This window comes from Streptomyces sp. NPDC054872 (assembly GCF_053610705.1).
Map to the genome: position 1 here is coordinate 54,666 of NZ_JBSGYY010000024.1, position 54,897 is coordinate 109,562.

Annotated in this window: 55 protein-coding genes (2 of these 55 running past the window's edge); 32 read left to right on the forward strand and 23 right to left on the reverse strand. The window is 71.8% G+C overall.

Features of this window, described 5'->3' with window-relative positions:
* A protein-coding gene (locus ACWGIH_RS26810) for an MFS transporter (protein ID WP_453449621.1) crosses the window boundary here: on the reverse strand, positions 1–1,057 show its 5' portion. The gene continues 194 nt to the left of window position 1, outside the view; 1,057 of the gene's 1,251 nt are visible here — the first part of the coding sequence; it begins with the start codon at positions 1,055–1,057; the stop codon falls past the left edge of the window.
* 138 nt (positions 1,058–1,195) lie between these two features.
* Here ACWGIH_RS26810 and ACWGIH_RS26815 point away from each other — a divergent pair, with 138 nt between their 5' ends.
* Positions 1,196–2,125 (forward strand): LysR family transcriptional regulator, encoded by a 930-nt coding sequence (locus ACWGIH_RS26815; protein ID WP_453449620.1) that lies wholly within the window; start codon positions 1,196–1,198, stop codon positions 2,123–2,125.
* A 28-nt stretch (positions 2,126–2,153) separates the two neighbouring features.
* Here the strand turns inward: ACWGIH_RS26815 and ACWGIH_RS26820 are convergent, their stop codons facing one another.
* The gene (locus ACWGIH_RS26820; protein WP_453449619.1) at positions 2,154–2,606 is read right to left on the reverse strand and encodes a DUF6214 family protein; all 453 of its coding nucleotides are present in this window, start codon (positions 2,604–2,606) and stop codon (positions 2,154–2,156) included.
* Between the two features lie 177 nt (positions 2,607–2,783).
* On the opposite strand from ACWGIH_RS26820, the gene ACWGIH_RS26825 reads away from it, so the two are divergent.
* Positions 2,784–4,133 carry an FAD-dependent oxidoreductase gene (locus tag ACWGIH_RS26825; RefSeq protein ID WP_453449618.1) on the forward strand — a complete coding sequence of 450 codons (1,350 nt, stop codon included), beginning with the start codon at positions 2,784–2,786 and terminating at the stop codon, positions 4,131–4,133.
* Positions 4,134–4,262: 129 nt separating this feature from the next.
* On the opposite strand, the gene ACWGIH_RS26830 is transcribed toward ACWGIH_RS26825, so the two are convergent.
* Positions 4,263–4,628, reverse strand: a complete 366-nt coding sequence (locus ACWGIH_RS26830) for an ArsR/SmtB family transcription factor (RefSeq protein WP_453449617.1) — start codon at positions 4,626–4,628, stop codon at positions 4,263–4,265.
* Between the two features lie 148 nt (positions 4,629–4,776).
* On the opposite strand from ACWGIH_RS26830, the gene ACWGIH_RS26835 reads away from it, so the two are divergent.
* The 4 genes from ACWGIH_RS26835 (at position 4,777) to ACWGIH_RS26850 (ending at position 10,129) form a co-directional block, all read left to right on the forward strand.
* Positions 4,777–5,874, forward strand: a complete 1,098-nt coding sequence (locus ACWGIH_RS26835) for an NADH:flavin oxidoreductase/NADH oxidase (RefSeq protein WP_453449616.1) — start codon at positions 4,777–4,779, stop codon at positions 5,872–5,874.
* A gap of 167 nt (positions 5,875–6,041) precedes the next feature.
* A complete protein-coding gene (locus tag ACWGIH_RS26840) occupies positions 6,042–6,251 on the forward strand; it encodes a hypothetical protein (protein WP_453449615.1) in 210 nt (69 codons plus the stop codon).
* 155 nt (positions 6,252–6,406) lie between these two features.
* Positions 6,407–9,238, forward strand: coding sequence for a helix-turn-helix transcriptional regulator (locus tag ACWGIH_RS26845; protein ID WP_453449614.1), 2,832 nt, complete (start codon positions 6,407–6,409; stop codon positions 9,236–9,238).
* Between the two features lie 144 nt (positions 9,239–9,382).
* On the forward strand, positions 9,383–10,129 hold the full coding sequence (locus ACWGIH_RS26850; protein ID WP_453449612.1) for an AfsR/SARP family transcriptional regulator: 747 nt from the start codon (positions 9,383–9,385) through the stop codon (positions 10,127–10,129).
* A gap of 294 nt (positions 10,130–10,423) precedes the next feature.
* Here ACWGIH_RS26850 and ACWGIH_RS26855 read toward each other — a convergent pair whose 3' ends face one another.
* From ACWGIH_RS26855 to ACWGIH_RS26880, 6 genes are all read right to left on the reverse strand, one after another.
* Positions 10,424–11,806: a hypothetical protein gene (locus ACWGIH_RS26855; RefSeq protein WP_453449611.1), complete on the reverse strand. Its 1,383-nt coding sequence runs from the start codon at positions 11,804–11,806 to the stop codon at positions 10,424–10,426.
* Positions 11,793–12,863 carry a caspase family protein gene (locus tag ACWGIH_RS26860; protein WP_453449610.1) on the reverse strand — a complete coding sequence of 357 codons (1,071 nt, stop codon included), beginning with the start codon at positions 12,861–12,863 and terminating at the stop codon, positions 11,793–11,795. The genes ACWGIH_RS26855 and ACWGIH_RS26860 overlap by 14 nt, the downstream gene beginning before the upstream one ends.
* 34 nt (positions 12,864–12,897) lie before the next feature.
* The gene (locus tag ACWGIH_RS26865; protein ID WP_453449609.1) at positions 12,898–14,409 is read right to left on the reverse strand and encodes a hypothetical protein; all 1,512 of its coding nucleotides are present in this window, start codon (positions 14,407–14,409) and stop codon (positions 12,898–12,900) included.
* Between the two features lie 84 nt (positions 14,410–14,493).
* Positions 14,494–15,324 (reverse strand): transporter substrate-binding domain-containing protein, encoded by an 831-nt coding sequence (locus tag ACWGIH_RS26870; protein ID WP_453449608.1) that lies wholly within the window; start codon positions 15,322–15,324, stop codon positions 14,494–14,496.
* A gap of 97 nt (positions 15,325–15,421) precedes the next feature.
* Positions 15,422–16,996: a M81 family metallopeptidase gene (locus ACWGIH_RS26875; protein ID WP_453449607.1), complete on the reverse strand. Its 1,575-nt coding sequence runs from the start codon at positions 16,994–16,996 to the stop codon at positions 15,422–15,424.
* Entirely contained in the window at positions 16,993–18,210 is a 1,218-nt protein-coding gene (locus ACWGIH_RS26880; protein ID WP_453449606.1) for an ROK family protein, read from the reverse strand. Before ACWGIH_RS26880 ends, ACWGIH_RS26875 begins: the two co-directional genes overlap by 4 nt.
* 169 nt (positions 18,211–18,379) lie before the next feature.
* Between ACWGIH_RS26880 and ACWGIH_RS26885 the strand changes: the two genes are divergently transcribed.
* The 9 genes from ACWGIH_RS26885 to ACWGIH_RS26925 all read left to right on the forward strand — a co-directional run bounded on the left by ACWGIH_RS26885 (position 18,380) and on the right by ACWGIH_RS26925 (position 29,100).
* Positions 18,380–20,251 carry a peptide ABC transporter substrate-binding protein gene (locus ACWGIH_RS26885; RefSeq protein WP_453449605.1) on the forward strand — a complete coding sequence of 624 codons (1,872 nt, stop codon included), beginning with the start codon at positions 18,380–18,382 and terminating at the stop codon, positions 20,249–20,251.
* On the forward strand, positions 20,248–21,198 hold the full coding sequence (locus ACWGIH_RS26890) for an ABC transporter permease (protein ID WP_453449604.1): 951 nt from the start codon (positions 20,248–20,250) through the stop codon (positions 21,196–21,198). The genes ACWGIH_RS26885 and ACWGIH_RS26890 overlap by 4 nt, the downstream gene beginning before the upstream one ends.
* Positions 21,195–22,109, forward strand: coding sequence for an ABC transporter permease (locus tag ACWGIH_RS26895; RefSeq protein ID WP_453449603.1), 915 nt, complete (start codon positions 21,195–21,197; stop codon positions 22,107–22,109). The genes ACWGIH_RS26890 and ACWGIH_RS26895 overlap by 4 nt, the downstream gene beginning before the upstream one ends.
* Positions 22,110–22,124: 15 nt before the next feature.
* Complete coding sequence (locus ACWGIH_RS26900; RefSeq protein WP_453449602.1) at positions 22,125–24,167, forward strand: ABC transporter ATP-binding protein; 2,043 nt, start codon at positions 22,125–22,127, stop codon at positions 24,165–24,167.
* Positions 24,164–25,069, forward strand: a complete 906-nt coding sequence (gene mmuM / locus ACWGIH_RS26905) for a homocysteine S-methyltransferase (protein WP_453449601.1) — start codon at positions 24,164–24,166, stop codon at positions 25,067–25,069. Before ACWGIH_RS26900 ends, mmuM begins: the two co-directional genes overlap by 4 nt.
* A gap of 132 nt (positions 25,070–25,201) precedes the next feature.
* The gene (locus ACWGIH_RS26910) at positions 25,202–26,293 is read left to right on the forward strand and encodes a WD40/YVTN/BNR-like repeat-containing protein (protein ID WP_453449600.1); all 1,092 of its coding nucleotides are present in this window, start codon (positions 25,202–25,204) and stop codon (positions 26,291–26,293) included.
* Positions 26,294–26,326: 33 nt separating this feature from the next.
* Positions 26,327–27,004, forward strand: coding sequence for a uracil-DNA glycosylase (locus tag ACWGIH_RS26915; RefSeq protein ID WP_453449599.1), 678 nt, complete (start codon positions 26,327–26,329; stop codon positions 27,002–27,004).
* Entirely contained in the window at positions 27,001–27,999 is a 999-nt protein-coding gene (locus tag ACWGIH_RS26920) for an N-acetylglucosamine kinase (protein WP_453449598.1), read from the forward strand. The genes ACWGIH_RS26915 and ACWGIH_RS26920 overlap by 4 nt, the downstream gene beginning before the upstream one ends.
* A 156-nt stretch (positions 28,000–28,155) precedes the next feature.
* The gene (locus ACWGIH_RS26925) at positions 28,156–29,100 is read left to right on the forward strand and encodes a sirohydrochlorin chelatase (RefSeq protein WP_453449597.1); all 945 of its coding nucleotides are present in this window, start codon (positions 28,156–28,158) and stop codon (positions 29,098–29,100) included.
* Positions 29,101–29,193: 93 nt separating this feature from the next.
* On the opposite strand, the gene ACWGIH_RS26930 is transcribed toward ACWGIH_RS26925, so the two are convergent.
* The 3 genes from ACWGIH_RS26930 to ACWGIH_RS26940 all read right to left on the reverse strand — a co-directional run bounded on the left by ACWGIH_RS26930 (position 29,194) and on the right by ACWGIH_RS26940 (position 31,206).
* Positions 29,194–30,249, reverse strand: coding sequence for a lactonase family protein (locus tag ACWGIH_RS26930; protein WP_453451108.1), 1,056 nt, complete (start codon positions 30,247–30,249; stop codon positions 29,194–29,196).
* 208 nt (positions 30,250–30,457) lie between these two features.
* Positions 30,458–30,691, reverse strand: coding sequence for an XRE family transcriptional regulator (locus ACWGIH_RS26935; protein ID WP_453451107.1), 234 nt, complete (start codon positions 30,689–30,691; stop codon positions 30,458–30,460).
* Positions 30,692–30,771: 80 nt separating this feature from the next.
* Positions 30,772–31,206: an ATP-binding protein gene (locus ACWGIH_RS26940; RefSeq protein WP_453451106.1), complete on the reverse strand. Its 435-nt coding sequence runs from the start codon at positions 31,204–31,206 to the stop codon at positions 30,772–30,774.
* 212 nt (positions 31,207–31,418) lie between these two features.
* On the opposite strand from ACWGIH_RS26940, the gene ACWGIH_RS26945 reads away from it, so the two are divergent.
* Both ACWGIH_RS26945 and ACWGIH_RS26950 read left to right on the forward strand, forming a co-directional pair.
* Positions 31,419–32,264, forward strand: coding sequence for an RNA polymerase sigma factor SigF (locus ACWGIH_RS26945; protein ID WP_453451105.1), 846 nt, complete (start codon positions 31,419–31,421; stop codon positions 32,262–32,264).
* 127 nt (positions 32,265–32,391) lie between these two features.
* Positions 32,392–32,814 carry a DUF6003 family protein gene (locus ACWGIH_RS26950; RefSeq protein WP_453451104.1) on the forward strand — a complete coding sequence of 141 codons (423 nt, stop codon included), beginning with the start codon at positions 32,392–32,394 and terminating at the stop codon, positions 32,812–32,814.
* 44 nt (positions 32,815–32,858) lie between these two features.
* On the opposite strand, the gene ACWGIH_RS26955 is transcribed toward ACWGIH_RS26950, so the two are convergent.
* The 4 genes from ACWGIH_RS26955 to ACWGIH_RS26970 all read right to left on the reverse strand — a co-directional run bounded on the left by ACWGIH_RS26955 (position 32,859) and on the right by ACWGIH_RS26970 (position 36,346).
* The gene (locus ACWGIH_RS26955; protein ID WP_453451103.1) at positions 32,859–33,422 is read right to left on the reverse strand and encodes a VanZ family protein; all 564 of its coding nucleotides are present in this window, start codon (positions 33,420–33,422) and stop codon (positions 32,859–32,861) included.
* Positions 33,423–33,510: 88 nt separating this feature from the next.
* Positions 33,511–33,903, reverse strand: coding sequence for a DUF2267 domain-containing protein (locus ACWGIH_RS26960; protein WP_453451102.1), 393 nt, complete (start codon positions 33,901–33,903; stop codon positions 33,511–33,513).
* The gene (locus ACWGIH_RS26965; RefSeq protein ID WP_453451101.1) at positions 33,875–34,633 is read right to left on the reverse strand and encodes a GAF domain-containing protein; all 759 of its coding nucleotides are present in this window, start codon (positions 34,631–34,633) and stop codon (positions 33,875–33,877) included. Before ACWGIH_RS26965 ends, ACWGIH_RS26960 begins: the two co-directional genes overlap by 29 nt.
* 204 nt (positions 34,634–34,837) lie before the next feature.
* Positions 34,838–36,346 carry an FUSC family protein gene (locus ACWGIH_RS26970; protein ID WP_453451100.1) on the reverse strand — a complete coding sequence of 503 codons (1,509 nt, stop codon included), beginning with the start codon at positions 36,344–36,346 and terminating at the stop codon, positions 34,838–34,840.
* Positions 36,347–36,634: 288 nt separating this feature from the next.
* Here ACWGIH_RS26970 and ACWGIH_RS26975 point away from each other — a divergent pair, with 288 nt between their 5' ends.
* Positions 36,635–36,781: a hypothetical protein gene (locus tag ACWGIH_RS26975; protein WP_453451099.1), complete on the forward strand. Its 147-nt coding sequence runs from the start codon at positions 36,635–36,637 to the stop codon at positions 36,779–36,781.
* A gap of 40 nt (positions 36,782–36,821) precedes the next feature.
* Here the strand turns inward: ACWGIH_RS26975 and ACWGIH_RS26980 are convergent, their stop codons facing one another.
* Complete coding sequence (locus ACWGIH_RS26980; RefSeq protein ID WP_453451098.1) at positions 36,822–37,229, reverse strand: STAS domain-containing protein; 408 nt, start codon at positions 37,227–37,229, stop codon at positions 36,822–36,824.
* 104 nt (positions 37,230–37,333) lie between these two features.
* The gene (locus ACWGIH_RS26985) at positions 37,334–38,206 is read right to left on the reverse strand and encodes an RNA polymerase sigma factor SigF (RefSeq protein ID WP_453451110.1); all 873 of its coding nucleotides are present in this window, start codon (positions 38,204–38,206) and stop codon (positions 37,334–37,336) included.
* A gap of 340 nt (positions 38,207–38,546) precedes the next feature.
* On the opposite strand from ACWGIH_RS26985, the gene ACWGIH_RS26990 reads away from it, so the two are divergent.
* The 8 genes from ACWGIH_RS26990 to ACWGIH_RS27025 all read left to right on the forward strand — a co-directional run bounded on the left by ACWGIH_RS26990 (position 38,547) and on the right by ACWGIH_RS27025 (position 43,782).
* The gene (locus ACWGIH_RS26990; protein ID WP_453451097.1) at positions 38,547–39,134 is read left to right on the forward strand and encodes a PRC-barrel domain-containing protein; all 588 of its coding nucleotides are present in this window, start codon (positions 38,547–38,549) and stop codon (positions 39,132–39,134) included.
* A complete protein-coding gene (locus ACWGIH_RS26995) occupies positions 39,131–39,586 on the forward strand; it encodes a PRC-barrel domain-containing protein (protein ID WP_453451096.1) in 456 nt (151 codons plus the stop codon). Before ACWGIH_RS26990 ends, ACWGIH_RS26995 begins: the two co-directional genes overlap by 4 nt.
* A 71-nt stretch (positions 39,587–39,657) precedes the next feature.
* Positions 39,658–40,041, forward strand: coding sequence for an FhaA domain-containing protein (locus ACWGIH_RS27000; protein ID WP_453451095.1), 384 nt, complete (start codon positions 39,658–39,660; stop codon positions 40,039–40,041).
* A 326-nt stretch (positions 40,042–40,367) separates the two neighbouring features.
* Positions 40,368–40,571, forward strand: a complete 204-nt coding sequence (locus ACWGIH_RS27005; RefSeq protein WP_363206525.1) for a cold-shock protein — start codon at positions 40,368–40,370, stop codon at positions 40,569–40,571.
* 289 nt (positions 40,572–40,860) lie between these two features.
* Complete coding sequence (locus tag ACWGIH_RS27010) at positions 40,861–42,375, forward strand: DEAD/DEAH box helicase (RefSeq protein ID WP_453451094.1); 1,515 nt, start codon at positions 40,861–40,863, stop codon at positions 42,373–42,375.
* 45 nt (positions 42,376–42,420) lie between these two features.
* On the forward strand, positions 42,421–42,648 hold the full coding sequence (locus tag ACWGIH_RS27015) for a CBS domain-containing protein (RefSeq protein WP_453451093.1): 228 nt from the start codon (positions 42,421–42,423) through the stop codon (positions 42,646–42,648).
* Between the two features lie 47 nt (positions 42,649–42,695).
* Positions 42,696–43,004, forward strand: coding sequence for an SCO5918 family protein (locus tag ACWGIH_RS27020; RefSeq protein ID WP_453451092.1), 309 nt, complete (start codon positions 42,696–42,698; stop codon positions 43,002–43,004).
* Positions 43,005–43,443: 439 nt separating this feature from the next.
* A complete protein-coding gene (locus ACWGIH_RS27025) occupies positions 43,444–43,782 on the forward strand; it encodes a MerR family transcriptional regulator (protein ID WP_453451091.1) in 339 nt (112 codons plus the stop codon).
* A gap of 44 nt (positions 43,783–43,826) precedes the next feature.
* Here the strand turns inward: ACWGIH_RS27025 and ACWGIH_RS27030 are convergent, their stop codons facing one another.
* Entirely contained in the window at positions 43,827–44,411 is a 585-nt protein-coding gene (locus tag ACWGIH_RS27030; RefSeq protein ID WP_453451109.1) for a PAS domain-containing protein, read from the reverse strand.
* Positions 44,412–44,627: 216 nt separating this feature from the next.
* On the opposite strand from ACWGIH_RS27030, the gene ACWGIH_RS27035 reads away from it, so the two are divergent.
* A complete protein-coding gene (locus ACWGIH_RS27035) occupies positions 44,628–47,858 on the forward strand; it encodes a bifunctional cytochrome P450/NADPH--P450 reductase (RefSeq protein WP_453451090.1) in 3,231 nt (1,076 codons plus the stop codon).
* 56 nt (positions 47,859–47,914) lie between these two features.
* Here the strand turns inward: ACWGIH_RS27035 and ACWGIH_RS27040 are convergent, their stop codons facing one another.
* The gene (locus tag ACWGIH_RS27040) at positions 47,915–48,583 is read right to left on the reverse strand and encodes an HAD family hydrolase (RefSeq protein WP_453451089.1); all 669 of its coding nucleotides are present in this window, start codon (positions 48,581–48,583) and stop codon (positions 47,915–47,917) included.
* A 10-nt stretch (positions 48,584–48,593) separates the two neighbouring features.
* Positions 48,594–49,169, reverse strand: a complete 576-nt coding sequence (locus tag ACWGIH_RS27045; RefSeq protein WP_453451088.1) for a PadR family transcriptional regulator — start codon at positions 49,167–49,169, stop codon at positions 48,594–48,596.
* 94 nt (positions 49,170–49,263) lie between these two features.
* On the opposite strand from ACWGIH_RS27045, the gene ACWGIH_RS27050 reads away from it, so the two are divergent.
* Positions 49,264–49,656 carry a nuclear transport factor 2 family protein gene (locus tag ACWGIH_RS27050; RefSeq protein ID WP_453451087.1) on the forward strand — a complete coding sequence of 131 codons (393 nt, stop codon included), beginning with the start codon at positions 49,264–49,266 and terminating at the stop codon, positions 49,654–49,656.
* Between the two features lie 14 nt (positions 49,657–49,670).
* Here ACWGIH_RS27050 and ACWGIH_RS27055 read toward each other — a convergent pair whose 3' ends face one another.
* Positions 49,671–50,738 (reverse strand): LysR family transcriptional regulator, encoded by a 1,068-nt coding sequence (locus tag ACWGIH_RS27055; RefSeq protein WP_453451086.1) that lies wholly within the window; start codon positions 50,736–50,738, stop codon positions 49,671–49,673.
* A gap of 109 nt (positions 50,739–50,847) precedes the next feature.
* Between ACWGIH_RS27055 and ACWGIH_RS27060 the strand changes: the two genes are divergently transcribed.
* The 3 genes from ACWGIH_RS27060 to ACWGIH_RS27070 all read left to right on the forward strand — a co-directional run bounded on the left by ACWGIH_RS27060 (position 50,848) and on the right by ACWGIH_RS27070 (position 53,577).
* Positions 50,848–51,543, forward strand: coding sequence for a type 1 glutamine amidotransferase domain-containing protein (locus ACWGIH_RS27060; RefSeq protein ID WP_453451085.1), 696 nt, complete (start codon positions 50,848–50,850; stop codon positions 51,541–51,543).
* A 4-nt stretch (positions 51,544–51,547) separates the two neighbouring features.
* Positions 51,548–52,117 (forward strand): TetR/AcrR family transcriptional regulator, encoded by a 570-nt coding sequence (locus ACWGIH_RS27065; RefSeq protein ID WP_453451084.1) that lies wholly within the window; start codon positions 51,548–51,550, stop codon positions 52,115–52,117.
* 83 nt (positions 52,118–52,200) lie between these two features.
* Positions 52,201–53,577, forward strand: a complete 1,377-nt coding sequence (locus ACWGIH_RS27070; protein WP_453451083.1) for an aldehyde dehydrogenase family protein — start codon at positions 52,201–52,203, stop codon at positions 53,575–53,577.
* 43 nt (positions 53,578–53,620) lie between these two features.
* Here ACWGIH_RS27070 and ACWGIH_RS27075 read toward each other — a convergent pair whose 3' ends face one another.
* Complete coding sequence (locus tag ACWGIH_RS27075; RefSeq protein WP_453451082.1) at positions 53,621–54,334, reverse strand: TetR/AcrR family transcriptional regulator; 714 nt, start codon at positions 54,332–54,334, stop codon at positions 53,621–53,623.
* Between the two features lie 123 nt (positions 54,335–54,457).
* Between ACWGIH_RS27075 and ACWGIH_RS27080 the strand changes: the two genes are divergently transcribed.
* Positions 54,458–54,897, forward strand: partial view of a glycosyltransferase family 2 protein gene (locus ACWGIH_RS27080; RefSeq protein ID WP_453451081.1) — the 5' portion only. Its footprint extends 1,390 nt past the window's final position; the window shows 440 of its 1,830 coding nt (coding positions 1–440); it begins with the start codon at positions 54,458–54,460; its stop codon lies off the right edge, out of view.

Genomic DNA, 54,897 nt, shown 5'->3' on the forward strand with positions numbered 1-54,897 from the left:
ACAGGGTGCGTGCCACCCGGTCCGCCGGGGTGTGGTCGAGGCGGTAGGTGGCGAACACCGGGTTGAACACGCCCGAGCACAGGATCAGGCCGAACTCGACGACGATGACGAGTACGAGCCCGGCGACACCGGGGCCGATGAAGGCGAGGCCGATGAGCCAGCACGCCCGCAGCGTCCCCGCGGTGCGCAGCACCCGGTGCCGCCCGAACCGCTCGACGAGCCGCCCCGCGAGCCGTGAGCCGATCAGGCCGCCGACGCAGGGCGCGGCGAAGGCGAGACCGTACTGCCAGGGCGCGAAGCCGAGATCGCCGACCATCAGGACGATCAGGAGGGGCGATGTCGCCATGATCAGGCCGTTGTTGAGCACCGTGTTGAAGAACAGCGGGCGCAGCACGGGGCTCGCCAGGATGTGACGCCACCCGTCGAGCAGGTCGCCCGCCCGGAAGCCCGGCGCCCGCCCGGTGCGCACGGGGTGCGGCTCCTTGCCGCCGATCGCGCGGACCCCGAGGGCCGACAGCAGATAGCTGACCGCGTCCGCCACCACCGTCATCACCGGGCCGAAGAGACCGATCGCGGCTCCGCCGAGCGGCGGCCCGAGCATCAGGGCGGTCCAGCTCGTGGACTCCAGGCGCCCGTTCGCGACGAGCAGTTGTTCCGGCGGTACGAGCGCCTTGAGGCAGGCGCCGCTCGCCGCACCGAAGGCGATGTCGGCCGCGCCCACGACGACCGCCACGAGCAGGAGCTGGCCGAAGCCGAGCAGGCCGAGCGCGTACGCGGCGGGCACGCTGAGCAGTGCCGCGCACCGGACCAGGTCCATCGCGACCATCACCGCCCGCTTGCGGCGGAACTCCACCCACGGCCCGAGCGGCACCGCCACCACCGCGCCCACCGCGAACCCCGCCGCCGCGAGGACGGACACCTCCGTCGGGCCGGCGTCCAGGGCCAGGATCGCGATCAGGGGGAACGCGTCGAACGCGAGCCGGGTCCCGAACGTGCTGACCGTGTAGGCCGCCCACAGCCATCCGAACTGCCGCCCGAGGGATCGCCTGGCCTCCATGCCCGGTGCCCCCCTCGCCTCGCGCTCGAACTAGCCCTCACTGACCTGCGGCATCCAAACCGGCGACAGGTCCGCAGGTCAAACAACCGCGGAGCGCGAGCAGCCACAACCCATGGTTGTACTTCTAGGATGGCGTGCGTGGATCTTCTCGCCGTGCGCACCTTCGTCGCCGTCGCCGACGCGGGGCAGTTCCAGGCCGCGGCCGCCGCGCTCGCGGTGACCCAGCAGGCAGTCTCCAAGCGCGTCGCCTCGCTGGAGAAGGACCTCGGGGTTCGGCTGTTCACCCGGACCGCGCGCGGTGCCCGGCTCACCGTCGACGGGCAGGGCTTCCTGCCCCACGCCCGCGATCTCCTGCGGGCCGAGGAGCGGGCGGCGGCGTCGGTGCGGCCCGGCCGCCGGCCTCTGCGCGTCGACGTGATCGGGCGGCGGCTCGCGCCCGCGGGGCTCCTGAGCGGCTTCCGCCGGGCGCATCCCGGCACCGAGCTCGACGTGGTGACGCTGTTCGACGCCGACGCGGCCCTGTCCGCCGTCCGGGCGGGCACGATCGACGCGTCCTTCCGCGCCCTCACCGTGCCCGCGCGGCACCTGCCCGACGGCGTCGAGGCCACCCGTGTGTACGACGAACCCGTACAGCTCCTCACCGGACCGGCGCACGCCTTCGCCGCCGCGCGCGCGATCACTCCCGCGCAGCTGGCCGGGCACAGCATCTGGATGCCCGGTCTCGTGGCCGGCACCGAGTGGGCCGCCTACTACGAGGCGCTGGCCGCCGCGTTCGGGCTCACCATCGAGGCGACCGGACCCGAATTCGGCACCGAGCCCCTCCTCGACACGATCGCGGACTCCCCGGCCCTGGCCACCCTGGTCGGCGAGCGGACCCGCCTCAACTGGCCCGCCGAGGACGACCTGCGGCGCATCGCGGTGCACGGCCCGACGCCGGTCTACCCGCACTCGCTGATCTGGCGCCGGGACAACCCGCATCCCGCGCTCACCGCCCTGCGGGACCACCTCGCGGCAGCGCGGTCGGCCCTCCGCGACGGCGAGACGTGGACGCCCGCCTGGGCGTGGTGAGGGGCCCGGTGGCCGGGGGGATGCGCGCCTAGCGGCGGTTGTGGCGTGCGGGCAGCGCGCCCGCGTCCCGGGCTGACGCGATGAGCTTGAGGGATCCGCGGCGGCTCCGGCCGGTCGCCCGCATCACCGCGAGGACGGGATCACGTCCCTCGGCCTGCGCCGCGCGGTACTCCTGAGCCGCCATCAGCCGCCCCTGTCGTCCGCGGGGCCAGGAGGGGCGGGCGCGCCGGACGGGTGGCCGGACCCGCGGGTGCGGGTCGAGGAGCGGCGTCGCCTCGGGAGAGGGCACGGCGGTGAGGTCGCCGTCCGGACATCCCGGCCGGGCGTGCAGGCCTTCCAGGGTGATCCGCCCTTCCGACACCACGGCCCGCGCGTCGATGGCGGCACCGTCACCGAAGGTCAGCCGTACGTGGAACGAGGGCGAGCCTGTCGTATCAGGTCGATAGTGATCAGAAACGCCAAGAAAGGGGCTCTCAAGCACAATCAAGAGGTAGCCGTGCGATCGCATTAGGTCACGAACGGCACGCAGGGCCCGCGCGGCGACCGGCCTTCGAGCGGGCTGCCCGGATCAACGCGCCTCTCACGGCGTCTCCCCCTTCGCGCATGGGGGTGCGATGCTGAGTTCATCCCGAGGCCGCCTCGCGGAAGGAGCACCGCCGTGCTGCAGGTCGCCGTCGTCGGATCGGGCCCGAGCGGGGTCTACACCGCGCAGTCCCTCGTCCAGCAGGACCTCGTGCCGGGGGTGCGCGTCGACGTCATCGACCGGCTCCCCTGCCCGTACGGCCTCGTCCGTTACGGTGTCGCACCCGACCACGAGAAGATCAAGTCCCTGCAGAACAACCTGCGCACGGTCCTCGAGGACGACCGCGTCCGCTTTCTCGGCGGCATCGAGATCGGGCCCGGCGGCTTCCCCACGGCGCGACTGCTCGACCTGTACCACGCGGTGGTCTACTGCGTGGGCGCGGCGGCGGACCGCAGGCTCGGCGTGCCGGGCGAGGACCTGCCGGGCAGCCACTCGGCCACGGAGTTCGTGTCCTGGTACAGCGCGCACCCGGACACGACGGCCGACGGATTCACCGCGGGCGTCGAGTCCGCCGTGGTCATCGGCGTCGGGAACGTCGCGGTGGACGTCGCCCGGATGCTGGCGCGCGGCGTGGACGAGCTGCGGCCCACCGACATGCCGCAGGCGGCGCTCGGGGTGCTGGCCGGGAGCCGGGTGCGCGAGGTCCACATGGTGGGGCGGCGCGGCCCTTCGCAGGCACGCTTCACCACCAAGGAGCTGCGCGAGCTTGGGTCGCTCCCGGACACCGAAGTCCTCGTGGATCCCGCGGAGTTGGCACTCGATCCGGCGTACTCCGATCCCTCCGGCCTGCCCGCGGTGGGCCGCCGCAACGTCGAGGTGATGCGCGGCTGGGCCGAGCGCCCGGCGCGGCACCTGCCGCGCAGCATCCGGCTCCGTTTCTTCCTGCGTCCGGTGGCCGTGACGGAGGCGGCGGGGCGCGTCGGCGGGGTGCGGTTCGAGCGGACGCTGCCGGACGGCCGCGGCGGGGTGACGGGCTGCGGGGAGTACGAGGACATCGCGGGGCAGTTGGTCCTGCGCTCGGTCGGCTATCGCGGGGTGCCCATCGACGGGCTGCCGTTCGACCCGGGGCTCGGCACGGTGCCGCACGCGGCGGGGCGGGTGCAGCGGGAGGGCGCCGCGTCCCCCGGCGAGTATGTGGCGGGATGGATCAAGCGGGGGCCGACGGGCGTGATCGGGACCAACCGCCCGTGCGCCAAGGAGACGGTCCTTTCCCTCCTGGAGGATGCCCCCGCCCTCGTACGGAAGGGAGTGCCCGAGGATCCGCTGCCCGCGCTGCGCGAGGCGGGGATGCACCCCGTCGAGTGGCAGGGCTGGCAGGCGATCGAGCGGGCGGAGGCAGCGCGGGGCGCCGCGCTCGGCCGCGGGTCGGTGAAGATCGCGGACTGGGCGGGGCTGCTGGGCGCCGCGCGCGGCGGTGAGCGGTGAGGGTGAGCTGTGGGCCGTGCGGGGCTTTGACCGCGGGCCGGTGGGGGCTGGTCGCGCCGTTCCTCGCGCTCCTTACGGGGCTGTCGTCCGCACGCCGGTGGGGCTGAGTGCCGCGGTTCGCCGCGCCCCTTACGGGGCGCTCGTGCGCTCCGCCTGGGCCGCTGCCGCTGTGAGGACGCTTTCAAGGAGCCCCGGGAACAACGCGTCCAGATCCTCGCGGCGCAGGCCGTTGAGCTTGGCCGTGCCGCGGTAGATCTGCTGGATCACGCCGCTCTCGCGCAGCACCCTGAAGTGGTGAGTGCTCGTGGACTTGGTCACGGGCAGGTCGATCTGTGAGCACGAAAGCCCGTCGAGGCCCGGCTCGCACCCGGCGAGCTGCCGCACGACGCGCAGGCGCATCGGGTCCGACAGCGCGTGGAGCACACCCTCGAGCCGGATCTCCGTGCGCGTCGGATGGTCGAGCGCACGGCTGCTGATGGGTGCGGCGGTCGTCATGACGGCTCCACTTCGTCGGGGCTTCACGTCTGGCTTCACGTCTTCTCGAAGGCCTCCATAGTACGAGAGCCATCGTAGTTTGACATCTGCCGTACTACGAGGTCTATCGTACGAGCCGTACCGAAGTCCATGACGAATGGAGTCCGCCGTGAGCGCGCTGTTCGAGCCCTACACCCTGCGATCGCTGACCATCCCCAACCGTGTGTGGATGGCGCCGATGTGCCAGTACTCGGCTGACGTGTTCGGTCCGAACGCGGGTGTGGCGGGCGACTGGCACTTCGCTCACTACGGGGCACGCGCCACCGGCGGCACCGGCCTGATCCTCGTCGAGGCGACCGCCGTGAGTCCCGAGGGCCGCATCAGCCCCGCGGACCTCGGCATATGGAACGACACGCAGGTCGAGGCGCTGCGCCGCATCACCGGCTTCCTGAAGACCCAGGGCACCACCCCGGGCATCCAGCTCGCCCACGCGGGCCGCAAGGCGTCCACCGACCGTCCCTGGAAGGGCGGCGGACCCGTCGGCCAGGACGAGCACGGCTGGCAGCCGGTGGCGCCCAGCGCGCTCCCCTTCGACGAGGGCCACCACCTGCCGCACGAACTCACCACGGAGGAGATCCGCGACGTCGTCGGCCAGTTCGCCGACGCGGCACGGCGCGCGCTGGACGCCGGCTTCCAGGTGGTCGAGATCCACGGCGCCCACGGCTACCTCATCGGCGAGTTCCTCTCGCCGTTCAGCAACCACCGCACCGACGAGTACGGCGGCTCCTTCGAGAACCGCTCCCGGCTCGCCCTGGAGGTCGTCGACGCCGTCCGCGCCGTATGGCCCGAGGAGCTGCCCCTGTTCTTCCGGATCTCCGCGACCGACTGGCTGACGGAGAACCCCGAGGACGAGCGGGACGGCTGGACGGCCGACGACACGGTCCGGCTCGCGAAGGAACTGCACGCCCACGGCGTGGATCTCCTGGACGTCTCCACGGGTGGCAATGCCCCGAGGGCGCGCATCCAGGCGGGCCCCGGCTACCAGGTCCCGTTCGCGGCACGCGTGAAGGCGGAGACCCCGCTTCCCGTGGCGGCCGTCGGCCTGATCACCGACCCTGAGCAGGCCGAGAAGATCCTCGCCAACGGTGAGGCGGACGCCGTGCTGCTGGGCCGTGAGCTCCTGCGCAACCCCTCCTGGGCCCGCCACGCAGCGAACGACCTGGGCGGCGACGTCGCCACGCCCCAGCAGTACCACCGCATGGTGTGAGCCCTGGCGCGCGGAGCCGCTTCCCGCCCCGGGAGCCTTGGCCAAGGGTGGGGACTGGGGTCATCCCTAGGTGACACCCCGAAGCGGCGGCCGGTCCGGGGTTCGTACCGTGGCGCTGTCGCGATGTGTCACGGTTCGGGGCCTGTAACGGCCCTCGGGAGGACGTTGTGCGCTACGTCATCGAGGTGTTCCGCTCCCCCGGGGGCGTGCACGGCAATGTGGTGGGCGAGAGCTGCGAGGAAGGGGACACGGGCCCCCGCACGCAGTTCCACGGCTGGCTCGAACTGCTCTCGCTGCTCGAACCACCTCCGGACGCCGCGTCCGCGGAGTCCGGAGAGTGCGCCTGCGCGGCGGGTGACGACTCCTGTGACTCCTGATACCGGCTCGCGTGAACCGGCTCTTCGGGAGTGGCGAATCGGCTTGTACCGGGAGCGGTTCCGGCATCATCGTGGACGTTCAGGGCCACGCACCCGGCACGGTACGCCGGCACAGTCCAGGCGTCCGTACCGGGTGCCGACATATGGGGGCGGTGATGACGTCCGGCGACACACTGAGCGGCCATGTCCCCTCACCGGCACCCCATGAGGCGTTCTCCGGCCGTACACGCGAACTGGCGGCGCTCCAGGAGGAGTTCCGCCAGGCACGCGAGGGCGCGCCGCGTCTCGTCCTGATCGACGGACCCGGCGGCATCGGCAAGTCCGCGCTGGTGCGCAGGTTTCTGGACACGGCGGGCGACGCCGGTGTGCTCCAGGCCAGCGGCGAGGAGAACGAGAGCGCGCTGCCCTGCGGGGTACTCGCCCAGTTCGTCGGGCAGAGTCCCATCCCGCTGCCGGACAGCCTGGGTTCGCTGGTCCGCACGCCCGGCTCGGCGCCCGGCAACCTGCCGCCGCTCGCCGCCGGCTTCGGACTGCTCGACCTGCTGAGCGAACTGCAGGACAAGGGCCCTGTCATCATGGTGCTCGACGACGCCCACTGGGCCGACTCCGCGTCACTGAACGCGCTGACGTTCGCGCTGCGGCGGCTGCGCGTCGACAAGGTCCTCGCGATCGTGACGGCGCGGGACCCGCAGGCCCCTCAACTGCCCGACGGGATACGCCGGCTGCTGGCCGACGTCCGCACCCGGCGCATTCCCCTGCACGGCCTCAGCCCGGACGAACTGGGCTCCCTCAGCGCGCAGATGGGCAGCAACCGGTTGCCGCATTCCGCGTCCGTACGCCTGCGGGACCACACGCACGGCAACCCGCTGCACGCCCGCGCCCTCCTGGACCAGGTGCCCGCGCACGTCCTGCGGGACGTGACCACACCGCTGCCCGCGCCGCGTTCGTACGCCATGCTGGTGCTCGCCAGCCTCGCCGAGTGCGGGCCCCAGGCGCTGCGGCTCGTCCAGGCCGTCAGCGTGCTCGGGCTCTCCTGCCCGCTGAGCGTGGCCGCCTCCCTGGCCCGTGTCACCGCGCCTCTGCCGGCGCTCGAACGAGCCGTCAAGGCGGGGTTGTTGAGGGAGACTCACCCGGGCGCCGCTCCCGAGATCGCCTTCCCGCACCCCCTCGTCCATGCCGCGGTCTACCAGGACATCGGCCCCGCCCATCGCGCCGATCTGCACACGCGGGCCGCCGCCCTGGTCGACGACGACTACGCGAGCCTGCGCCACCGGGTGCTCGCCGCCACGGGCCCGGACGAGCACCTGGCCGCCGCCCTCGCCGCCTGCGCGCGGCGCGAGGCGGCCACCGGCCGCTGGGCGGTGGCCGGCACCCACCTGCGGCACGCCTCACGGGTGGCGACGACCGACCTGGAGCGCGACCGGCTCGCCGTCGAGGCGGTCGAGGCGCTGCTGCTCGACGGCCGCGTCCACGAGTCCGCCGAGCTGGCGGCGGGACTGCCGCCCGGCGCGGACCCGGCGCTGCGCGGTTACGTACGCGGATATGTGGCACGTGTCCAGGGCCGCATGGAGCAGGCCCAGACCCTGCTCGTCGACGCCTGGAACCAGTGCGACCACGAGAGCGACCCCTCGCTGGCGGCGCGCGCGGCGGAGCAGTTGAGCTACGCCGCCGTGATGCGCGGGCGCTCCTCCGACGCCGCACAGTGGGCCGAGCGTGCCCAGCGGCTCTCCACCCTCCAGGGGCCGAGCCGGATGCTGCGCTTCAACCATCTCCTCGCGCTGGGGCTCAGCGGGTTCGCCAAGAAGGGCATCGAACTTGCCGGTGACCTTCCCGATCCGCTTCTCGTGCCGCCCTCGAACATCGATCTGCTGCTTGCCCGCGGCCAGTTGCGGCTCTGGTCGGACGACCTGCTCGGCGCCCGGGCCGACCTGCTCGGTGCGGTCGCCAACTGCCGCAAGGGAACAGTGCCGTTGCGGCTGCTCTCGGCCTCCGCGCTCGCGCAGACCCTGCACCGGCTCGGCGACTGGGACGAGGCGCTCATCCACGCCGAGGCGTCCGCCTCGATCGCCGACGACAGCGAGCAGTCGTGGCTGAAGCCCGTCACCCACGCCATCGCCAGCTGGATCCTCTCGGCACGCGGCTCATGGGACCGCGCCTCGGCACACCTGCGGCTCGCCCTGGACGCGCCGGGCTGCGACGAGAGCGCCCTCGCCTACGCGTACGCGGCATCGGCGCACGGGGCCTTCGCAGAGGCCCGCGCGGAGCCGGAGCGGGTGGTCGAAGCGCTGCGGCCGCTCCTTGAGTTCGCCTCGCACGACGGGGTGAACGAACCGGGAGTGGTGGCCTGGCGTGAGCTCCTCGTCGACGCTCTGATCCAGCTCGGCGACCTCGACGAGGCGCAGGCGGTCCTGCTGCCCTACGAGGAGCGGGCGCAGGCACGCGGGCAGCACGGGGCGCTGTCCGCCGCGGCCCGGGTGCGCGGCAATCTGCACGCGGCGCGCCGGGAGACGGACCGCGCCCAGGCGGCATTCCTGCGCGCGCACGACCAGGCGGCGCAGATCCCCTCCCCGTTCGGCCGCGCCCGCGTCCAGCTCGACCACGGGGCGTTCTTGCGCAGGGTCGGCCGCCGCTCGGTCGCCGTGGCCCAGCTCCAGGCGGCGTACACGACGCTGAAAGAACTGGAGGCATCGCCCTATCTGGCGCGCTGCGAACGGGAGTTGGACGCCTGCGGGCGGGCGGCGCCCCCGCGGCCCGCACACGATCCGGCGGCCGCCGACTCCGCCGCCGATGGCCTCACCCCGCAGGAGCTGGCCGTCGCGCGCCTCGCGTCGCAGGGCTTCACCAACCGGCAGATCGCCACCGCGCTCGCACTGAGCGTCAAGACCATCGAGTACCACCTGGGCCACACCTATACGAAGCTCGGGATCACCTCGCGTATCGGGCTCGTACAGCACTTCGCCCCCCAGGCCCGGCGCACGTCGTCCTAGACACGGCAGACATGGCGGCCTCCCCTGGCCGGAGCCCCGGCACACCGGGGTTATCCCTGGGCGGTTCCCTGAGGCACCCCTGCCCCTGTCCGGCGTAGTTTCTTGGCTGGTCAGGGGATGGGATGCACGACTGGGGGAGCGCAGATGGCTGTCACGGAATGTCCGGCGGTACGCGGCGACGCACCACCGGCCCTGCGGCTGCGGCTGCTGGGGGGATTTCATCTCAGCCGCGGCGACGGCGACGGCGACGGACAGGTCGACGTGCCGGCCAGCGGACAGCAGTTGCTCGCCCTCCTCGGGCTGCGGGGTCCCGCGACACGCTCGGTGCTCGCGGGCACCCTGTGGCCCGACGTCACCGAGGACCGGGCGCGGGCATGCCTGCGCACCGCCATCTGGCGCCTGAACGCGGCGGGTTCAGCCGTCTGCGGCCCCCGGCCCGGGGTGCTCGCACTCAGCCGGCGGGTCCGGATGGACATCGAGGACTTCACCGCCACGGCTCACCACATACTCGCGGCCCCGGCCGAGGGAACCGGGGTCGCGTGCTCCGCGCTGATGGACAGGGGCGAACTGCTGCCCGGCTGGCACCAGGACTGGGTGGTGTTCGAGCGCGAGCGGCTGCATCAGATGCGGCTGCACGCGCTGGAGGCCCTTTCCGCGCGGCTCGTCGCGCACGAGCAGTACGCCCCCGCCCTGGAGGCCGCGCTGGAGAGCACCCGGGTCGATCCGCTGCGCGAGAGCGCGCACCGTGCGGTCGTGACGGTGCACATCGCCGAGAACAACCTCGTGGAGGCGGTGCGTCACTTCAAGGCGTTCCGCGGGCTGCTCCGCGCGGAGCTCGGCGTCGAACCCTCGGAGCAGTTCCGCACGATGGTGCGCCACGCGCTGACCTGACGGATACGAGGGGAAGGCGAGGGGCGCCATGAGGACCGGGACCGCGGCGGGGGTTCCACAAGAACGGGTGACGTGCCACCACGTCACCGCCGGCCCGGCTGTCCGTGCGCGTTCGGGGGTGCACGGGCCGCGGGCCGGCCAACCCGCCCCTGCCGGTCGCGTTGGGGGACGCGGCCGGCAGGCCACCGACGTTCCGCCACGCACGGTCACGGGGGTGCCGAGCGCGGCCTGGGACGCCGGTAGCGGTGACGGCTCCGGCCGGCGATGCCTCCCGGGGCCGTCACCGTTCTCCGTTCACTCCCCCTGCGGGCGCCTGAGCTTCTCGATGGCCTGGTCGACCGCCCTGTGCGGCAGCCCGGTCCTGCGTGACAGGTCCTGCGGCTCCATGCTGCGCAGTACGTCGTCGACGCTTCTGTCCTCGACGCTCGCGATCTCGCACACGTAGCGCCGGACCCGGTCGACCGGGTCGACGGCCCGGGAGCGCCTCGCCGCGCGGGTGTTCGCCGCCTCCGGTGGGACGAGGCCGCCGCGCGCCGCGATGTCCGGCCGGGGCTCCTGCTCCAGCCAGGTCGTCCAGACCCCGCGCCCGACCAGGTGACCCGCCGCGCTCTCGGCCGGCGAACCGTCCTGGAGGATCCCCGGGTCCGCCGAGTCCGCCCGGACCAGCAGCCGGCAGGAGGCCGCGAGCATGGGCGGTGAAGCGACCGGCGGCACCGGCTCGTCGAGCAGCGTGCACAGCGCGGCGATGTCCGGCTGGACGGGGGCGTACGTGACGAGCCGGTCCAGGATGCTGCCGATCCGCCCCAGGTCGGGGTTCGGGTGCAGCAGCAGGGCATGGGCCCCGATGATGCCGAGGAAGGGGTTGACGTTCCGCGCGTCGAGCAGGCCGTGCAGTTGCCGCGTCGACACGAGGTCGATCCCCTGCCGCAGCCCCGACAGTGCGGCCTCCATGGCGAGGTCCAGGGTGCGGTCGGCCGGCTGCCAGCCCACTCCGCGGGGCACCAGCTGGATCGAGGCGTACTGCGGTTGCGGGCCCTGCGGGCCGTTGCTCACGAACACCAGGGTCGTCCACCCGTCGAGCACGTGCAGCGCCTGCGCGAGGGACAAGCCATCCGCGGGCTGCCTGCGCGTCCTCAACCGGTAGCCACCGGGCGGCAGTTCACCGCTCCAGGCCGCCCACTCCTGTCCGCCGGACGGCTCCCAGCCCCCGGCGCCGCCGTCCACGGGCGCACCGCGCTCGTCGGCGACCTCCAGGGCGAAGGGATCGAGCTGCCATCCCCGGCGCAGGTTGCGGACGAGGACCATCAGGGTCGGCGGCTCCCCGCCGTGCGTCGCCTCGGTGCTCCAGCGCATCGCGGCCGCGCGGTGGTCCTGCCGGGTCGTGGGCGTGCCCTCGACCGGCGTGGCCGTCGGCAGGCGGGGCAGGGCGAGGCGCTCGGTGAACGGCTCGGTGCCGACCTCGACGAAGTGGCTCTGCACCTGTCCGCCGAAGCGCTGCTCGATGCGGTAGATGCCGGGTGGCAGCGTCGTGTCGATGGTGCCCATCGCGTGCGCCACCTCGCGGAACGCGGAGTCCGTGACCGTGACGAGGACCGACGGGGTGTCCGGTATGACGACGAACGGCACCTGCTTCGCCCTCATCTCCCGCGCGCGCCGCCGCTCTTCAGAGCTGGACACCATTCCCACCGCCCGTCATTACCTCGAAGAATCCGTCGTTCTGGAAGTTTTCCGCCGCCCAGCTCTCCGGCGTCGCGCGGTACAGCCCCGGCGCGAGCTTCTCGACGCGTTCCGTGGCGTCGACGAGCAGCCTCAGCGGCGGCTCGTCGGGATCGCCGCCGCGCAGCTGCACCCAGCCCCGGAAGCCGTCCGGGAACCGCAGCGTGACCAAGGGCGTTCCGTTCTCCACGTCACGCGCGAAGATCATCGGAGTGCTGCCCTTGACGAACCTGGGCTGCTGCGGGATCAGCAGGTGCTTCGTGCGGTCCTCCACATGCCGTACGACGTAGTCCGCGAGGCTGTCGGAGGTGATGACCCCCTTGCGGTTGGCGCTGCGGCCGGCCAGACCGTCGAGGAGCGCGGTCGTGAAATGCCCGCGCGCCAGGTCGGGTTCGGCGTTCTGTTCCTCGTAGGCCGGGTCTCCTTGCGAGGTGGCGTACCCCACGAAGCAATCGACCTTCTCCAGCGCGGCCGTCGTGGTGGTGAAGGGCGGCCCGAAGGGGAACATGGAGCCGTTGCCGCTGCTCGTACGGCAGCAGTCCGCGAAGCAGACGATCTCGCGGAACGGCGACGACGTCTCGTACCAGTCCAGGTACTGGCCCACGGCGAGGTGATTGCCGAGCAGGTCGAACGCCGCGTTGGCCATGAGCAGCGCGGTGCTGTTGGGGGGCGTCATGAAACCGTGCCCCGCGAGGAAGAAGTAGAGCCGGGTGCGCTGCCTCGCGGCCTCCCATTCCTCCTCGGGGCGGTCCTCCATCGCCCGCTGGACCGCGCTGTTGGCACGGTAGAGCGCCAGGTCGACGTTCTCCCTGGTGGGTACGGCGGTCATGAAGTCCGCGGTGCGTTCCTGCTCCTCGGTCGCGGTCACCAGCGTGACGTTGGCCTCGGGCACGTCGCCTCCCTCGGGGTCGACGAGCCAGTCACGGAACCGGACCGCATCACCCCGTGCCGCCTGCAGGTCGCTGATGGCCGGATAACGGTTGATGCCGACGACCACGGCGTAGTGCAGGTCGTTCATTCGGATTCTCCCCCTACGTTCGGTCCTCGCGCCGTCAGTCCGCGAGCATCGCCGCCAGGCTCGCGAGGACCTGCGGGTCGTCGTCGAACGCGACGTGGCTGAGTGCCCCCGCGCTCAGCCCTGGGCCGCCGTCACCCGGTGACCACACCGTGCGCGCGGGGTCCGCCCGCAGGAAGCCGCGCAGGTCGTCGGAGTCGGGGCCAAGAGCGGTCGGGTCGAGATACCAGCGCTGCAGGCCCGCGACGGGCATGACGGCGGACCGCCGGGACGGGCCGCGCTCCAGGACACCGGAGATGAAGTACAGCAGCGACCTCGGGTACAGGAACGGCACGAGGTGGTCGGCCTGCTCCGCTCGGTCGGTCATGGTGAACATCCGTAGCCGGTCGAAGAGTTCGGCCTGGCGGCGGATCACGGGCGCGAGCTGCCCCACCGTGCAGGCCGGCGCGAGGAGCACCACGTCCCGCAGCCTGAAGTCGGCGGGGAGCGGGTCGTCGACCGCGGCGCGCCTGCGCACCAGGTCGTCGAGGAGGTTGCCGATGAACACGGCGCCCGCGCTGTGGCCGACCACGGTCACCTGGGGGCGGGTGCCTGAGGCGAGCAGCTCGGCGAACCGGTCGAGGAAGTACCGTCCGGCGCGGACCTCGTGGTCCGCGGCGGTGAAGGTGTCCGCGGTCTGCCGCTTCATCGCGTCCCAGATGGCGGCGCCCACGTTGGCGAGGTAGAACTCGCGGAGGATCTCCTCGACGACCGTCGTGTAGAGCCCGTGGTCGTTGCGCTGCCGGAAGCGGCCGACGACGGCCGCCACGACGCGCACCGTCTTGCGCACCATCAACGCGGTGCTCACCAGGGCGCGTTCCCCGGTGGCCGCCCGGTCCGCGAGGTCGGCCACGATGTCCGGTGACATCAGTGTGGCCGCCGCGGCACGCCCCCCGACGATGTCTCGCGCCGCGGCGACCGGCTCTGTGGGGGTGGGTCCGGCCTGCGGCATCACCGAGTTGACGATCTCCCGGGTGCGCTCGGCCAGTTCGGTGTCCGCCGAGAGTTCGGCGGCGATCTGCCGCTGCTCGTCCTCGTTCAGGGGCGGCACCTCGGGCGGGGCGGTCAGCCGCGCGTAAGGCTCCTGTCCCGCCCTGACCCGGGCGAGTTCGGCTGCTACAGCCCTCGGGGAGGGGGTGACCACCGCCCCGAGGGCTCGCTGTCCCGGCTCCCGGAACACGGTGCCGGTGGCATAACGGGTGACCCTGTTGAGCAGCGTACGGAAGACGCTCTCGTTCAGGATCTGTGGCAGGTTGCCCCGCAGGGTCTCCAGGAGCCCGCTGCTCCACACGAAGAAGACGGGCTCCGCGCCCGCCGCCTCGTACACGGGAGCGAGCCGCGCGGCGGTGGCGAACCCCAGCGTGTCGTCGATGAGTCCGCCGTGGAAGTGGAGGACCACACGCCGCCGGTCCTTGAGGCCGGCCACGAGCTCGTCGATGTCGGCGGTGGTGGTCGAGGCGAGTCGACCACCCTGCCTGCTGTGGATGCACCGCTCACGGTAGGAAGCCATGCCCAGGAAGGTAGGGCGGCGCCACCGCCACGACATCGGGGACGGGCTCAGGGATAACCCCGGACCGGGAACGGCCGGGAGCGGCTAGGACCCCGAGGCAGGACCCATCCATTCCGCCTCGTAGCCCGCATAGGTCCCGTCGTGGGTGGCCAGGTGCGTGAACTGGTCGACGTACGCCTTGAACTCGTCGTCCCCGCGGGGCAGCGCGTAGGCCTTCTCGGAGAAGGTGAAGGGCTTGTCGGGGTGCAGGGAGCAGAGCTCGGGGTGGATCTTGGACTGGTAGCGGGTCTCGCTCGCGTCGGTCATCATCACGTCCGCGCGGCCCTCGATGATCTCCTGGAAGATCGTGGTGTTCTCCGGGTGCTGCTTGATGGTGGCCTGCTTGACGTTCTCGCGCGCGAACTGTTCGTTCGTTCCGCCGGGGTTGACGATGACGGTGGTGCCCGGCTTGTCGATGTCCTTGAGCGTGCCCTCGCCGAACTTCTCCTTGTCCGCGCAGCGCACGATCGGCGTCTTGCCGTCCTCGCGGGTCGGCTCGCCGAAGTAGACCTGGCGGGCGCGCGGCAGGGTGATGGAGACACCGCCGACCGCGATGTCACAGCGTCCCGCCGCGACGTCCTTGGTGAGGTTCGCCCAAGTGGTGTGCACGTACTCGGGCTTGGCGTCCAGACTCTCCGCCAGGTCCTCGGCCATCTTGATGTCCACGCCGCTGTACGTCTTGTCGGTGGGGTCGAGGTGCGTGAACGGGCGGTAGTCGCCGGTGGTGCAGACCCGCAGGACGCCCGATCTCGGCACGGAGTCCAGCAGGCTGCCGTGGTGTCGGTCCTTGCCGCGCGCCGCGTCGGGTGACGCGGGCGCGGCGGCCGTGACGGCGAGCAGGCAGACCAGGGCGGACAGGGTGGCGGCACGCTTCACGGGGGCTCCTCCGTACGGGTTCGCGGCTCGAAGGGATCACCTTCGCAGAAGCGATCTGGCTGGTGAAGTCCCTTCTCATCAGGCGATCACCGGCTCTTCAGGCGAGCGGCGTCAGCCGGGTTGCCGTCAGGTCCGGGCCCGCCCCGGTGGCGTACGCGTCCTCGTCGAACGGGTAGAGCGGGCGCTCCACACGGTGGTGGCCGAGCCGCGGCAGGTCCTGGTCGACGCCGCCCGGGGTGAGGGCGAGGAGCCAGTCGGCAGCCATGTCGTGCAGCTCGGGCTCCAGATAGCCGATCTTCACGACCACCAGGTCGAAGGTGCGCGGGTCGATGCCGAGGCCGCCATCGGCCGGGCCCATGAAGTCCGCGAGGGTGTGGAACGGCTTGCGGCGCTCGACCAGGATCACGGTCAGGCCACCGGTCCGTACCGCCGCCATGTCGACGCCACGGTCGTAGGCGCCGCCCTCCGCCCGGTCCCGCTGCTCGGTCGCGCACTGCAACGCCACGACTGTGCCGGTGAGTTCGTACGGTCCGCCGTGGTTCGCGTCGACCTTGCCGCCCACGCTCAGGGTGACCTCGGCGCCCACTCCGGCCGCGAAGCAGCGGGCCACGGCGACCGGGTCGGTGATGCCGGGGTGGACGGCGGTGACCTTCCCGGAGCGGAGGTCCTCGTTTTCCAGGAGTTTGCCCAGCATGTACGCGAGGTCGCCGGCGCCGCCCGCCGTCGGGTTGTCGCCGGAGTCGCTGATCAGGAAGGGCCGCTTGTCCGAGGCCACGGCCTTCGCGACGCACTCCTCGGCGCCGCCGGTCGGCCCGACGAAGACGAAGTCACGGCGCGCGTCCCAGTACCGGCGTGCGAGCTTCTCGGCCTCGGCGGCGGCCAGTTCGGGGTCGTCGCCGGTGACGACGATCGCGGCCTTGCAGCGCGGTTCGTCCGCCCAGGCGTAGCCGACCCACAGGGCGGCGTCGAGGATGCCGTCCAGCTTCTCGACGTCGGCGAGCGAGGCGTAGAGGGACTTGGCGGGCTCCAGGCGGGTGCTGGTCTTCTCGCCGGGCAGGAGCACCGGCACCTGCACCCAGGCGCGGTGCGGCCGCACCCCGTCGCGCAGACAGCGCACGAGGTTGCGGGCGGCGCGCTCGCGGGTCTCCCAGGCGTCCTCGTGCGGGGCGAGGCGGTGCGCGGTGAGCAGGTCGACGGGCTCGGCGAACCGGCGTGAGACGTTGCCGTGCAGGTCCATGGCGGTCGAGATCATCGGGCGGCCGCCGTCGGGGGTGCCGACGGCGTCGAGGGCGGCGCGGACGGCTTCCGTCAGGTCGGCCTCGGCGTCGGTCAGGCCGATGACGCTCATCGCGCCGTGGATGTCGTACACGAGGCCGTCCAGGGGGCCCGCTTCCCGTATGCGCGTGACCAGTTCGTCCTTGAGGAGCAGGTACGACTCCGCTTCCACCGGGCCGCCGGGCAGCGAGGTCGCGTGCAGGAGCGGCACCCATTCGACGGTGTACGCCAGGTCCGCGTCCGGCCGGGTCCAGGTGTAGCGGTCCAGGAGGTCCTGGCCGCGGGTCTGGCGGAAGTCGTCCGTGGTGGAGCGGTGCGGGCAGAAGGTGGAGGACTCGATGCCGATGCCGCCGATGCCGATACGGAGGCGACGCTGGTGGGTTGCGGGGGTGGTCATGCCTGGACGCTCTCTTCCTGGGGTGCCGGGGTGGTCGGGAGGTTCTGGCGCAGGGCGGTGAGGCCGGCGCCGAGGAGGCCCGCGTCGCGCCCTGTCACGGTGGTGGTGATCTCCAGGTCCGCGGTGGCCAGGGGCAGACAGCGCTCGTAGAGGACACCGCGTACGGCGGCGACGAGCGGTTCGGCGGTGGCGAGGACACCGCCGAGGGCGACTGCCTGGGGGTTGAAGAAGTTCACGACGACGGACAGGACCGTGCCGATGTGCCGGCCGGCGGTGCGCACGAGCGTGGTGGCCTGCGGGTCGCCGTCGGCGACGAGCCGCAGGAGTTCGGTGGTGTCCTCCACCTCGACGCCCTGCAGGGCGAGTTCGCGGATGAGGGCGGCGCCGCTCGCCACGGTCTCCAGGCAGCCGATGTTGCCGCAGCTGCACGGACGGTCGCCCGCCGCCTCGATGCGTACGTGGCTGATGTCGCCCGCCGAGCCGTTGGCGCCGTCGTGCGGTCGGCCCGCGACGATGACGCCGCTGCCGATGCCGCGGCCCGCCTTGACGACGACCATGTGGTCGAGTCCGGGGCGTGCGGTGCGGTGTTCGCCGACGGCCATCATCGTGGCGTCGTTGTCGACGGTGACGGGGATGCCGAGGCGTTCGGCGAGGACGTCACGCAGCGGGTAGCGGTGCCAGCCGGGCATGCGGGAGGGGCTCAGGACGCGGCCCTCCGCGGGCTGCACGGGCCCCGGGAAGGCGACACCCAGGGCGCGGACGGTGCGGCCCGCCGCACGCTGCCGGGCGCCCAGTTCGGCGACCTGCCCGCAGAGCCAGTCGACGGCGGACTCGGGTCCGGCGGTGATGTCGTGCGGCAGGTCGACGGCGTCCAGGACGGTGCCGCCGAGGTCGACGACGCCGATGCGCGCGTGGTGGCTGCCGAGGTCGGCGGCAAGGGCGACACCGCCTTGTGCCCGGACGCGCAGGAGCCGGGGGCGGCGGCCGCCGCGTGAGGCGCCCTCGCCGGATTCGGTGAGCACGCCCGCGGTGACGAGTTCCTGCACGCGCAGCGACACGGTGGAGGGGGCGAGCCCCAGTTCCCGTACGAGATCGGCCCGGGACGAGGCGGCGCCCGAGGAGACCAGCTGCAGGATGTGCTGCGCCGACCCCGGTTCGCCGTGCGGTGTTCCGGCCATGCCGCCCCCAGTTGCTTCGATCAGTTCGTTCGACATCGGGAGGAACACTAGGTCCCTTCGAAGCAAGTTGGCCAGACCCTCCCGACTTTAGGACTTCTTGCCGAACGAAGCTCTTGACTTGATTTTGTCGCCAGACCTAGCGTTCAGGCGCCGCCCGTCGATCTCCGGCACGGTCCGGCTCTCGCATCCTTGGAGGCCCTTCGCCATGCGCTCACGGCGATCACGTCCCCGCGCCCGGCGCCGGGCGCTCATAGCCGCGGCGGCCACCGTCGCCGCGCTCGCCCTCACGGCGGTCACCGGCTGCACACAGGAGGGCGGCCGCGTCGACATGGGCCCCACCGGCGGCACTCCGGTCGAGGGCGGCACCGCCACGATGGCCCTGCCGCCCGCCGCGACACCGAACTGGATCTTCCCGATCGGCGCCCCCGGTTACGGGGCCTCGTACAACTACGGCATCCAGTCGCTGCTCTTCATGCCGGTGTACGACGCCGTGCAGGAGAAGGGCGAGCTGACCACGCACGGCCCGAGCACGCTGGGCAAGCAGCCGGAGTTCAGCGACGGCAACAAGACGGTGACCGTGCACCTGCGCGAGGGCGTGACGTGGTCCGACGGGAAGCCGGTCACCTCGCGGGACATCGAGTTCTGGTTCAACCTCGTCAAGGCCAACAAGACGAGCTGGGGCAATTACTCGGTCGGCACGATGCCCGACAACGTCAAGCGGCTGGAGACGGTCGACGACCACACCGTGCGGCTGCACCTGAGCCGCGCCTACAACCCGGACTGGTTCACCGCCAACCAGCTCACCCTGATGCGCGCCCTCCCCCAGCACGCCTGGGACGCCAAGGCCGACGGCGGCGAGGTCGGCGACTGGGACCGCACAAAGTCCGGCGCCAAGGCCGTTTTCGCGCGGCTCACGCGGCACGCCAAGAGCCTCGGGTCCTACGGTTCGGACCCGCTCTGGAAGACGGTCAACGGCCCCTGGAAGCTGGCGGGCTGGCGCGACAGCGGTCAGGTCACCATCGTCCCGAACGAGAAGTACACCGGTCCGAAGTCGCAGCGCCCGCACCTCGACAAGGTCGTCTTCAAGCCCTTCACCACGGCCGACTCCGAGTACAACGTCCTGCGCTCGGGTGGCGTCGACTACGGCTACATCCCGCCGTCGGTGATGGCGCAGAAGGAGAAGTTCGAGGAGAAGGGTTACCGCACCGACCCCTGGGAGGGCTGGGCGGCGACGTACATCGTCTACAACTTCAACTCCACGCACGCGGGTCCGATGATGGACCAGCTCTACATCCGCCGGGCGATGCAGCATCTCGTCGACCAGAAGGCGATGAGCGACGTCATCTGGCAGGGCAGCGCGACGCCGACGCTCGGCCCGGTGCCGGTGACGCCGAAGAGCCAGTACCTGTCCGAGGCGATGGAGAAGAACCAGTACCCCTTCGACGTGCGGAAGGCGAAGGCGCTCCTCACCGGGCACGGCTGGAAGACGCAGGACGGCACCGCCCGCTGCGTACGCCCCGGAACGGGCGCCGACGAGTGCGGCAAGGGCATCGCGAAGAACGCCCCACTCGAACTCACCCTGCTCTCCCAGTCCGGCTCGACCGAGACCACGAACATGATGCAGGAGCTCAAGTCCTCGCTCTCCAAGGGCGGGATCGACCTGACCGTGCGTCAGCAGCCGCTGAACTCGGTGCTCGGCAACTCCGTTCCCTGCACGGCGAAGGATCCCGGCTGCGACTGGGACATGTCCTTCTTCGGTACGGCCGGCAGTTGGTACTACCCGCTCAACCCGAGCGGTGAGCAGCTCTTCTCCACCGGCGCTTCGGCCAACTTCGGCAACTACAGCGACAAGAAGGCGGACCGGATCATCCGCGGCGTGCAGTACTCGCCCGACATGAAGGCCGTGCACGAGTACGGCGAGTACCTCGCCGAGCAGCTCCCGGTGATGTGGATGCCCAACCCCGCCTACCAGGTCTCCGTGATCCGCAACGACTTGCGGGGCGTCAGCCAGAACCCGACCGTCACCTTCGCGCCGCAGGACTGGTACTACGTCAAGAAGAAGGGAGCCGACAAGTGACCGGCTTTCTGGTCAAGCGCTTCCTTCAGGCGCTGGTCGTGCTGTTCCTGGTCTCGATCATCGTCTTCACGCTGCTCCACATGCTGCCCGGCGGCCCCGCACGCGCCATCCTCGGCCCGAAGGGCACGCCGCAGCAGATCGAGACCTTCAACCACCAGCAGGGGTACGACCGTTCGCTGCCCGCGCAGTACCTGATGTACCTGAAGCGTCTCTTCACCGGCGATCTCGGCGAGTCGTTCAAGCTCAACTCTCCGGTCCTCGACCTGCTCAAGCAGCGCCTGCCGAAGACGCTGCTCCTGACGGTGCTCTCCACCGCGCTCGCCGTGGTCATCGCCGTCCCGCTCGGTCTGCTCCAGGCGGTGCGGCGCGGCAAGGCGTCGGACTACGCGCTGACGGGGCTCGCCTTCCTGCTCTACGCGACGCCGGTGTTCTTCCTCGGCCTCATCATGATCATCCTGTTCGCGCAGGTGATGCCGATCCTCCCGGCGGAGGCACCGCAGGGCGAGAGCGTCGGTGAACTGCTCGGCGACTTCACGGGGTTGGTGCTCCCCGTCGTCACCATGGCGTTCGGCATCGTGGCGATGTTCAGCCGCTACATGCGCTCGGCGGTCCTCGACAACCTCACCGAGGAATACGTCCGTACGGCGATGGCCAAGGGCCAGTCCAGCCGCCGGATCATGGTCCGGCACGTCCTGCGCAACGCGCTGATCCCCCTCGCGACACTCCTCGGGCTGTATCTGCCGACGCTCTTCAGCGGCGCGCTCGTCGTCGAGTCGATGTTCAACTACCCCGGAATGGGGCTGCTGTTCTGGAACGCGGCACAGGGCTCCGACTTTCCGGTCCTGCTCGGCGTGACGCTCGTCGTCGGCGTCGCCACCGTCGTCGGCTCGCTGCTCACCGACATCCTGTACGCCGTCCTCGACCCCCGGATACGGAGCGTGGCATGAGTACCGCGACCGCAGACGTCACTTCCGGGGCGGCCCCGGGGAACGAGGCGGCGGCCCAGGCCACGCCCTCGCTCGCCCGCCGTACGCTCCAGGTCTTCACCGGCAACAAGCTCGCCCTGACGGGCGTGGTGGTCCTGGTGCTGCTCCTTGCCTTCAGCTACCTCGGGCCGCTCCTGTACTCCACCGAGCAGACGCACACCGACCTGTCCCAGGCGAATCTCGCACCGGGCAGCTCCGGCCATCTCCTCGGCACCACCGACCTCGGCTACGACATGGTGGGGCGGCTGATGGTCGCCGGGCAGACGTCCCTCGAGATCGGCCTGGCGGCAGGTCTCCTCGCGACGCTCTTCGGGACCGTGTACGGGGCCGTCGCGGGGTACTTCGGCGGCTGGGTGGACGCGGCCATGATGCGGATCACGGACGCGGCGCTCGCCATCCCCGCGATGTTCCTGCTCGTCGTGGTCGCCGCGATCATCACACCCAGCAAGGGCGTCCTCATCCTCATCATCGCGTCCGTCGCCTGGCTCTCCCCCGCCCGCCTGGTGCGCGGCGAGGCGCTCTCGCTGCGCGACCGCGAGTACGTACAGGCGATGCGGATGATGGGCGGCGGCGGCGCGCGGGCCGTGTTCAAGCACATCGTGCCGAACGCGATCGGAACGGTCATCGTCAACTGCACCTTCCAGATCGCCGACGCCATCCTCTACGTCAGCTATCTGGCCTTCCTGGGCCTGAGCATTCCGCCGCCCTCGGCCGACTGGGGCTCGATGCTCTCGGCCGGCATCACCTACACCCAGAACGGCTACTGGTGGCTGATCTTCCCGCCGGGCATCGCGATCGTCCTGGTCGTCGCCGCGTTCAACTTCATCGGTGACGGGCTGCGGGACGCCTTCGAAGTACGGCTGCGGAAGTAAGGGAGAACCACAGAGATGACCGAGCCTCTGCTCAAGATCGACGATCTGCGCGTCGACATCGCCTCGCGCGACCGCACCGTCCACGCCCTCGACGGCGTCAGTCTCGAACTCGCCCCGGGTGAGGCCCTGGGCATCGTCGGCGAGTCGGGCTGCGGCAAGACGATGACCGCGCTCAGCGTCCTCGGGCTGCTTCCGCCGGGCGGCGAGATCACGGGCGGCCGCGTCCTGTTCGACGGGCATGACCTGGCCGCGGCCCCCGCCCCGGTCCTTCAGGGCGTACGGGGCAACACCATCGGCATGGTCTTCCAGGACCCGCTCACCTCGCTCAACCCGACGATGACGATCGGCGCGCAGGTGGCCGAGCCGCTCGTCCTGCACCGCCCCGAGCTGAGCAGGAAGGAGACGTGGGAACGGGCCGAGGAGATGCTGCGTCTGGTCGGGATGCCGCAGCCCGCGGAACGCATGAAGGCGTATCCGCACCAGTTGTCCGGCGGCATGCGCCAGCGCGTGGCCATCGCCATGGCCCTGGTCTGCGAGCCGAAACTGCTCATCGCGGACGAGCCGACCACCGCCCTCGACGTGACGACACAGCACCAGATCCTGGAGCTGATCGACGGCCTGCGCGAGCGCCTCGGCATGGCGATGGTCCTGGTCACGCACGACCTGGGCGTCATCGCCAACCGGGTCGACCGGGTCGCGGTGATGTACGCGGGCAAGGTCGCCGAACAGACCGACGTACGCGCCTTGTTCGCGCGGCCCCGGCACCGCTACACGGAGGCACTCTTCGCCTCGCTCCCCGAACGGGCCGCGGACAGCGGCACCGCGCTCCACACGATCCCGGGCCTGCCCCCGAACCTGGCGGCTCGCCCGACCGGCTGCCGCTTCGCGCCGCGCTGCACCTTCGCCACGGACGAGTGCCGTGCACGGGAGCCGCAGCTCACGGACGACCAACTGCGGGGAGCAGAGCACCGGTTCGCCTGCTTCCATCCGGTGCCGGACAACGCGTCACAGGAGGAGGTCGTGATCCCGCGGACCGTGCCCGCGCCGCGCGCGCCCGGTGACGTACTCCTCGAACTCGACGCCCTGGTCAAGGACTTCCCGCTCAAGGGCGGCGCCTTCTCGCGCAGCCGCGGCACGGTGAGCGCGGTCGGCGGGGTGACGCTGAAGGTCCGCAGGGGCGAGACGTTCGGCATGGTCGGCGAGTCCGGGTGCGGCAAGACCACACTCGGCCGGATCGTCGCGGGCCTCGACGAGCCGACGGCCGGGCACGTGCGCTTCGACGGACAGGACCCGGCGCGGATGTCGCGGGCCGAGCGGCGGGCGCACCGGCGGCGCGTGCAGCTGATGTTCCAGGACTCCACGGCCGCCATGGACCCCCGGATGCGGGTGGGCGAGATCCTGCGGGAGCCCCTCGTCATCCAGGGCGTCGGCACCCGCGCCGAGCAGGAGATGCTGATCGCCGAACTCCTGGACGCGGTGGGCCTGCCGCGCGGCGCCGTGCACCGCTACCCCCACGAGTTCTCCGGCGGCCAGCGTCAACGCCTCGGTCTCGCGCGGGCGTTGACGCTCTCCCCTGACCTGGTGGTCGCGGACGAGCCGGTGTCCGCGCTCGACGTCTCCGTGCAGGCGCAGATCCTGAACCTGATGCGGGAGCTGCAGCGAGAACGCGGCCTGACCTATCTGTTCATCTCGCACGACCTGGCGGTGGTGCGCCACCTCGCGGACACCGTCGGCGTGATGTACCTGGGCAAGCTGGTCGAGTCGGGTCCCGCCGAGCAGGTGTACGCCCACCCCCTGCACCCCTACACGCGAGGCCTTCTCGACACGGTCAACCTGCCGGACCCGGACGCGGCGCACGGTGTCGACCGCACCCCCCTGGAGGGCGAGACACCGTCGGCGGCGAAACCGCCGTCGGGCTGCCGGTTCCGTACCCGCTGTCCCGCGGCTCAGGACGTCTGCGCCACCGCCGAACCGCCGGCGAGCACGCCGAACGGTCCGGGACACCAGGTCGCGTGTCACTTCCCCCTGTCCGCGCCTCGGCTAGCGTCGGCAAGGTGAAACTCGCGGAAGCCCTGACCCGACGCCCGCTCGTGCTCGACGGCGGCCTCTCCAACCAGCTGGAGGCCGCCGGGCACGACCTGAGCGACGCCCTGTGGTCGGCACGCCTCCTTGCCGACGAGCCCGGGGCCATCACGGCGGCGCACCGGGCGTACTACGCGGCGGGCGCGGACATCGCCACCACGGCGAGCTACCAGGCGACGTTCGAGGGCTTCGCGCAGCACGGCATCGACGCGCTGAGCACCGCGGAACTGCTGCGCCTGAGCGTGGAGTTGGCCCGCGAGGCGGGAGCGGAGACAGGCCGCGAGGTGTGGGTGGCCGCGTCCGCGGGACCGTACGGCGCGATGCTCGCGGACGGCTCCGAGTACCGGGGCCGCTACGGCCTGACGGTGGCCGAACTCGAACGCTTCCACCGCCCGCGCCTGGAGGTCCTCGCCGACGCGGAACCGGACGTCATCGCCCTGGAGACGGTGCCGGACACCGACGAGGCGCGGGCCCTGCTGCGGGCGGTCCGGGGCCTCGGGGTGCCCGCCTGGCTGTCGTACACCGTCGCCGGGGGCTACACGCGGGCGGGCCAGCCCTTGACGGAGGCCTTCGCGCTGGCCGCCGACGCCGAGGAGATCCTCGCGGTGGGCGTCAACTGCTGCGACCCGCGGGACGCGGACGCGGCGGTGCGCCTCGCCGCGCGGATCACCGGGAAGCCGGTGGTGGCGTACCCGAACAGCGGCGAGACGTGGGACGCGACCGCCAGGGCGTGGCGGGGTCCGGCCCACTTCACCGCGGGCCGGGTCACCAGCTGGCGGGACGCTGGGGCGCGCCTGATCGGAGGCTGCTGCCGGGTGAGGCCGGAAACGATCGCGCAGGTAGCCGCGGAACTGTCCGGGGCCGGGCGCCACACGTGACGGCCGAAGGGGCGCGACACCTCCGCCACACCCGCCCCGACCTGCGAGGACGCCCCGCCCAGGGGTAACTGTCAGTGCCCGGGTGCAGACTGAGCCGTACCTGAGACAACGACGTCCCGGAGGTGGCTCACCATGGCCGAGATCATCCTGACCGTAGGCACCCGCAAAGGCCTCTTCATCGGCCGCAGGCGCGCCGGCGCGGACACCTGGCAGTTCGACGACAGCCCGTACTTCAACGCCCAGGCCATCTATTCGGTGGCCATCGACACCCGCGGCAGCGCCCCACGTCTCCTGGTGGGCGGCGACAGTTCCCATTTCGGTCCGTCCGTCTTCCACTCCGACGACCTCGGCAAGACCTGGACGGAGCCGTCCAAGGCAGCCGTCAAGTTCCCCAAGGACACCGAGGTCTCCCTGGAGCGGGTCTGGCAACTGCACCCGGCCGCCGCCGAACCGGACGTCGTGTACGCGGGCACGGAACCGGCCGCCCTCTACAAATCGCACGACCGGGGCGAGACCTTCGAGCTCGTGCGCCCGCTCTGGGAGCACCCCACACGCAGCCAGTGGGTGCCGGGAGGCGGCGGCGAAGGCCTGCACACCATCCTGACCGACCCCCGCGACCCGGACGCGGTGACGGTCGCCGTCTCCACCGCGGGGGTCTTCCGCACCCTGGACGGCGGCACGAGCTGGGCCCCGGCGAACAACGGCGTCTCCGCCGTCTTCCTGCCGGACCCGAACCCCGAGTTCGGCCAGTGCGTGCACAAAGTCGCGCGGGACTCGGCCGACCCGGACCGGCTGTATCTGCAGAACCACTGGGGCGTGTTCCGCAGCGACGACGCGGGCGGGCACTGGACGGACATCGGCGAGGGCCTGCCCTCCGACTTCGGGTTCGCGGCCGTCGCCCACCCGCACCGCGCGGACACGGTGTACGTCTTCCCGATCAACGCCGACATGGACCGCGTCCCCGCCGACCACCGCTGCCGCGTCTACCGCACGTCCGACGCGGGCAAGAGCTGGGAGCCGCTCAGCGAGGGCCTCCCGGCGGGCGACCACTACGGCACGGTGCTGCGCGACGCGATGTGCAGCGACGGCCAGGACCCGGCGGGCATCTACTTCGGCAATCGCAACGGCGAGGTGTACGCGTCGGCGGACGACGGGGACAGCTGGCGGGAGTTGGCGTCCCACCTGCCCGACGTACTGTGCGTCAGGGCGGCGGCCATCGGTTGATCGACGCCCCCATTACGGCAGTAGGGTGACGCCGTGGCACCACGACCCTTGCATGAAATCGTCGAGGCGGGCTGGGCGAAGGCCCTCGAACCCGTCGCCGGGAAGATCACCGAGATGGGAGACTTCCTGCGCGCGGAGATCGCCGCGGGACGCACCTACCTCCCGTCCGGGCCGAACGTGCTGCGCGCGTTCCAACAGCCCTTCGACGAGGTGCGGGTGCTGATCGTCGGCCAGGATCCCTATCCGACCCCCGGGCACGCGGTGGGTCTGTCGTTCTCGGTCGCGCCCGAGGTGCGCCCGCTGCCCGGCAGCCTCATCAACATCTACCGCGAGCTCGGCTCCGACCTGAACCTCCCGCAGCCGTCGAACGGCGACCTGACGCCCTGGACGCAGCAGGGCGTCCTGCTGCTCAACAAGGCGCTGACCACGGCCCCGGGGCGCCCCGCCGCGCACCGGGGCAAGGGCTGGGAGGAGGTCACCGAGCAGGCCATCAAGGCGCTCGCCGCCCGCGGCCGTCCCCTCGTCTCCATCCTGTGGGGGCGCGACGCGCGCAATCTGCGGCCGCTGCTCGGCCCGCTGCCGTCGGTCGAGTCGTCGCACCCCTCGCCGATGTCGGCGGACCGCGGCTTCTTCGGCTCGCGCCCCTTCAGCCGCGCCAACGACCTGCTTGTCCAGCAGGGCGGGCAGCCGGTGGACTGGCGGCTTTCGTGACGGACACCTCGTGTGTCCTCGGCGTGGACTCGGGCGGCTCCGGGATGCGGGTCGCCCTCGGCGGTCTCGACGGCACGGTCCCAGCGGCCCCGGTGAGCTCGAAGGAGCCGGTACGCACGGGCGCGCGCGGAATCGACGCCGAGCACTTCGCCGCGCAACTGGTTCCCATGGCCGGGGAGTTGCTGGCCAAGGCGGGCGCAGGGGGCATCACCGCCGTCGCCATCGGCGCGGCGGGCATGGCGAGCCTCGGTGACGACCTGCGAGCACGGCTGCCGGGGGCGCTCCACCAGGCCCTGGGGGTGCGGCGCCTGGCCCTCGCCGCGGACGGCGTCACCGCGTACGTGGGCGCGCTCGGCGACCGGCCCGGCGCGGTCGTCGCCGCCGGCACCGGAATGATCGCGATCGGCACGGACCTGGCCGCCTGGCACCGCGCCGACGGCTGGGGCCATCTGCTCGGCGACTGCGGCGGTGGCGCCTGGATCGGCCGGGCGGGCCTCGATGCGGCGATGCGGGCCTTCGACGGCAGGCGCCACGGCTCGAAGGCGCTGCTCGCCCGCGCCGAGGAGCTCTTCGGTCCGGCGCCGGGACTGCCCGGCCGGCTCTATCCCCGTACGGACCGGCCCGCGATGCTCGCCTCGTTCGCGCCCGAGGTGGCGCGCTGCGCCCCCGACGACCCCGTGGCCGACGCGATCCTGCGGGGCGCCGCCCGGCACATCGCCGAGGCGGCGGCCGCCGTCTGCCCGGCGCCCGACCCGGTGGGCCGGGGCGAGGTGCCAGAAGTCGCCCTGACCGGGGGCCTGTTCAAGACGGGAAGGGCACTGCTCGACCCGGTGCACGCGGAGTTGCGGGACCTGCTGCGGCATGTGCGGGTCGTCGCGGCCGCCGGTGACCCGCTGGACGGTGCGGTACGCATCGCCGCCGATCTGGCCGCGGACCGGCTGCGTCTGCCGCTCGACCCGCGCATGCTGACCGTGCACCTGCCGGCGGACGGGTGACGCACTCGTGGGAGGGCAGGTGACCACTCCGGAATTGACCACTCCGGAATATGACAGTCGAGCTTTACGTAACTCATAAGACAAAAGCGGACTTATACCGCCCACCTGTACCCTCCCCGAACAGCGAAGCCCTCCAAACCAGTAGCATGCGGCGCCATGAGCTCCTCCACTGGGCCCGCATCAGGCCTGCCCGTACGAATGCCGCGACCCCGCCAGCCCGGGCGGCACCGCCGCCCGGAGCCCGTGGCGGCTCCCGAGAACGCGCCCGCGCTCGTTCTCGCCGTACCGGGCGTACCCAGCAGCGCCACGCGCAGCCTCGCCGAGGAAGTCGTGAGCATCGCCCGCTCCGAGCTGCCCGGCCTCGACGCCCGCATCGGGTACCTCGACGGGACCGAGGACGCCACGGTCACCTCGTTCCCGGAGTTCCCCTCGCTGCATTCCGTGCTCGCGCACGCCGCCGCCGAACGCGCCGCGCGCTTCGAGCAGGCGCGCGCCGCGGGGGCGGACGTCGCCGAGCCCGACGGCCCCGTCGCCGTCGTGGTCCCCCTCCTCGCCGGCCCCGACAACGCGCTGATGCGGCGCGTGCGCCAGGCCGTGATGGACAGCCGCGCGCCCGCCGAACTGACCGACGTCCTCGGCCCGCACCCGCTACTGGCCGAGGGACTGCACGTGCGCCTGTCGGAGGCCGGCCTGGCCCGCGCCGACCGCGCCCGCCTCTTCACGGTGGCCACCGCGGCGGACGGCATCGTCCTCGCCACGGTCGGCGGCGAGGAGGCCGTGCAGGCCGCCGGGATCACCGGCATGCTGCTCGCGGCCCGCCTCGCGGTGCCGGTGATGGCCGCCGCGCTCGACCAGGAGGGCGCCATCGCGAACACCGCCGAGGAGCTGCGCGGCTCCGGCTCCACGCAGCTGGCGCTCGCCCCTTACCTGATCGGTCCCGAGATCGACGGCAGCCTGCTCGACGCCGCCGCCAAGGAGGCCGGCTGTTCGGTCGCCGAGTCGCTCGGCGCCTACCCGGCGATCGGCAAGCTGGCCCTCTCCAAGTACACGTCGGCGCTCGGGATCGCCCCGCAGCAGCCGTCGGGCGCGCCGGTCCACTGACCGCACCGCGCCGGCAGACCTGATGCCGTCACGCCGATGGGCCCGCCCCCTGATGCAGGGGGCGGGCCCATCGGCGTACACGGGCGCGGTGGCTCAGTTGAAGATCACGCAGGAGGCGGCCGGCGCCTCGATCGAGCCCGCGCGCCGCGGAATGCCCGTCTCCGGATCCACGGCGAACCAGGTCACGTCGCCGGAGCGCTCATTGGCCGCGTACAGGAACCGCCCCGACGGGTCGATGGCCAGGTCACGCGGCCAGTGGCCGCCGCACGGCACGGTGGCGGCGAGCCGCGGCCGTGTCCCCGCCTCGTCGAGCGCCAACACGGAGATGACGTCCTGGCCGCGGGTCGCGGTCCACAGGAAGCGGCCGTCGGGTGCGATGACGACCTCGGAGGGGTAGGCCTCGCCGTCGCCGTCCGTGGGGCCCGGCAGGACGGCCGCCTCGCCGAGCGGCTTGAGCGTCCCCTCGGCGGCGTCCCAGGCGCAGATCGTGAGGGTGGGGGCGAGCTCGTTCAGGACGTAGGCGCGGTCGCCGCGCGGGTGGAACACGAGATGCCGCGGCCCCGAGCCGGGCCGCAGCGCGATCTCGCGGCGCAGGGTCGGCTCACCCGCCGCGGAGAGCTCGCAGACGCGTACGGAATCGGTGCCGAGGTCGACGCTCACCACCCACCGGCCGCTCGGATCGGGCAGGACCTGATGGGCGTGCGGCCGCTGCTGACGCTGCGGGTGGGGTCCCGAGCCGGTGTGCGAGAGGACGCCGGAGGGGGCAGCCGCGAGGCTGCCGTCGGAGCGCACGGGCACGGCGGTGACGCTGCCCGAGCCGTAGTTGGCGGTCAGGACATGCCCGGCGTGCAGGGCCAGATGGGTGGGCGCGTCTCCGCCGACCGCCACCGGCGGCCCGGTCTGCGCGGGCTTGTCGCCGTCGAGGCGGTAGGCGACGACGGCCCCGTCGGTGGTCTCGCTGACGGCGTAGAGGGTGTCGCCCGCCGCCGACAGCGCGAGGTACGAGGGGTCGGCGACGGTCTCCGTGGCGCCGAGAACGGTCAGCGCACCGCTGTCCGGGTCGACGGCCGCGGTGAGGATCCCGGCCCCGCCCGCCGCGGTGAAGGACCCGATGTACGCCCGTTGACTGCCGCCGTGCCTGCCGACCACTGCGTTCCCCTCTCGACTGCGGACCGAGCACCGAGTTCGGGGGCGCTCGTGCGGCAGACGCTAGCAGTCGGTCTAGACCAAGGCGCCGCGGCTTTCACCGCGCGTCCTCGCGAGTGGGCGAAGCGCCCGTACCGCGACCGCTGACGGCAGGCCTGCGTGGGCTTCGGGCTCGTGGGGGGGGTCCGGCGGTCAGGCGCGGTCGCCGCAGTCAGGGGGAGGTCGCGGCGGCCGTGTGCCGCGCGGCGTCTCTGATGGCGGGCAGTGCGAGGGCGCCGGCCAGCTCGGCCAATTCCTCGTCGGTCGGGCGGATCGGCCCCTCGGCGCCGTCCTCCGCGAAGGCGCGGATGCGTGGGGTGCGGATCCCCGTCTTGTCCGCGATCGCCTGCGGCGTCAGATGACGGCGGCGCATGGTCTGTTGGAGTAGCTGAGACAGGTCGTCCATTGACCTCTCCTGCCCCGGCCGCGCGCTCTCATTCCGTACGCCTGCGCACGGCGTGCGCCGCGCGGCGGCGCGGGCAGCCGCTAGCGGGGCAGCACGGCCCGGATGGTCTTGCCGTTCGGCCCCCTGGTCACGGTGACCGTCCTGGCCATGTGCTGGACCATGGGCCAGCCGAATCCGCCGGTGCCGCCCGCCAGATCGGGCGCCCGCTCCTGCGGCGGTCGTGGATCCGCGTCGCCGACCGTCACGGCCACCCCGTCCGGCTCCGCCTGGAGGCGCAGGGAGCACGATGTCCCGCGCGCGTGCCGTATGGCGTTGGTGACGAGTTCGGACACGGTGAGCTCGATGCTCACGACGTCCTGGGGTTGCATGGCCGGGCGGAGCCCGTCCACGAAAGCGCGTGCGAAATCCCGGGCGTGGGCGACGGATTCCGGCCGCTTGTCGAAGACCGCTCCGTCCGACGGTCCGGTGTCCAGGTGCGGCGGACCTGTGTCCAGTCGCGTCCCGTGCGTCCTCATGAGCCCTCCTCGTACGGGGTTGGCCTCTGTCCGAATGTGGGATGGCTGCTGTCCGAGATGCACACTTGCCCGCGATACGGTGCCTGTAACGCTCCGGCAGACAACGGATCTTGTTTCAAAGTGACACGCATGAAGCGCCGACGTGCGGGTACGTGCGCTTCACCGGCCGGTCGGGGGACGACGGAGGGCCGGCGGACAGGGGAGGGAAAATCATGACAACGGCCACCGGTACATCCACGGGCACGGACATCGCGGAACTGCCGGAGATCGTCTCTCCCCAGAAGATCGGGCCCAAGGACGCGCGCGACCTCTCGAAGCTGTTCTTCACCCGGCTCGCCACGCTGGAAGAGGGCACGCACGAGTACCAGTACGCCCGCAACACCCTCGTCGAGATGAACATGTCCCTTGTCCGGTACGCCGCAGGAAGGTTTCGTCACCGCGGCGACGACATGGAGGACATCGTCCAGGTCGGCACGATCGGTCTGATCAAGGCCATCGACCGCTTCGAGCTCTCCCGCGAGGTCCAGTTCGCCACGTTCGCCGTGCCGTACATCGTCGGGGAGATCAAGCGGTTCTTCCGCGACACCTCCTGGGCCGTCCACGTTCCGCGCCGCCTGCAGGAGGCCCGCGTCGAACTCGCCAAGGCCACCGACGAGCTCAGCACCCGCCTCGGCCGCGCCCCCAAGGTCAGCGAACTGGCCGAGCTGATGGATCTCACCGAGGAAGAGGTCATCGAGGCCCGCACGGCGGCCAACGGCTACAACTCCACCTCCCTGGACGCGACCCTGCACCGCGACCGCGACGACAACGAGGCGCCCCTCGCCGACTTCATCGGCGCGGAGGACCCCGCCATGGAGCTCGTGGAGGACTTCCACGCGCTGTCCCCGCTGCTCGCCCGGCTCAGCGAGCGCGACCGGCAGATCCTGCGCCTGCGGTTCGTGGACGAACTCACCCAGTCGCAGATCGGCGAACAGCTCGGCGTCTCCCAGATGCACGTCTCTCGACTGCTCTCCCGCACCCTGTCCCGCCTGCGCGAGGGCATGCTCACCACGCAGTGACGCCCTCGTGGCAAGAGGGCGGGATGAAGACGGGATGCGGGCCGCCGGCGGGCGCTAGCATCAGTGCTCCGCTGATGTTTGACGCAGTGCACCGCTGATGTCCGATCGAGAAGGCGACTCCCCCACGATGGCCGACGACGCATACCTCTTCCTCCTCCCCGAGCGGCACCCCCGGCTGGGCACCGCGCTCGCCGCAGTCGGCGCACTGGAGTGCACGGAGACCCCCGCCGTACACGGCTGGCTCCAGGCCCACGACGCGCCGGCCTCGTCCGAGCTGGTCCGGATCCTGCCCGCCGAATCGGAGGCGTTGATCCCCGAGGACGCCGAGCGCCTGCTCGTGCCGTTGAGCGAGGAGGAGGCGCTGCGGGTCCAGCAGGAGTGCGCGCCCCAGTCCGTCACGGACATGGAGGGCGAACTCCTGGAGTACCGGGAGACGACACAGGACTGGGAGGCCCTGGTGCACCGGGCGCTGGCCGCGGGCATCCCCGCGTCCCGCATCGCCCGGCTCACCGGCCTCGACCCGCAGGACGTCGGCCGCCTGACCGTGTGACCGACCGTTGGCCCGTGTGACCGTGGGCCCGGCGGACGGTGTCGTCAGGGGGCGTCGGTGGTCCGCTTCGTGAAGCGGTGCCACCAATGCCTGCGGCGAGGGTGCACCGCACGGCCGAGCCTGCGGCCGATCAGCAGGTAACCGAGCACGGCTCCCGTGGTGTTGAGCAGCACGTCGTCGACGTCGAAGGCCCGCCCGGTGACCAGGAAGCCCTGGGCGACCTCGACGAGGAGCATCACCAGTGCCGTGACGGCTATGACACGTATGAGCCCCCGGGCGCGCGGCACGAGCACCGGCAGCAGCATGCCGAACGGCAGGCCGAGCACGATGTTGCCGCCGAGCTGCTTGACGGTGTCACGGAACGCGGGCTGTCCCAGGTAGTCGCGGATCGAGTCGCCGGGGCGCAGATTGCTGTGCGTCAAGGACTCGGAGGCGACCGAGGGTTCCAGCGTCAGCCTGGCAAGGAGCACGGCGAAGACCACCGTTCCCCCGAAGGCCAGCAGCATGGCCATCGCCCGCGCCCAGCCGGAGAGCGGGGGCGCCGTACCTGGGGCGCTCCGGCCGCCTGCTTCCTTCGTGGCCTTGCCCTGCGGAACTGTCCGTGCCATCACGAGCCTCCATCCAGGGGGGTCTTCTGTCTGCGTCTTCCCTCGCGCGTGCGGTGGATCCGCTTCCGGTTGGCTTTCCGCACGCGGATCACACCGGGTCCGTACGGCCGAACAGTCCGGCGTGGCCCGGCGGAAGCTGCGTGATGATGCGGCGCAGCAAGGCGTCGTCGGCGACCTCCGCGACGGTGGCGAGCACCGCATTGACGGCACGGCGTGCCTGCCGCGCGTCGGCGTCGACGCGTGCGCCCACCGCCGCGACGAAGGCCGCGGGCGTCAGGGGTTCGCCGGCCGGCGAACCCTCGGTGAGCAGCGATCCGCACTGCCGGGGCAGCAGACGCGCGAGGTCGGTGCGGTCGTCCCCCACCAGATGCTCGCCCAGGACCTCCAGGACGCCCTGCACGGCTCCGGCGGCCTGCTGCCGATCCGCGTAACCTCCGCGTTCCCGGACGCGGTCAAGCAGCGCTTCCACGGGCTCGTTCATGGCCGCTCCTCTTCTCGGGCACGTCGTCGTGGTGGGCGCGGTACGGCTGCAGGACGTTGTCGGCCACGTCGAGCAGCGAGAGGCCGTCACGCGCGCTCACCTTCTGCAGCCACGCCAACCCCTCGGCGACGACGCACTCCTGACGGGCGGCCACGTAGTCCGCCGCCTGGTGGATGCGTTCCCAGCGCGCCGCTCGCGTGCTGGTGGTCCACACCGGGCGCCGGCAGCCGGTGCTCGCGCCGTGCACGGGACGCCAGCGCAGCAGCGCCTCCAGCGCCAGGGCGGCGGCGCGCTGCGCGTGGGTGATGTGGTCGGCAGTCACATCGGTGCGCTCGGTGTAGTAGAGGCACAGCACGCCGACCGGTGTGTGCCGGGCGTGCAGCGGGAGCGCGAGCACCCGCCTGGTGCCCGGCAGTTCCTCGGACAGGGGCGGTCCGGTGCGGCACGGGTAGTCGCGCAGGTCCGGCACGAACACGGGCTGCATCTCCAGCGCGGCGCTGAGCGAGGGACCGTCGGCGCGGGTGAACTGCGCGGCCTCGGCCTGCAGGGCCGGTTCGTCGGTGGCGTGCAGGAGTTGCCAGTGTTCGAGCCGGGGCAGCCAGGACAGGGCCGCGCGCTGGGCGCCCAGCGACTGGGTGAACGCGGTGCAGAGCCGGTTGGGCAGCGCGCGTCGCCCGACGGCTGCCGCGACCGACACGTCATGCACGATCGACGGTGATTCCTCCGTCATGGTCAGCATCCCTCTCCGTCGCGCGCCTCGGGGTCCGGCAGCACCCCCGGGACGGAGGCGCACGGCTGGGCCCGGCGCCCCAGGGAGCGGAGGTTCGTCTACCACGCGATGAACCGACTCATGTCTCGCCGGCCGTAGTCGGCGAGCGAAAGCGTCGATCGGCATAGTCGCTCCGGCGTCCGGAACGGAGGGAAATCTGCCTCTTCAGGCGCCTATCAGGGGCGTACGGGTCGAACTGCGCAGCGGCACGGCCAGTTCGACGAGCGCCTTCTCCAGGCCGTGCAGATGGGCCAGTACGGGCTCCACGGTGGAGGGGTGCGGCAGGGCGGCGGTGTCGGCGGCCGGCCCACGGGTGGTCTCCGGCGCGGTGAGCGCCTCCACCGCGGCCTCCACACGCCAGCAGGCGGCGGCGAGCCGGTCGTCGTGCGAGGCCTCGGGGTCGGCGGCGATCGAGGCCAGCCCGCGCACCTCGCGGGCGCAGGCGTCGAGCAGCGCGAGCACCTGCCGGGCGCGCTCCTTGCGGGCCCGCAGCGGACTGAGCGGGTGCACCAGCGGAGCGAGCGAGAACCGCACCTTCCCGAGGAGCTGCTCGAGCTCGGCGACGAGCGGCGCGGGGTCGGCGCTCCCGGAGCCGGCGAGCCGGGCCGCGGCCTCCGCCGTGCAGGCGTGCACGCACCGCAGGGCGCGCTCGATCCAGGCGTTGGTCGTGGCGTGCGTGGTCACGGGCAGGACCAGGAGCACGGCGAGGACGGCACCGAGCGCCCCCACGCCGGTCTCCGCCACCCGCAGGGCGAGCAGCCCCGGGTTCAGCACTCCGAGGAGCCCGTAGAGCACCCCGGCCATCACGGTGACCGCGAGCATCATCCAGGTGTAGGAGACCGCCGCGGTGTAGAAGATCCCGAAGACGCTGACGGCGACGATGATCGCCGAGGGCACCGGCGCGCCGTGCAGCGGTACCGCGAGGACGAAGCCCGCGCCGATGCCGATGACCGTGCCGAGGACCCGCCGGAAGCCGCGCACCAGCGTCTCCCCGCTCGACGCGGTGTTCACGAACACCCACCAGGTGGCGCCCACGGCCCAGTACCACCGCTCGTGCGAGAGCACCTGACCGGCCGCGAGCGCGAAGGCGCCGCCGAGTGTCGCCTGGATCGCCTGCCGGGTGGTCGTCCTGGCCAGTCCGGTGCCGCCCGGCGGCGGAGGCGCGACAGGGGGCGGCAGCCGGCGCTCGTAGCACCACGCCCCGAAGCGCACGGCCGAGGAGGCGCACAGGGACAGCACGATGGCCGCGAACAGCTCGGGCAGTTGTCCGGGCCCCGTGTGCAGGAACTGCGTCGCGAAGAACATCATGAACGCGAACACCCCGAGCGAGTGTCCGCGCGGTCCCCACCGCCGCGCGTACACGCCCGCGCCCATCACGGCCAGGAAGGCGATGTCGCGCGCCACGGGCACGTCGTGCAGCCCGGCCGCGAGCGCCAGTACGGGAAACCCGACCACCGGCAGCAGAAGGGTGGTGACGACCTGCCGCTTCACCGTCGCGTCGCTCACGGTGAACAGGGCGAGCAGCGCCGCGAGCCCACCGGTGATCGCCGCAACCAGCGAGTGCCCGGCCAGACCGCACACGGTCACCGCCAGCGCGATGCCGATGACGGCCCGCACCGCGAACCGCAACCGCATCCGCCCCGGATCCGGCGCCACGAACACCCTCTTCAGCACGGCTGCCCCGCCCCTTCCGCGTCCGGCTCGATCTGCCCACATGCAAAAGGCGCCGCGGGGATCCGCAGCGCCATCGACAGAAGCATTTCACCACCCGGAGCCCGACTGGCTCAACCGGCACCGATTTAACTGTGCCAATGGACCACCCCATGGCCCGCACGCCGTACCACGGGAGGGCCAACGGATCATTCCGGGCGGTCGTGACGCTCACGGCGTAAGTCCTGCGGGCCGGGGTACTCGCCGAGGGCCCCGTCGTAGGCTGACGGATCTCGAGTCCTAGGAGTCGGCATGCCTGGAGTCATCAACCGCATCAAGCAGTTCGTCCGGAGCCCGCAAGGGCAGCGCACGGTCCGGCAGGCCCGTCGGGCCTCGGCCGATCCCAGGAAGCGGGCCCAGGCCAGGCGGGTGCTCGGCAAGTTCCGAGGGCGTCACTGAGCCTCGGTCACGAGCGGCGTCGTCCGCGCCGCGTACCCGGTCAGGGGCGGGGCCAGGGCTCCGCAGGTGGCCATTGGGGGCGCTGGTCGGCCGGGAGGGTCTGCAGGGCCTGGCCGACCGTTTGGTGGGCGGGGAGCAGTTCCGTGCTGCCGGTCAGCGTCAGCATCTCCGACAGCCGCCGCCCCGTACCCGCGAGCAGCAGTTTGCCCTCGCGGCGGGCGAGCAGCCAGCGCACGGCGAGCAGGCAGTTGAGCCCGCGCGAGTCGCAGAACATCAGCGCCGTCACGTCCAGGACCAGATGCCGGTGCCCGGCCTCGACGGAAGCGCCGAGGGTACGCAGAAAGTACTCCTCGCAGGATTGGTCGAGCTCGCCACTGACCCGCAGCACCGCGGAGTCGGAGCAACTCGCGAGCTCGGTGATGGTCAGGCGATGGGTCTCAGTGGACATCGCACCCCCATGGGCCATCGTACCGAGATCAGCCCAGTGGCCTCTCCCGAAACAGCTCCACGCGGTGCGTCCCCCGACTCTCCCTGCCTCCTGGCCTGCGCTGTCTACCTCTTGTTGTCGATGAGCTTGGCCCGCAGCCGCCCGAGGGTCCGGCTGAGGATGCGCGAGACGTGCATCTGGGAGATTCCCAGCTCCGCACCGATCTCACTCTGCGTCATGTCGGCGGCGAAGCGCATCGCGAGGATCTTGCGTTCGCGGGCCGACAGCGCGGCGATGAGCGGCTTCAGGGAGTGCAGGTCCTCGACCTTGTCCAGTGCCGGGTCGCTGTAGCCGACGTGATCGGCCAGCGTGTCGTCCGAGCCGACGCCGTCGGCCGGGAAGTCCAGAGAGGCCGTGGTGTAGCCGTTGGCCGCGGTGAGACCTTCGCTGATCTCGGCCTCGTCCAGGTCCAGGTGCTCGGCGAGTTCGGCCGTGGTCGGGGTGTGGCCGTTGGCCTGTTCGAGGTCGGTGGTGGCCTTCACCAGATCGAGGCGGAGCTCCTGCAGCCGCCGCGGGACGCGGACGGCCCAGGTGGTGTCGCGGAAGAAGCGTTTGATCTCGCCCATGATCGTCGGCAGCGCGAAGGTGGTGAACTCCACGCCGCGCTGGAGGTCGAAGCGGTTGATCGCCTTGATCAGACCGATCGTGCCGACCTGCACGACGTCCTCGTACGACTCGTCGCGCGGGCGCATCCGATGCGCCGCGTACTGCACGAGGTTGAGGTTCAGCTCCACCAGGGAGTTGCGTACGTAGCTGTGCTCGGGTGTCCCTTCCTCCACTTCGTCCAGGCGGGCGAAGAGCGCCTTGGAGAGGGCCCGGAGGTCTGCCGTGCGCCGACTGCCGCTGCTCGGCCCGGTGAACGGCGGGGGGTACTCGATGTCCGTCGGCCCGACGGCGGCGAGGTCGGGGCCGGCGGTATGTCGTTCGGCGTACGACATCGTGGAGGCTGCGCTGCTGGTCGTCGGGGACACCGTCGTCACTCCCGGTCCAGATGGCGCCCTCCGGGCGAGAGCGCACTGTGCACGGGCTCTTACCCACCATCTCCCGTTACATTCCCGTGACTTGACTCTCCGTATAGGAAGCGCGTTCGGGGGAACTCGGCTCAACCGTGGGATGACACGGGAGGTGGACTGCTGTGATCTGGTGGATGTGGCCGGCCGTGGTGCTTGTCGCACTGCTCCTGCTGGCAGGTGCGGTCCTCGGGGTTCAGGCGAAACGCCGTGGCGGCGGCGCGATCGTGGTCCGGCGGGGGCGCCGCGCCGGACGCGGGGGGATGCGATGATCACCCTGATGCTCGTCGCCGAGCTCACCAAGCGGCCCGTGGTCACGCTCGGCGGGGAGGCGGTGGCCCAGGTCAAGGACACCGTCTTCGACGCGTCGGGCGGAGAGATCACCGGTTTCACGCTGGCCGGCCGCGGGCTGCTGTCCGGGCCGCTCAAACAGAGCCTGCCCTGGTCCGGCGTCCACGCCCTCGGGCCGGACGCGGTGATGATCCCTTCCGCCGATGTCCTGCAGGCCAGGGACGCGGTGGTGGACAAGGACGAGGCCGGCGTCGGCCAGGTGCGGGGCGCCCGCGTACTGAGCGATGCGGGGCTGGAGTTGGGCACCGTGCTGGACGCGGTCGTGGAGAGCGGCACCAGCGGCCGGGTGGCCGGCTTCGAGGTCGCGACCACCGAGGCGATGGGCCGCCACGAGCGCAAGGCGTTCCTGCCCGCGCACGGGCAACTGGCCATGACCGGGGACACGTTGGTGATCCCGGCCGGGCTCGCCGGGCAGGCGGTGGACGACCTCGACGCGCTGGCCGCGGCGTGGGAGCGGACCCGGTCCGCGGGTGGGCCGGGGTTCCGGAAGGGTGACGAGCGATGATGCTGCTCAGCCAGGTCCTGGGGCATCCGGTCATCAGCGCCGATGACGCGCGGCCCGCCGGCGAGGTGGCCGGGCTCGGCATCGATCCGCGGACCCGCCGGATCACGGAGCTGTACCTGCGGGACGCGAGGAGCGGTGGCGACAGTGTTCCCTGGGCGCAGGTGCGCGGCATGGGACCGGACGCCGTGATCATCGACACCGCCGCCGCCGCGACCGAGGCGGTACACGGCGGTTCGCACTCCCGCGCGCACAAGAGGCTGCTTGGCAAGCGGGTTCTCACCGAGTACGGCGAGGACATCGGCACGCTGAGCGAAGTCACGTTCGACCCGGACACCGGCAGCGTCGGCGATCTCTACATCGGCCGCGAACAGGTCCCCGGCAGCCGCCTCGTGGGCCTGGGCTCCTACGCACTGGTCCTCGGCGCGGAGATCCCGCCCGTGCCCACGAGCTGATCCACCCCTCGACGGGCCGGCCACCCCATTGGGTGAGAATGCGCCCCCGGCCGTCGGGCAGCAGAAGCGTCATGCGACCCATCAGTCTGATCGAACACACCATGGAGCGTTGGACGGCCACCCTGTGGACCCTGCTGCTTCCGCCGAAACAGAAGCGCGGGGAAGTGGTCGCCATACTGCGCCGCCAGTGCGACGACAGCGCGTTGATCCTCGGGCGCGAGCGCGTTCTCGTGCCCAACTCGTTCGTCATCGACCTGCCGCCGGAGAGCCACCGGCAGCTCACCACCACCGGCACGGAGCTGAACCGCTATCTGGCCGCTCAGGTGCACCGCCACGCCGCCGAGCAGGGCTACACGTTCGCCGGGCCCGTGGCCGTCAGCCTGCGCTCGGCCGGTGGTGACGCGGTCGGCAGGTTCCAGATCCACGGCCACATCGCCCCGCAGAAGACGGGGTGACCCGCGGGCCCGGCGCCCCCAGCAGAAACGCTGCGTTTCGAGCGAAGCAATATGTGTGTCGGCCGTGAGAGAAATCAGCGGCAGGCGCTCTGAGTATTTCTTGCGCGACACTCGGGACGTATTTTTTCAGCACGCGACGCCCGCCGCACCGTGCTACTGTCGATCTCAGTTGCAGTTGTGGTTCCCAAAAAACTTCAAGTGCCCTCACCGCCTTTTCGGCCGGTGGGAGCACTTTTGTATTTCCGGTCATTTCCGGCGGGGCAATCATCGCGGCGACGCGGAGTCAGCACAGTGCGGCTCCGGGCACTGCCCCGAAGGAGATAGACATGGCTAACGGCACCGTGAAGTGGTTCAACTCGGAAAAGGGCTTCGGCTTCATCGAGCAGGACGGCGGCGGCCCCGACGTCTTCGCCCACTACTCGAACATCGCCGCCCAGGGTTTCCGTGAGCTCCAGGAAGGCCAGAAGGTGAGCTTCGACATCGCCCAGGGCCAGAAGGGCCCGACGGCCGAGAACATCGTTCCCGCCTGACGCTCACGCGTACTTCGCAGCTGGGGCCCGCACCTTGGGGTGCGGGCCCCAGCTCGTGCATTTTCAGCTCCATCCAGGGGTCACGCATTTCCTGCGCGCATATCTTTTCGTTGATATCGCGTTTGCCGTGCCCTGTCCGGAACGTCCGACGTTCCCGCGCATCCGCCCGCAGAACATTGAGCCGGCCGGATTCGCCTCACGCATTTCATCCGGCCCGTTCTCGCGATTCTCCGCGCTGCGTTCTCGCTGCGGAATTCCTTGGTACGTGCCGCATCGAGGAAGGTTCCGCATGAACCGCACACGCTCGAACGACCGCCCTTACCGTGCCCGTTCCGGCTCCGGCTCCGGTTTCGGATCCGCACCGCGCTCCGGCTCCGGCTCGCGTTCCGGCTCCGGCGCACCTCGCCGTTCCGGTGGCTACGGCCGCCGTCCCGCGGCACCCCAGGGCGAGTTCGCCCTGCCGGTCACCGTCACCCCCGCTCTCCCGGCCGTCGAGGCGTTCGCGGATCTCGCGATGCCGGCGCCGCTGCTCGCCGCGCTCACCCGCGAGGGCATGAGCGTGCCGTTCCCGATCCAGGGGGCGACGCTGCCCAATTCCCTCGCCGGCCGTGACGTACTCGGCCGTGGCCGCACCGGTTCGGGCAAGACCCTCGCCTTCGGACTCGCGCTGCTCGCCCGTACGGAAGGCCGGCGCGCCGAGCCGCGTCAGCCGCTCGCCCTGGTCCTGGTGCCCACCCGCGAACTGGCCCAGCAGGTCACCGACGCGCTCACGCCGTACGCCCGTGCCCTGCGGCTGAAGCTCGCCACGGTGGTCGGCGGCATGTCGATCGGCAGGCAGGCCGGTGCCCTCCGCTCCGGCGCCGAGGTCGTCGTCGCCACGCCCGGCCGCCTGAAGGACCTCATCGACCGCGGCGACTGCCGGCTCGACCAGGTCGGCATCACCGTCCTGGACGAGGCCGACCAGATGGCCGACATGGGCTTCATGCCCCAGGTCACCGCGCTGCTCGACCAGGTGCGCCCCGAGGGCCAGCGGATGCTGTTCTCGGCCACGCTCGACCGCAACGTCGACCTGCTGGTCCGCCGCTACCTCAACGACCCGGTGGTCCACTCCGTCGACCCCTCGCAGGGCGCGGTCACCACGATGGAGCACCACGTGCTGCACGTGCACGGCGCGGACAAGAACCAGGCCACCACCGAGATCGCGGCCCGCGACGGCCGGGTGATCATGTTCCTGGACACCAAGCACGGCGTCGACCGTCTGACCGAGCACCTGCTGAACAGCGGCGTGCGCGCCGCGGCCCTGCACGGCGGGAAGTCCCAGCCGCAGCGCACGCGGACCCTGACCCAGTTCAAGACCGGTCATGTGACGGTGCTCGTGGCGACCAACGTCGCCGCGCGCGGGATCCACGTCGACAACCTCGACCTGGTCGTGAACGTCGACCCGCCCACCGACCACAAGGACTACCTCCACCGCGGCGGGCGTACGGCCCGCGCAGGTGAGTCCGGCAGTGTGGTCACCCTCGTGACACCGGGCCAGCGGCGCGACATGAGCCGGCTGATGGCCGCCGCAGGCATCACCCCGCAGACCACGCAAGTGCGCTCCGGCGAGGAGGAGTTGAGCCGCATCACCGGCGCACAGGCTCCTTCGGGCGTTCCGGTCACCATCGCGAGGCCGGTCACCGAGCGCCCCCGGCGCGGCAGTTCCGCCTCCACCCGTGGCCGCCGCAGCCGCAGCGCCCAGGACCGCCGCACCGACCGCGCCCCGCGCCGCCCCGCGCAGGGACCGTCCAGCTCGGCGGCCTAGAACTCGCAGGACCAGCAGGCTCACCCACCTTTGCAGGAGGCACCTTTGACACCGGTTCAGGCACCGTCCAGCGGACCGCAGGTCCGTGACGACATGACCGTCGAGCTCGCCCTGTCGTTGATGGCCGGCGCGGATGCCGGTCATCTGTTCCTGTGCGACGAGGACGACCAGCGCACACGCCTGATCACGCGTGCCCGGCTCATCGAGGTCCGTGAAGGCCCCGCCTACACGGACCAGGTCCGCCTACGGGACGTTCTCGCCCTCACGCGTTGAGCGTCCCACCCCTGTCAGCCGCCCCATCTCCGTACCTGTGAGGCACCATGCGCTGTGTCATCGCCCGTTTCCCGTTCGACCTCACCAAGAGTGGGGTGCTCGACGCGATGAAGGGGGTCAAGCCCGAGCCCGTCACGGGTGACTCCGTCATCGTCGGCCGCCGCCACTACCCCATCAAGCAGGTGGGTGCGGTGATCACCCGGCAGGACCGGCGTGACTTCAGCGCCGCGGAGGTCACCCGCGCCATGCGCCTGCTCGGCTTCACCTGCCGCACCCCTTCCGAGGACGCCGCCCCGCGCGACCTCACCCCGCTCCAGACGGCGTCGGCCCTGCTCGGCGCCCCCACTCCCGTGTAGCGGGAGAAGCACGACACGAACACCAGATCCGCGAAGAGGGCCCTGCCGGCGTATCGGCAGGGCCCTCTTCGCGTTGCCCCTCACCTGCGCCCGTGGGGCACACCACAAAATCTATGTTCGCCATGGTAGACATTGCGCGGTCGCATGATTAAGGTTTCTCTTGTAGCTGGAAACCCAGAGGGAGAACGGAGGGAGCAGACGCCATCAGGATCGCCCGGCCCGAGATCGATTCGGCCCGGGTTACCGCAAGACCCCGGAACGGAAGGTGGTCCTCGGTCACGCATCTGCGATCCCCGCATTTCCGCCCTCTCGCAGGGCCGGACAGCGGAAACAAGAGGTCGGCGCAGCAGTAGAGCCGACGGATGGTGTTGAATTTCCTTCGGGGCCCTGGTGCCGTACGGCACCAGGGCCCCTCGACGCGTTCGCATAACGAGGTGACATGACAGCAGATACCCCGCTCAGTGGTCGTCTGGACGACGACGACTACCCCGCCTACACCATGGGGCGGGCCGCCGAGATGCTCGGCACCACTCCCGGCTTCCTGCGGGCCATCGGTGAGGCCCGCCTGATCACTCCGCTCCGCTCGGAAGGCGGGCACCGGCGGTACTCCCGCTACCAACTGCGGATCGCCGCGCGCGCCCGCGAACTGGTGGACCAGGGGACCCCGGTCGAGGCGGCCTGCCGCATCGTCATCCTCGAGGACCAGCTCGAGGAGGCACAGCGCATCAACGCCGAGTACCGCCGCGCCTCGACGAAGGCGAGCGAAAGCCCGAGCTGAGCCCCGCCCCTCCAAGGAGGGGCCACTCCCCCGGCAGGCCCGGTTCACGCAACCGGAGGCCACACCCCCGGGGCGAGAACCCCGAGCGCGTACGCCCGCGCCACCAGTTCCGTACGGTTCGCCGCGCCCCAGCGCTCGGTCAGGCGGCGCAAGTGGTAGGTGACGCCGTCAGCGGTGAGGCCCGTCCCGCGGGCCGCCTGAGCCGTGGTGGCGCCACCGGCCAGCAGGGCCAGGATGCGGGCCTCGGCCGCGGTCGCGGTCCGGGCGGGCGGTGCCGGCGCGGGGGCGTGTTCCTCACCGAGGACGCGCAGCAGGACCAGGAGCCCGGGGACCGCGTCGGCCGTGTCGCTCACCGGCTCCGCCGTCAGCTCGCCATGGCGACGCACTCCGTCGGCCGCGTCCCAGCGCACCGCGACGGGATAGCGCGAGCGGCGGCCCAGCCGCACGGCTTCGGCAATCCTCAGGACCTGCGTCTTCTCCTCGGGGCGGAAGAGCTCCAGTACGTTGCGGCCGCGCAGGGAGCCGGAGGTCTCGCCCCATTCCGCCGTCATCGCCGGATTGGCGAGGATGATCGCCCCGTTCGCGTCGCACACCGCGATCGGCATCGGGATGCGGTCGAAGAGGGTCATGGCGCGGTTGCGCCACAGCACGGAGTCCGTGGAGTCCACAGGGCGACTCCTTCCAGCCAGGGCGGTCAAAGGCGGGGCAGTCAGAGGCGGGGCAGTCAAGAGCAGGGCGTCGTTCCCCCCTACACAATCATGTAGTGGCACGGCGCTGACCCGCGGGGACCGGCGATCAAGCTGGTCAGGAGTGACTTCCGTACGGCGAAAGGCAGTTGTCACGCCATGCCCCCCACCACCACCGCACCGCTCCCCCAGGACGCCGGCTCCGGCCTCGACGGCGTGCCACTGATCGACATCTCCGCCACGGGGCCAGGATCCGCCCCGCTCCAGCAGGTCATGGAGCTGGTCCGCCGCCACGGGCCCGTGCTGCGACGGCGGCTGCACGGCCGCGACGCGCTGTTCGTGAGCGATCTCGATCTCGTGACCGAGCTCGCCGACGAGACCCGGTTCGCCAAGCATGTCGGGCCCGCCCTGGAGAACGTGCGCGAGTTCACCGCCGACGGACTGTTCACCGCCTACAACGACGAGCCCAACTGGGCCCGCGCGCACGACATCCTGATGCCCGCGTTCGCCATGGGTTCGATGCGTACGTACCACCCGATGATGCTGCGCGTCGCCCGGCGGCTCGTCGAGTCGTGGGACCGGGGCGCGCGCGACGGGCGTCCCGTGGACGTGCCGGGCGACATGACCCGGATGACCCTGGACACGATCGGGCTCGCCGGGTTCGGCTACGACTTCGGTTCCTTCGAGCGGGCCGAGCCGCATCCCTTCGTCGATGCCATGGTGCGCTGCCTGGAGTGGAGCATGACGCGGCTGAGCCGTACGCCGGGCAGCGACCACACGGCGGCGGACGCGGCCTTCCGGGCGGACGCCGGCTATTTGGCGCAGGTGGTCGACGAGGTCATCTCCGCGCGGCAGGGCGGCGCACCCGGCGCGGGCCCCGCCGAGGACCTGCTCGGCCTCATGCTCAGCGCCGCGCACCCGGTCGACGGCACGAAGCTCGACACCGCCAACATCCGCAACCAGGTCATCACCTTCCTGATCGCGGGGCACGAGACGACGTCCGGCGCGATGTCGTTCGCGCTGTACTACCTGGCCAAGCACCCCGCCGTGCTCGACCTCGTGCGGCGCGAGGTCGATGCCCTGTGGGGCGACACCCCCGATCCGGAGCCGACCTTCGACGACGTCGGGCGGCTCACGTACACCCGTCAGGTCCTCAACGAGGCGCTGCGGCTGTGGCCCACGGCCGCCGCGTTCGGCCGCCACGCCCGCGAGGACACGCTACTCGGCGGCCGCGTCCCGCTGCGCAAGGGGCAGGGCGTCACCGTCCTGACGCCGATGCTGCACCGGCAGCCCGTGTGGGGCGACAACCCGGAGCTCTTCGACCCGGCGCGCTTCACCGCCGAGGCGGAGGCCGCGCGCTCCCCGCACGCGTTCAAGCCGTTCGGCACAGGTGAACGTGCGTGCATCGGGCGGCAGTTCGCGCTGCACGAGGCAACGATGCTGCTCGGGATGCTGGTGCACCGCTACCGGCTGCACGATCACGCCGACTACCGGCTCACCGTCAAGGAGACGCTCACCCTCAAGCCCGACGGCTTCACGCTCACGCTGACGCCGCGCACCGCCGCCGACCGCGTGCACGGCACGCTGCCGGGCGTGACTGCCGCCCCCGTCGTGGCGGATCCCGACGCCGCCGTGCTGCCCGCGCGCGTCCTGCCCGGCACCCGCGCGCTCTTCCTGCACGGCAGCAACTACGGGACGTGCCGGGACTTCGCGGCCCAACTCGCGGACGAGGCGGCGTCGGTGGGCTGCGAGACAGAGGTGGCGCCGCTGGACGAGTACGCCGGAGCCCTTCCCTCCGGCCGCCCCGTCATCGTCACCGCCGCCTCCTACAACGGCCGGCCCACCGACGACGCCACGGCGTTCGCCTCCTGGCTGGACGGTGCCCCGCAGGCCGCCGCCGAGAGCGTCACCTACGCGGTCCTCGGCGTGGGCGACCGCAACTGGGCCGCCACGTACCAGCACGTCCCGACGTGCATCGACGAACGGCTCGCGGAGCTGGGCGGGACCCGGCTCCTCGAGCGCACGGCGGCCGATGCCTCGGGCGATCTCGGCAGCGCCGTACGTGAGTTCACCGCGCGGCTGCGCGGGGCCCTCCTGGAGCGGTACGGCGACCCCGCCGCGCTGGAGGCCACGGACGCCTCGGTCTCCTCGGACGCGTACGAGGTCCGCGAGCTGACCGGCGGCCCGCTGGACGCGCTCGCCGCGCGGCACGGTCTCGTCCCGATGACGGTCGGCGAGGCCCACGACCTCACCGCGCCCGGACACCCTCGCACCAAGCGCTTCGTACGGCTCGCGCTGCCGGAGGGCACGACGTATCGCACCGGCGACCACGTCACCGTGCTGCCCGTCAACGCATCGGCGCTCGTCGAGCGGGCCGCCGCCGCCCTCGGAGTGGACCTGGACGCCGTCCTCGACATCCGTGCGAGCCGCCCGCGCCGCGACGGTCTCGCCGTGGACCGCCCGCTGACGGTAGGTCAACTCCTGTCTCATCACGTTGAGTTGCAAGGGCGGCCCACCGCAGATCAGCTCTCCGTTCTCGCCGCCGCCAACCCCTGCCCGCCGGAGCGGGCCGCACTCGCGAATCTCGCCTCCGATGCCGGGGCCCGCGCGGATGACGGACGCACGCTGCTCGAACTGATCGAGGCCTGCCCTGCCCTGCGCGGGGCCCTTGAGTGGCCGCGGCTGCTCGATGTGCTCACGCCGCTGCGGCCCCGCCACTACTCGGTGTCCTCGTCACCGGCCACGCAGCCCGGCCACGTCGACCTGATGGTGTCCCTGCTTGAGGCACCGGCACGCTCGGGCAGCGGGCGGCTGTACCGCGGGACGGGCTCCGGTCACCTCAACGGGGTGCGGCCGGGCGACACCGTCCTGGCCAGGATCCAGCCCTGTCGCGAGGCCTTCCGCATCGACCACGCGGACACCGCGCCCGTCATCATGGTCGCCGCGGGCACCGGCCTCGCCCCGTTCCGCGGGGCCATCGCGGACCGTGCGGCCCTGGTCGCCGCCGGTTCCCAACTGCCGCCCGCTCTCTGCTACTTCGGCTGCGACCACCCGGACGCCGACTTCCTGCACGCGGCGGAACTGCGGGCCGCGGAGTCCGCCGGAGCGGTGTCGCTGCGCCCCGCCTTCAGCGCCTCCCCTGTCGACGGGGTGGCGTTCGTACAGCACCGCATGGCGGCGGAGGGCGAGGAGGTGTGGGCCCTGCTGACCGCCGGAGCGCGGGTGTACGTGTGCGGCGACGGCTCCCGCATGGCCCCGGGCGTACGGGACGCGCTGCGCGCGCTCCACCGGAACCGCACGCCAGGGGCCACGCCCGCGGATTCCGCCCGCTGGCTGGACGGGCTGACCGCGGAGGGGCGTTACGTGGAGGACGTGTACGCCGCGGGATAGGGAAAGCGGGACACGTGTCTCACGCCGGGCCGGGCGCTCCCGGCCCGGCGGCCGGGTCAGCGGGCGGGGTCGGCAGCCGGGTCGGCGGGGAACAACTCCCGCAACGCGTGCGCCGTTTCGTCGCTGTGGATGTGGTGCAGGCCCCTGATGCCCAGGCGGGCCGCGCCGGTCAGGTTGTGTTCCAGGTCGTCGATCATGACGCAGGCGGACGGGTCGACGCCGAGGAGGTCGCAGGCCGTCCGGTAGATGCGGCGGCCCGGCTTGCGGGAGCCGATCCGGCTGGAGATCACCACGACGTCCGCGAGCGCGTCCAGGTCGTAGCCCTGGTAGCAGTCGTCGCCCAGGGCGTTCGACACGATCGCCACCGGGACGCCCTGGTCGCGCAGCCCGCTCAGCGCCGCGAGCATCGTCTCGTCCGGTCGCATCCCCGCACCGATCGCGGTGACGAGGCCCGCGGGTTCGACGTCCACGCCCTTCTCGCGCAGCCGCCCCGCGATGCCCCGCTCGAACTCGGCCTCGCTCATGCGTCCGCACTCGTGCTCCACGAGGAGCGCCGAGGACTCCGTGTCCTCGCGGAAGAGCCGCTCGATCAGGAGCGGATCGTCGCTCACCCGCGTGGACCAGGCACGGAACGAATCGAGCACGCTGGTGGTCAGCACCCCGCCGAAATCGGTGAGCACCGCACGCGGTGGGCCTTCCGCCCTCGCCTCGAGCACCTCGTCCACTGCTGCCTCCTCAAGTCCCGCCCTTGGCGGCGTAGTCGAATCGTCGGTCGAGGATCTCAAGGACCCGCTCTCCCCAGCGCAGGTTCGACTCCTCCAGGGACCTGCCGGCCATCAGTGTGAGGTAGGGGCCGACGCGCTCGGCCTCGCGCAGGTACGTCTCTTCCTCGCGGCCACCGAGGAGGTGCAGGCGCAGCCGTTCGTACCGGGCGAGCTTGCCCCGCGACCACTCCATGCGCTCCTCGATCAGCGCGCGGGTGGCGGTCGGGTCGCCGCCGTCCATCGCCTGCACCTTGACCATGAGTTCGTCCCGGATGGCGATGGGGCGGGGCGGCTCGGCGGCGAAGTCGTGCAGATCCCGCAGGCCGGTGTCGGTGAGCGTGAACATCCGCTTGTTCGGCCTGCGTTCCTGCTGCACCACGCGTGCGTCGATCAGGCCGTCGGCGGCGAGTCGCTCCAGCTCGCGGTAGAGCTGCTGGGGAGTCGCGGACCAGAAGTTCGACACGGAGACGTCGAAGATCTTGGCCAGGTCGTAGCCGGACGACTCACCCTCCAGGAGCGCCGCGAGCACCGCGTACTTCAGAGACATCTGGACACCGTACACCGATGTGATTACTCTCCTTCGCACCTACTCAACAAGTTGACTATCAACGATTCTCAACGCTTACCTGCGAGGTGTGGGCATGCAGGCTTTCCGCAAGGCCGTCGAGGCCAACGATCACGCGGCCATCGAGGCGCTCCTGGCCGAGGACGTGGTCTTCTCCAGTCCGGTCGTGTTCCGCCCCTACCCGGGCAAGGCGACGACCGCCGCGATCCTGCGCGGCGTCACGCGGGTCTTCGAGGATTTCCGGTACGTACGCGAGATCAACGACCCCGGGGGCCGCGACTCCGCGCTCGTCTTCGAGGCACGGGTCGGCGACCGGCAGATCACCGGCTGCGACTTCCTCCACCTCGACGAGGAGGGGCTGATCGACGAATTCACGGTGATGGTCCGCCCCCTGTCGGCCGCGCAGGCGCTCGCGGCGGCCATGGGCGCCCAGTGGGAGCAGATCAGCAAGGAGGCGGCGGACGCGTAGGCGGCGTCCGGCGGTCACCAGGCCCGAGCCGACCGGACGAGGTGGTCGTGCACGAGGGCGACGTGCGGGTTGTCCGCGGAGCCCGGGCGACGCACCAGGAAGCCGGTGTTGATCGGGGCGTCCTCCGGATCGTGGAGGAGGGTCAGAGCACCGGCGGCCAGGGCGTCGCGGCACAGGTAGCGGGGCAGCACGGCGAATCCCGCGCCCGCGGTGACCGCCGAGAGCACGCCGCGCAGGTCAGGGACCGTGACGGAGGCCTCGCAGGTCAGCCGCTTGCCGAAGACGTGCCGCCAGTAGCGGCGGGCGATCGGCAGGTCATCGGCGTAGCTCACCAGGGGGACGCCGAGCAGGACCCCCGGGCCGTCCGCTGCGACCCGCGCGCCGCCGCCGATGCGCTCGGCCCACATGGGGGCCGCGACCAGGACGAACTCCTCGTCCGCCAGCGGCACCGAGCTCAGCGAGCGCCCGCGGGGGCGGGCCGTGGCGATCACCAGGTCGTGCCGTCCCGCCCTCAGCTCGTCCAGGAGCCGGTCGGTCAGGCCCGTCGTCACGCGGAGCCTGACCCCCTGCTCGATCAGCGGTGCAAGCGCGGGCAGCGCGCAGTGGCAGAGCATCTCCGCCGGGCCCGCCAGGTGGACGGGCTCGGCGGGGGCGCCGTCAAGGGGGCCGCCGTGACCGGTGACGGCGGCTAGGGCATCGAGGGGATCGACGACCCGGGCGGCGAGCGCGTCCGCGTACGGCGCGGGGGTCACGCCCCGCGGCAGCCGCTCGAACAGTTCCCGGTCGACCTGCCGCTCCAGGGCCCGGATCTGGGTGGTGACGGTGGGCTGCGAGAGACCGAGCACCCGGGCCGCGGCGGTGAAGGAACCCGACCGGTACACGGCGAGAAACGTCCGCAGCAGGTTGAGGTCCAGCGGGCCACCGGCGGCCGGCCCGCCCAATCCGTGCGGCCCGCCCAGTCCGTTCGCCCCGCCCAACCCGTTCGCCCCGCCCAACCCGTTCGATCCGCCCAACCCGTTCGGCCCGCCCGGTTCGGCCGCTGCGGTTATTCCCGGCGATCCATCGGAATTCCTATCTCCCATATGGGTCAGCCTATTGGATTTCGTGGGGCGTACCCGCCTACCTTCGAGGACAGCACCGCCTGACGCTCTGAGCACAGAACGTCAGAGATTCCAGCCTCGGAGAGACACCATGTCCAAGATTCTGTTCGTCGTGACCGGCGCCGACCACTGGACGCTGGCTGACGGCACCCAGCACCCGACCGGCTTCTGGGCCGAGGAGGCCGTGGCGCCGTACGAGGCGTTCAAGGCCGCCGGGCACGAGATCGTCGTCGCGACGCCGGGCGGCGTCGTGCCGACCGTCGACCAGGCGAGCCTCGCGCCCGAGTTCAACGGCGGTGAGGAAGGCGCCGAGAAGATCGCCACCACGCTCGCGGAGATCGCCGAGTTCCTGAAGCCTCTCAAGCTGGAGGAGGTCGACCTCGCCGAGTACGCCGCGGTCTTCTACCCCGGCGGCCACGGCCCCATGGAGGACCTCGCCGTCAACGCCGCGTCCGGCAGGCTGCTCAGCTCCGCGCTGGAGATCGGCATGCCCGTCGGCGTCGTCTGCCACGGGCCCGCCGCTCTGCTCGCGGCCACCAGGGAGGACGGCTCCAACGCCTTCGCGGGGTACGAGCTGACCGGCTTCACCAACGCCGAGGAGACACAGTCCGGCTTCGCCGACAAGGCCAAGTGGCTCCTCCAGGACCGGCTCGTCGCGGCGGGCGCCGACTTCCGGGAGGGCGAGGCGTGGGCCCCCAAGGTGGTCGTCGACCGCAACCTGATCACCGGCCAGAACCCGGCGTCCTCGGCTCCCCTGGCGGATGAGCTGCTCAAGAAGCTGGCCTGACCTCATGGGCAACGACCGGCTCGAAGAGGTCCTCGACGCCACCTACGACTCCCTCACGCGGTACGGCGTACGGCGCACCACGATGGACGACATCGCCTCCACGATGGGCGTGTCCCGGTCAGCGGTCTACCAGTACGTACGCAACAAGGACGACGCCTTCCGCAAGCTCGCCGAGCGTCTGCACGCCGAGGCGCTCGCGCGGGCCCGGCAGGCGGCGGCCGAGGAAACCTCCGCCGCCGAACGCGTCCGGGGGGTCCTCGCCGCCAAGCTCGACCTGGTCCTGCGCCTGGCCGGCGACTCGCCGCACTCGGCCGAACTGCTCGACGCGAAGGCGCGCCTCTTCGGCGACATCTGCGACGGGTTCACCGGCTCGCTGCGGCGCCTGCTCATCGACCTGTTCACCGAGGCGGGGACCACGGCCGCGGTGGAGCCCGCCGAAGCCGCCGACATCTGCATCGCCCTGGTCATGGGCCTGGAGTCGGTGTCCGACGGCCGCGAGCTCTTCGGCCCCGCCACGGACGCGCTCCTGACCGGGCTGCTCGGATCGCCGGTCGCCACGACGGCCACCGCCTGAACGGACCCCCGCTCCTCCCCGGCCACACCCTCTCGCCCCACCCCCTGCACAGCCGCACCTGAGACATACCGAGGAGACCCCTCATGCACCACCCCGAAGCCCTCGTCCCCGAAGAGGCGTCCGGTTCCGAAGCGTCCGGCTCCGGAGCGCTCGCCCCCGAAGCCCTCGTCGCCGGGCTCCGTGCCACCTTCGCCACCGGCCGCACCCGGCCCCTGGCCTGGCGCGAGGAGCAGCTCACCCAGCTGCGCGCCCTGTTCACGGAGCACCGCGAGGACATCGCGGACGCCCTCCACGCCGATCTGCACAAGCCCCGCACCGAGGCGTACACCGCCGAAGTCGACTTCCCCGTACGGGAGATCGACCACACGCTGGCCCACCTGAGCGACTGGCTGAGCCCGCAGCCGCTCGCGCCCGGCGCGCTCGCGGGACTGCCCGAGGGCTCCACCGCGGGTACGCAGTACGAGCCGCTCGGCACCGTCCTGATCATCGCGCCGTGGAACTACCCCGTCCAGCTGCTTCTCGTCCCCCTCGTGGGCGCTCTGGCCGCGGGCAACACGGCCGTCCTCAAGCCGAGTGAAGTCACCCCGGCCACCTCGCGGTTGATCGCCCGCCTCATCCCGCAGTACCTGGACACGGAGGCGGTCGCCGTCGTCGAGGGCGGCGTGCCCGAGACCACGGCGCTGCTCGCCCAGCGGTACGACCACATCTTCTACACGGGCAACGGCGCCGTCGGACGCATCGTGATGCGCGCGGCCGCCGAGCACCTCACCCCGGTCACCCTCGAACTCGGCGGCAAGTCGCCGGTGTTCGTGGACCGGGACGTCGATCTCGCCGCTGTCGCCACCCGCCTGGCCGAGTCCAAGTTCCGCAACGCCGGCCAGACATGCGTGGCCCCCGACTACGTCCTGACCGACCCGGACACCGCGCCCGCGCTGGCCGAGGAGCTGCGCACGGCCGTGGAGCGGGTGTTCGGCCCGGACCCCAAGTCCTCGGAGGCGTACGGACGCATCGTCAACGAAAGGCACTTCGACCGGGTCTCGGCGCTCCTCGGCTCCGGAACGACCGCGTTCGGCGGGCAGAGCGACCGCGACGACGTGTACATCGCGCCGACCGTGCTCACCGACGTGCGGGCCGACGAGCCGGTGATGCGGGAGGAGATCTTCGGCCCCGTACTGCCGATCGTGAACGTCGGCGGGCTCGACGAGGCCATCGCCTTCATCAACGACCGCGACAAGCCGCTCGCCCTCTACGGCTTCACCGAGAGCGAGACCGCCCGGCGGCGTCTCGCCGCGGAGACGTCGTCGGGCGGTCTCGGTTTCGGTCTCCCGATGGCTCATCTGCGCGTTCCCGAGCTGCCGTTCGGCGGCGTCGGCGAGAGCGGCGTCGGCAACTATCACGGGCCGCACTCCATCGCCACGTTCAGCCACCGCAAGGCCCGGCTCGACGTTCCGCTGGGCTGACCCGGGGGTGGATGGTCACGGAGGTGAACTTCCGTGCCTCCTCTCATGACCGCGGGTCCGCCGGGCCGAGCAACGCGTCGAGCCCGGCGGTCAGTTGCTCCGGCCCGCCCCGCCCGGCCAGCGCGATGGCGGTGGCCCGCAGGCGCGGGAACTCCTGCGCGGGCATGCGGTGCAGGCCAAGGCGGAAGGCCGGATCCGGTTCACCGGGCTCGTCGTCCATGGCCCGCAGCTCCACGAGGAGATAGCCGAGCAGCCACGCCGTGAACGCCCGGTGCACCTCCACCGTGCGGCGCTCGCCGAGCCCCGCGCCGTGGAGCAGGGCAAGGACGCGCTCGTCGCCGCGCAGGACGGCAGCCGGGCGGCGGGCCAGCGGGGTGGACAGCAGGCGGGTGGCGAGCAGCGGAACCATGTTCGGGTGCCGCAGCGCGACGCCGTGGGTGGCGAGCGCGATGCGGCGCAGCTCCCCTCTCCAGTCCTCGGCCTCGGGCCGACCGGCCAGATCGTCCTCCAGCTCCTGGTGGAACGCCTCGACCAAGCCGTCCAGGAGGGCACCCTTGCCGGCCGCGTACCGGTAGAGGGCCATCGCCTCCACACCCAGTTCCGCGCCGAGCTTGCGCATGCTCAGGCCGGAGAGCCCGTCGCGGTCGACGATCTCCAGGGCCGTGGCCAGGACACGTTCCCTGCTGAGCCGTCCGTAGCGCCCGCGGTCGCTGGCGCGCCGCCCCTCGGACGGGTTCGCGTCTCCACCTTGCGGCATGTCCGCCACCTCCACCTCTTCGGCCCCCTTGACCACAGGGAGCATCGGGTGCAAAGTCGTACATATACGACGTAAACGTACGTAGTCAGCGTACAGCGTCCGACCTCTCAGGAGCGTCGCGCCATGACGCACAGCGAGCCGATGTCGGCGGATCTGGTCCAGGTGGAGCGCGACCTCGCGCGGATGTCGGACGGCAACGTCGTCCGCGTCACCGCCGGCGGCCCCGTCTTCGGACATCCGTTCCCGGTGCGCGCCGTCCGGCCGACGACCTTCGTGTCCGCACTCCCCCGGCGCGACCGGGCCGCCCTCATGGTGATCGCCGCGGGCTGGGCGCTGAGCTTCCTGTGGTTCTGGTCCTGGTGGCTGCAGCCGGAGCACCGCGTCGGCTGGGCGGGCCTGATCATCAACAGCGCCCTGCTGCTCTACCTCACCGGGCTCCCCTGCTACTTCTTCGTCACCGCGCTCCGCCTGCGCCGCGTCGACCCGGAGCTGCCGGTCCCCGCGCTCCCGGTCGCCTTCGCCGTGACCCGCGCCCCCTCGGAGCCGTGGCCCACCGCCCGGCA

What these genes read in the sequence shown, in the direction of transcription:
- ACWGIH_RS27020 (WP_453451092.1), top strand. Translation starts at nt 42,696, where the DNA reads ATGCGCTGTGTCATCGCCCGTTTCCCGTTCGACCTCACCAAGAGTGGG.
- ACWGIH_RS27025 (WP_453451091.1), top strand. Translation starts at nt 43,444, where the DNA reads ATGACAGCAGATACCCCGCTCAGTGGTCGTCTGGACGACGACGACTAC.
- ACWGIH_RS26940 (WP_453451106.1), bottom strand. Translation starts at nt 31,206, where the DNA reads ATGAGGACGCACGGGACGCGACTGGACACAGGTCCGCCGCACCTGGAC.
- ACWGIH_RS27010 (WP_453451094.1), top strand. Translation starts at nt 40,861, where the DNA reads ATGAACCGCACACGCTCGAACGACCGCCCTTACCGTGCCCGTTCCGGC.
- ACWGIH_RS26845 (WP_453449614.1), top strand. Translation starts at nt 6,407, where the DNA reads ATGACGTCCGGCGACACACTGAGCGGCCATGTCCCCTCACCGGCACCC.
- ACWGIH_RS26965 (WP_453451101.1), bottom strand. Translation starts at nt 34,633, where the DNA reads ATGACGGAGGAATCACCGTCGATCGTGCATGACGTGTCGGTCGCGGCA.
- ACWGIH_RS26980 (WP_453451098.1), bottom strand. Translation starts at nt 37,229, where the DNA reads ATGTCCACTGAGACCCATCGCCTGACCATCACCGAGCTCGCGAGTTGC.
- ACWGIH_RS27050 (WP_453451087.1), top strand. Translation starts at nt 49,264, where the DNA reads ATGCAGGCTTTCCGCAAGGCCGTCGAGGCCAACGATCACGCGGCCATC.
- ACWGIH_RS27065 (WP_453451084.1), top strand. Translation starts at nt 51,548, where the DNA reads ATGGGCAACGACCGGCTCGAAGAGGTCCTCGACGCCACCTACGACTCC.
- ACWGIH_RS27055 (WP_453451086.1), bottom strand. Translation starts at nt 50,738, where the DNA reads ATGGGAGATAGGAATTCCGATGGATCGCCGGGAATAACCGCAGCGGCC.
- ACWGIH_RS26925 (WP_453449597.1), top strand. Translation starts at nt 28,156, where the DNA reads ATGAGCTCCTCCACTGGGCCCGCATCAGGCCTGCCCGTACGAATGCCG.
- ACWGIH_RS26950 (WP_453451104.1), top strand. Translation starts at nt 32,392, where the DNA reads ATGGCCGACGACGCATACCTCTTCCTCCTCCCCGAGCGGCACCCCCGG.
- ACWGIH_RS26885 (WP_453449605.1), top strand. Translation starts at nt 18,380, where the DNA reads ATGCGCTCACGGCGATCACGTCCCCGCGCCCGGCGCCGGGCGCTCATA.
- ACWGIH_RS26895 (WP_453449603.1), top strand. Translation starts at nt 21,195, where the DNA reads ATGAGTACCGCGACCGCAGACGTCACTTCCGGGGCGGCCCCGGGGAAC.
- ACWGIH_RS26955 (WP_453451103.1), bottom strand. Translation starts at nt 33,422, where the DNA reads ATGGCACGGACAGTTCCGCAGGGCAAGGCCACGAAGGAAGCAGGCGGC.
- ACWGIH_RS27030 (WP_453451109.1), bottom strand. Translation starts at nt 44,411, where the DNA reads ATGACCCTCTTCGACCGCATCCCGATGCCGATCGCGGTGTGCGACGCG.
- ACWGIH_RS26910 (WP_453449600.1), top strand. Translation starts at nt 25,202, where the DNA reads ATGGCCGAGATCATCCTGACCGTAGGCACCCGCAAAGGCCTCTTCATC.
- ACWGIH_RS27070 (WP_453451083.1), top strand. Translation starts at nt 52,201, where the DNA reads ATGCACCACCCCGAAGCCCTCGTCCCCGAAGAGGCGTCCGGTTCCGAA.
- ACWGIH_RS26985 (WP_453451110.1), bottom strand. Translation starts at nt 38,206, where the DNA reads ATGTCGTACGCCGAACGACATACCGCCGGCCCCGACCTCGCCGCCGTC.
- ACWGIH_RS26995 (WP_453451096.1), top strand. Translation starts at nt 39,131, where the DNA reads ATGATGCTGCTCAGCCAGGTCCTGGGGCATCCGGTCATCAGCGCCGAT.
- ACWGIH_RS26875 (WP_453449607.1), bottom strand. Translation starts at nt 16,996, where the DNA reads ATGACCACCCCCGCAACCCACCAGCGTCGCCTCCGTATCGGCATCGGC.
- ACWGIH_RS26850 (WP_453449612.1), top strand. Translation starts at nt 9,383, where the DNA reads ATGGCTGTCACGGAATGTCCGGCGGTACGCGGCGACGCACCACCGGCC.
- ACWGIH_RS26900 (WP_453449602.1), top strand. Translation starts at nt 22,125, where the DNA reads ATGACCGAGCCTCTGCTCAAGATCGACGATCTGCGCGTCGACATCGCC.
- ACWGIH_RS26860 (WP_453449610.1), bottom strand. Translation starts at nt 12,863, where the DNA reads ATGAACGACCTGCACTACGCCGTGGTCGTCGGCATCAACCGTTATCCG.
- ACWGIH_RS26865 (WP_453449609.1), bottom strand. Translation starts at nt 14,409, where the DNA reads ATGGCTTCCTACCGTGAGCGGTGCATCCACAGCAGGCAGGGTGGTCGA.
- ACWGIH_RS26830 (WP_453449617.1), bottom strand. Translation starts at nt 4,628, where the DNA reads ATGACGACCGCCGCACCCATCAGCAGCCGTGCGCTCGACCATCCGACG.
- ACWGIH_RS26935 (WP_453451107.1), bottom strand. Translation starts at nt 30,691, where the DNA reads ATGGACGACCTGTCTCAGCTACTCCAACAGACCATGCGCCGCCGTCAT.
- ACWGIH_RS27005 (WP_363206525.1), top strand. Translation starts at nt 40,368, where the DNA reads ATGGCTAACGGCACCGTGAAGTGGTTCAACTCGGAAAAGGGCTTCGGC.
- ACWGIH_RS27000 (WP_453451095.1), top strand. Translation starts at nt 39,658, where the DNA reads ATGCGACCCATCAGTCTGATCGAACACACCATGGAGCGTTGGACGGCC.
- ACWGIH_RS26975 (WP_453451099.1), top strand. Translation starts at nt 36,635, where the DNA reads ATGCCTGGAGTCATCAACCGCATCAAGCAGTTCGTCCGGAGCCCGCAA.
- ACWGIH_RS26990 (WP_453451097.1), top strand. Translation starts at nt 38,547, where the DNA reads ATGATCACCCTGATGCTCGTCGCCGAGCTCACCAAGCGGCCCGTGGTC.
- ACWGIH_RS27060 (WP_453451085.1), top strand. Translation starts at nt 50,848, where the DNA reads ATGTCCAAGATTCTGTTCGTCGTGACCGGCGCCGACCACTGGACGCTG.
- ACWGIH_RS26880 (WP_453449606.1), bottom strand. Translation starts at nt 18,210, where the DNA reads ATGTCGAACGAACTGATCGAAGCAACTGGGGGCGGCATGGCCGGAACA.
- ACWGIH_RS27045 (WP_453451088.1), bottom strand. Translation starts at nt 49,169, where the DNA reads ATGTCTCTGAAGTACGCGGTGCTCGCGGCGCTCCTGGAGGGTGAGTCG.
- ACWGIH_RS27075 (WP_453451082.1), bottom strand. Translation starts at nt 54,334, where the DNA reads ATGCCGCAAGGTGGAGACGCGAACCCGTCCGAGGGGCGGCGCGCCAGC.
- ACWGIH_RS27035 (WP_453451090.1), top strand. Translation starts at nt 44,628, where the DNA reads ATGCCCCCCACCACCACCGCACCGCTCCCCCAGGACGCCGGCTCCGGC.
- ACWGIH_RS26960 (WP_453451102.1), bottom strand. Translation starts at nt 33,903, where the DNA reads ATGAACGAGCCCGTGGAAGCGCTGCTTGACCGCGTCCGGGAACGCGGA.
- ACWGIH_RS26945 (WP_453451105.1), top strand. Translation starts at nt 31,419, where the DNA reads ATGACAACGGCCACCGGTACATCCACGGGCACGGACATCGCGGAACTG.